A 57671-nucleotide genomic window follows, 5' to 3' on the forward strand; every position below is an offset into this window, starting at 1 on the left:
GTGAGTTTCAGCAGGGACTTGCGCGTATCGATAGAAAAGAGCGTTCCCGCGATTGGACCGAATGTACGTTTGGGAAACGTAGCTATCTTGGCGCCGCTCGTCGTGAACTCCTTGAACCACCATCGAGGCCCATCTTGTTTTGGGAGTGGGGAAGATACGAGCGAGATGCCCCCAGTCAGTACGTCTTCAGAAATGTCATCACATCGTGCGGCTGCACGAAGGGTTCCGCTTTCTTTATCGATGGCTTTGAGAACGATGGTGAATGTCGCATCGCTTTGCGGTAAGATGTCAAGTAGAAGCCGGATTTCGTCATTGGATGTCGGGTCGGGAGCGGGACCCTCCTGCTTGGTTATCGGGAGCGTTTCGTATGCTATCGGCGTTCGTTCATTCGTGTGGTCTCTGAACCGGACGTGCCCGTCGGTCTCGTACGTACAGAGCAAGCCACCTCCGACACCCGAGCTACGTTGAGTGAGAGCTGCGGCACGGTAATCAAGATCGGAGGTACCGGTACCGAGAAGGAAACCTGATAATCCGTCGCCGTCATCGCTTCCGGAGATACCGGTCGTTACCCGGAGGTGGCCTGGTTTATTGCCGGGACTGATTTCGCGGGTAAGCGCAGCGACGGTTCGAAGTTCGTATCCCGCTTCACCACGGAGACACTCGATCCTGCCGTGGTTGTACCGCCAGTCCTGTAGGCGATTGCCCCAGAATTCAGGGCCGAGCCAATGGCGACGGGTGTCTGGAGAGGTGGTAGTCCCGACCTCGGATGGGTCCTGCAAATGTGGGTCAAGTGAGACGTCTCCATTTCCAGAGAGGAAGCTACACCCTGGTAGGGAGACAGATGCACCGAGCGAGGTGGCGCCGACCATAAACAAGCGACGATCGATCCGAGAGGAATCCGAATCGCCCGCTACTGTAGGCTCCTTATCCATCTTGAATTGCTCAATAGGAAACCTCTATACAAAAATAAAAAAGTTCTTCGGTGAGTAACCAAACGAGACTGATTAACTCTACTCAGTAGATGAGTCTTGCCCGACCAAGTGTCAGTTTGATCATGAACCTATCATCAATTTACCACCTTGATTTAGATCCACTCATCGTGATACGTTGCATCCCCCAGTCCGCTTTAAAATCACGATATATTGATCAACTCCAAAGTCTTGCGGATCACCATACTGAATTGTTCGAGGGTAATGGCCAACTCTGAGAAGTTCCCACCATTGTGATCGCGGGATTTGTGTTTTGAGGAACCGAGGCTGTGGACCAAATGTGCGGGTAATGTTATAGGGATATTTATTTTCAGCTAGCAAATTTCGGTAATATCTTGCCAATCTGGGGTCTGAGAGCCGTCTTGCGTGCTCACTATGGTTATCTGAAGCGAGGTACAGTACTCCGGTGTTGTAGCTTAGTTCGATATACGTAGGACATCATTTTGGCATCAATAATATCCATCTAGTATAAGGTGGTGTCCGGTTTTTTCCGTTAATTTTCATTTCCCTATCATACGGCCAATTTACTGACATTCCATGTGGAATCGCCGCTTCTTGAGGGTCGCTCACATATATCTCAACAGTACTACTCTCGGAAGCATGTGATGCAAGCCAATTTGTAGCATGATCTCGTGGCTGGCTAGCATATCCAAGATCACCTACGCCAGCATACAACCCACTTGTTACAATCAAAAAAAGCAAGAGCGGTCGTGCAATCGACGGATTACTATCATATAGCCGCATCAACATCACTGCGAGTATCAGAATGAGTAACGGGAAGGTTGGCAACAAATGGTGGGTACGAAGATATGCCCATCGAGAAAGCACGACGAGAACAGTTGTGATGCCTACTAACGATAAAATAATACCATCTGTTGCAAGAGATCGTTCTCGAAGTTGAGAAAGACTGGCAAGTGCAGCAGCTATCACCCCTATAAATAAGGGCAAGCCAAATCCATTCAAATATCCACGAAGTATCCACCACCAACTTGGTTTAGCTCGCCAGCCAAATGTTGATCCTTTATTCTTCGATTTTAACAGTACCCAATTTGTAAGCGTTTCGATTCCACCGACTAATACACTAGGATAGCCAACGTAGATCGTTACGAAGCCGAGGAACGCACTAATGAGCAAGAGTTGAGGTCGCAGAAGTTCCGATCGAAGTGATGTTTCTGGCCTTCGTGCCCGAAGGAGATATGCGGCTCCGAGTAGCAGAATGCTAATACTTGCCGTGAGCTTGAAGGCGATAGCAATCCCCCCACAGACACATCCCAAATAAAATAGTTTCTGCTTTCCTATTTTAATGTATTGTAGAAAAAAGTAAAATACGAGCAAAAGAAAGAACAGTGCTGGAACGTCTTCTCCTGCTTCATGCGCGAGGACGATGAAACCCCAGGGAATAGTGAGTAAAATTGACGCTAACCGACCAGTTGCACGATCACGCATAGTTGTTCCGATCCGATACATGATATAAACGCAACCGACTGCAAGTAGAGCATTAACGAGGCGTGCAAGGAGTATACTTGATGTCCAAACCCAGCGTGGTGTTTGGTTCCAGAGAATCAGCAGGTTATCCGACCTGAGATTTGGAATAGCTGAAAACACGTTCAGCTGTCCGGTAATGAACGCATATATGAAGACAGGAAGAAGAGCGAATCCAAATAAATAAAAAGTTGCACCAAATGATTTCCCATAGAGAATACCCTCTTGGAGAGATTTTATACTGGGATCAGCAGCGACAAAGCCAACTGCTTCCATTGAGTCGATGATACGCCAACGTTCATCGCGAGTCGCAAAATTTGGAACACGATGCCATATCCAGAATCCAGCGAGTATGAATGAGAAGATAAGAATGTAGGAAAGAAATGGATCAGCCTTGAGATCGACTTTGACTTGTCGTTTTACCGGAGATACAGAATCAGAAATTACTCGTCGCATATCTCCTGTCGGGGGTCCTCTGACAAAAAATAGCGAATTTTCATCCAGAATTGGTTAGAAAAATGAAAAAATTTTATAATAGTCAAACTACTGTAAGTAGACGACAAGATTGCAGAGATTCATTCAGATATGAATTGCAAGCGCGCTATTATCCACCTCCTATTCTCGATATTAACTGTTTGATTGGTAGTAAATATAGATAAAGTACACATATCTGATAAATTTGTGAGTGTCAGTGCCTGATTACAAGTGTTACGTATTATGACCTGCAATAGTAACAATATTCATCCGTCAGATATATTTTTCTTATTATTAATAGTAGACATAATGAGATAAGTGAAAGATCTTTCGGTTAGTACGGTTTTCATTGTACCTGCAATAATGCTATGCATGAACTAAACAAAACACACTATTCCACTTCTGGAATGTTTCCGAATCGCTGTCTATTTATATTCTCGAATAATGGGCCCATCTGTGAGTAAGGATTGGGAGGCAGACAATATCTTCGAAGTCTTGGGCAATGCCCAAGCAAGGCAGATACTTGTGCTCGCCGATTTAAAGCCAATGTCGGCACAAGAGCTCGCAGATCGGTGTGAAACATCACTTCCCACAATCTATAGACGCATTAATGAACTAGTGGATTATGATTTGCTACGTAAACAACCGCAAAACAAGGATGGAACACAGTATCAAGTCTTTAAAACCGATCTTAAGAAAGTGTGCTTTGAGATTGAAAATGGAGGATTCGTTGTGGATGTCCAGATACGACAACAAATGGTTGATCAATTCGAGGATTTCTGGCAAGATTTACAGGAATCCAATAAAAAGGAAGAGAGGTAAATAATGTTGGAAATGTTCCTTTATTTTATGACACAACCAGAATCAGGAATCGAGATCTTCGGCTTCATCTTAATTAATATAATAACTCTTATTTTTGGTAGTATCTTATCGATTCTTAGCTACCGTGTATATCGTCAACGTGGGAACCAATCATTCAAAGTCGCTACTGTAGGATTTGTAACAGTTACCGTCGGGACAATTGTCGAAGCAATGTATGAATTAGGTATCCGAAGAAGCTTCGAGCTCACTGGTCGAGAGTTAATCACCCTCCATACCATCGAAAGTCTATTGTTAGCAATTGGACTTGGGCTCCTTTTTTATTCAATTATCCAAAGATAGAACAATATTATATCTTTTTATTAAACTAAGAATAGAACAAATCTTGGATCAAGATAGGACAGTACAATGTAAAACCCGGCAATAATTGATGCCAATATGATAACAATGGATAAAAATACCCGAGTGATCTCCTTGTCTCGTTTCATTATTTCCCATAGCATTCTTGGCGTTCTGTCCACATGAGACTTTTGTATTTTTCTGGTTTTCACCATTCGAACGCGAGCTTCGAACCATACTTTTGTACTTTGTCTATCTCGAATGGCACTCTGGTTTCAGAAGTTGAAAACGCCGTCCATTACACAGCTAATACTGTAAAGGGAATAGAATTCTCCTTTATGTAATTGTAGGTTATTCTTCTACAGTCGCCAGCTTTAGTACCTCAAATAAACCCTGCATTTCAGTAATTGAAAATGGACCCTAACGTCCGCTGGGATCGAGGATGAAGAGCGAACGAAAAATGAATTACTGAAATCGAAATTAATGTCGTTTGTAAATTCAGTGGTCAATTAGAGGATGGACCGCTATAATCGAGATTGTCAATATCGCTACAAATTAGTTTACCGCCACAATCTGGACAGACAATATGTGGAGTTATCGCTGGTTGGGTTTTACCACATGTTGTACATTCATACAGCTCATACTCTTCGTTTGCATCCCGTAACCGATCAAGTATCAACTGGAAAATGGACATAGTTAACTCCCATCTAAGTCTATTACTTTTAGATTAATAAGATTTCACCTCCAAAATGGTAGCCAAGCGAATGAAATCTCAGTCCGCCTTAGCTACTTTATTTGTTTTGCTTTAGAAACACTACAGAGATCAGTATAGTTAACCCCACAATCATCACAAGAATTGCAAGGCAAATGGTCATACCATAAAAAAGGTAACCAAAAGATCCCTTGATTATAAATAAATTTATGGATGCGATAGCAAGTAAAATTAATTCCAAGCCAATAAATCGTGCGGCCAATGGATTTCTATACAGCTGTTTCTTGCTCCGAACTGACGTACCACTCATTTGCCGTAGGTACGAATTAGCCTATTCCCCCTTTGTCTTTGGGATTCAGTTGAGAAGTCGAAGATTGATTCTCATACTCAAAATTTTGTATTTGAATAGCAAGACACCCTTCAGATCCTCTTTAGTACATATATGGTGAGGTAGCCGAGAAATCTATATGATATCAGTAACTGCCCTATTAGAGGAAGTAGTCGTAACTCCTACGAGAATTCGCCTCTCAGCAAGGAAGAGTTCTTCACATTCAGATTAGAACAGACTAGTGAAAAACGACACCAATGACTCCAAGGCCGAAACAAAACCGTTCCAAATCTGGTCAAAGATCGATTGGTCCTTATTTATCTTTTGATTGGTAGACGGTTTCGATGATGTCGTGTGTTTGCCCCTATCTTTTTCTTTTGTGTTTCTTGCCGTCTGCTGTGGTGTAGTCTCTTGTTGGCATGGCTTGGATGAGATCGTGACTGGTTTAGTCATATCAAGTTTTGTTCGGGAGGGGTCGTTCATGTTTCCGGACAGAAACTCCCACTGCTTTAATTTCCCGTTATTTTCATCTGAGAGAATGGCGTTCTCGTTAAATTGAGGATAGATAGTAAATTCAAACTGGTTTCCTAATCCACGATAAACGAATCCATCCGAGCTCCCGCTGTCCCATGCCCAACTAATATTAGCACTCGCAGATTCCTTTCCCTTCCAATTTCTGTTCTTTGAGTAGTCCCAGGTATCGAGGTTCGTCGACGAATTGTATGAGTCGTCTTTAACAACGAGCTTCCCCTTTGCCGGGAGATTCGTGACTCGGAACGTAACTGCACCGCCGTCTCCAGCATCGATCTTATCGTGAACAGCGACCAGACTCAGCCCATTGGGTCCTTCGTACAGGAAGAGAATACTTGTGTTCTTCCGTTGGAGTTCCTCCGAGCCGAACGAGGCGTACTTGTGAGAGGACGGATTTGTCTTCGGAGTACGATAGTCGTAGAACTGTTTGACTGGGAGCCCAGACATTGACAGCGGTGCAATTGGAATACACTTGCCGTTTTGTTCTAGTGTGTATTGCGGGGAACGACTAGACTGGCGAGCACTTGCCGCTGAGATACCACCAACCAAGGCTGTCGAGGCAATCGTCCCCTGGACAAACTGACGACGATTGATGTGACTTGAGCTTACGGGCATGCTATCACGACGAATAAGTACATCTATTGTCTTTGTTCCGTTCCACCTAATTCGAATTAGACAGTGGCAAACAACTTGAGAATGAGGTATCCATCAAAGAAGAAAGTTACTTTATAGTAGTACGATAACCATTGTGAATAATAATTATAAAATATAAGTTTATATATATTAAAATTACTAATTGGGTAGAGAAAACAGAGGAGATCTGTTTAAGAAAGTTGGACTGGATAGAACACTTCTTGGAGCTCGCCAAAAAGAGTCTTTAAATGAGTGGTCAATGAGTCTTGGCGAAGAAAGTCTTTCACAAAACCTCTACGCGTGAGTTGAAACCACACTTAATGGCCTCCCAGCAATAGATTTAGATTCAAACAGATTTCCTCCTTCTCAGCATAACGAAGCAATTGATCTTCTTCGAAAAGCTGGTGCAATGATTCTTTCAGGTGATAGCCACCTTGCTACCTTTGTTCGCCATGAGTCACAACGCACACCAATGATCATCTGTATGTTTTGACTTTATTGTTTAATAGAACCAATATCCAATTAGGCTTCTGGCAGACAAGATTATAAAATATTGTTTGTAGATTGCTACATTAGGGGAAGAATGATACCGCGAGAGTGATGAAGAATGCCGCAATAGTCAATATATGTCGCCTCAACCAACTAGTCTCCACTTTATAAGAACCTTAACGATTTCAGGATTTGAAATCTGGACCCTCGAGAGGACTCCAAATTCTCCATGTAATACCGTATCGCTAGCTACCCGGTCGTTAATCCTGCTGAATTGCCTTTACAGTCGGAGTACTGTGACGAAGCTGTTTTTCAAATATTGAATGCAGCTGGGCTTTGACTAATATAGCGGAATTATTCACAAAGGGAGAGATCGAACTATATAATTCAATTAGAATCAGTCAAGCAAAAATTTTCAATTGTATTATAGAATATAAATAACATTTATTTTCATTCTCCACAAAATTGGAGAAAATTGTCTATCCGAAAAAAGATGCGAAGCAATTTTCAACACATAAAGCGAAGCAACGTGAAAGTTATCAAATTACTTATATGAAGAAAATAGGGATACAGATAGAATTCGCAAGAAAAGGGCTTGCTCCATTTTCAGTAATGAGGAATCACCAGGAAGTAGTTAAGAATCGCAGCCTAAAAGTCTACTATGAGACGTCGAGCATATTTAGCTGGTGTTACTGTATCTTTGGCTACTAGTCTAACAGGCTGTGCAAATTTGATTCTTGGCTCCAGTCGCTTAGACGGGGATATTTCTATGGGTTCACAGTCTTTCAACCCACAGAAGTTCGAAACAAAAATAGGAGAAACCGTTGTGTGGGCAAATACTGATATGCGCAGACATAGTGTTACTGCGTACGAAAATGCTATCCCGAAAAATGCAGAATACTTTGCCTCCGGTGGCTTCGAGTCCGAACAGGCAGCTCGTGATGCTTGGCGGAAGGGCCATGGTACGGTTGATCCGAAAACTACATTCAAACACACCTTTGAAATCCCTGGAACCTATTCGTACTTCTGTGTTCCTCACGAGATGGGAGGAATGACAGGGAGGATTATTGTAAAGGAATGATTTTAGTATCGAAAATCAGTAATCGGCCATATTTATTACGAGTGGTCTTCGATTGTGTGAAGTTTTGATGGCAAGGTTGCTTGCGCCATGTATTTACATCCTCTAAAGCACAGATATAAACCTAGCATAAAAAAGAGCAGTAGCTCAATTGGGACGCCATATTTGCTTATTAATTGATCGATCGATAGGTAAGCGAATACACTCCCAATAATGGTCCACGAAATAATATTCAAAGTCTTCTCCATCAGAAAAAATCTTGCAAGACGAACCTCCCTGGATTGATCGATAGTCACCTCCAAGATTTCTGGATCGGAATTCTCTGTGGGCATCCCGTTTCGCAATAAGGGTTCAATCTTGATTAATCTTTATGATAGCAGTACTACGTGTTGGAAATTGAGTTCCACGAGCCCGAGAAATATGGTATTTCCCAGTATCCAAATGAAGTATTATGCGCAACAATCATTTTTCCATCAGATGTTCCGATGGCTAATAGATACATAGAGAGTAAAAGAGTTCGCCTCAGACACAGCTAAAAGGTGAGGAAGTCGACAATACCTGGAAAGGCCACCTATTCGAATCGTTGTGTGTATCATTTAAAATAATTATCTATTTATATTAAGAATCCTTACAGATCTCGATATCGGTTCTCTAATCCGTATTGAGACCAGAAATCGAAGAGAATGACGGAGAACGATAGTAAGAATCAAACAACAGAACCAAATAATTCTATCTCGAGCAGATACTACCAGCAGTTCAAATGGATCATCAACAACTCTGTTACTTGGCTGGTACCTAGTATACTCATTGGGACGATTCTTGTTATTGGGTACCTTCGAACGCATCCATACCCCGCGTTCGGCGCGGGATTGTATCTACTAATGGCAGGTCGTATCGTCGACCATGGTTATGCACTGCCACAAGCCATTCCATACTACACGAGCGGAGGGTTGCCATTCGCATATCCACCGTTTGGATTGTATCTCGCTGCTATTCTTCGCGATTGGCTCAATATGCGTCCACTCACCATCGCACGGATCCTCCCTGGCATTCTCACTGTCGGCTATCTCATTCCAGCTTATGCTCTCGCCGAACAATTGCTTGAGTCACGACCGAAAGCCAGCCTCGCGACAATCATCATTACTGTGACTCCGCCAGTATTGCAATGGCATCTTTCGGCTGGTGGGTTTGTCCGTGCCACTGCCTTTGGGTTCGTAATTCTTGGTCTCTATGCCGGTCTTTTGATCTTTCGTGATCAAGATACTCGTTGGCTTCCCATAGCCTCTATCGCGTTCGCAATGACCGTTCTTTCACATCCACAGTATACTGTCTTCTTTATCGGGAGCTTTGCCTTACAATGGTTCGTTTTTGATCGATCCCTCGGAGGGGTTCGCTACGGTTGGCTCACTGGTTTAGGGGGGATTTTACTCACAGCACCATGGTGGATGCAAGTCATTCAAGCCCATGGTGTCGATATATTCGTGGCTGCAGCAGGAGCACAGGGAGGAATAGGAGGAAATTTGTCCCATTTGAAACGAATATTTAGATTCGGATCAATGGCTGAGACGCTCTATTTCTTTTGGGGACCAGTATCTCTCCTAGGAAGTCTCTATCTACTCGCTCGTCGGCGTGTATTTCTTCCTGCCTGGCTCCTCCTTGCCTCACTTGTGCTTGATAAGGCTCGACTCCCGTTTTTCGTCGGTGCATTTCTCAGTGCGCCCCTTATTATCGATGGCGCCAAAGCAGCCGTTCGTCCGTTCACACAGACGATAGCTGAACGTCAAATTGGTGTAAGTAGTCTCGTATTAGGTATCGTGTTACTTGGTGGCGTAGCTGGTGGGCTCTATGTAACCAGCAGTATTAACACACATGCTGGGAGTCAATCGTTACCTGCGTTTATCGACAAAGCAGACGTGAGCGCAATGCAGTGGGTACAGCAGAATACAGCGCCAACTGCACAGTTCATCGTCTTTGGGGATACTGCCGAATGGTTTCCACAACAAGCACATCGCACTATCCTCGTAGGGTCATGGGGGGTTGAATGGATGGGAAAAGAAGCATACCGGTCACAGATTCAGCGATTCAGGCGGGTTTCAACATGTGAGACAAGCGATTGTGTGACGGACACACTTCAAAAAGCACATCTCTCGCCCGACTTCCTCTATGTACCGAAAGGAAGGTTCACAGTACGAGGCATACAGCATCGACAAACCCAGCAGACGATCACCTCGTTACGTGCCTCTGCACGTTATCAGCAAGTATTTGAAAACGATGGTGTCGTTATCTTCAAGACAATTTCTATGCGAGATGTTAATGAATCAACACAAGGAATTCAGACACATTACATGATTTGAAAAAGACTATAAGACTACTATCTTTGTACCTCAGTAACAATGTCTCGCCAAACACGACGTGCTTTCCTTCGAACAGTTGGAGCAATAGGAACGGTCAGCCTTGCCGGGTGTACTGTATTCGGCGGCTCAAACGAGGAAACAAGCGCACTGAACCAGTCATCGACCACTACGAACGGAGATGCAACATCAACTCAAGAAACTCAGACACTAGAAGAAAAAACAACAACTAGCCCTGATAATCAAGGAGTTCCCAAGGCGTTTGAGAACTTCGAGTCGCTCGGTAACTGGAGTGCTGTCGACGGACTAGGAACGCTAAAAAAGGGTACAAAACAGGTATATGCTGGGTCACAGTCAGCCCATGTCATTGGTGGTAAGCAATCTATCGAAGGCCAAATCCATCGGGTCAATTTCGCCAGCAACCCTGCCGATTTTAGCAATAAAAACCTCTCGCTGGCGTTCAAATGTACGTCCCATGATTTTGTAAAAGTCGCTATTCAGTTATACGCACCCGACCAAGGGCATATCGTCGAATTGAAACGCACTCTCTATGGACCGAAGGGTAAATGGGTACGAGTAAATCTTGGAGTTACAGATGCCCAGCGCCAGCGGAGCGTCGATCTTTCCAATGTCTATGAGGTGCGTATCATTGGCCGTCCGGAAGATCCGAATTCGACCACTCCCATCGAGTTTTATGTTGATGATGTGAAAACCGTACCCACCCCTAAGAAGGGGATGGTGATGCTCACGTTCGATGATAGCCTCGAATCCCACTATTCAGTAGCATATAAGAAGCACATGAAGAAGCATGGATTCCCTGGGGTAGATGCAGTCATCACGGATGCAATATACGATGATGGGTTCCTCACGCAACCACAAATGCGTGAGATGGTCAAAGATGGCTGGGATATGATTGCCCATCCGAATATTGGTGCACAACCGTTTCCTGAATACCCCGCAAAAAAGCAAGAGGAAATAATGACTGACGCGAAAAGTTGGCTCAAACGGTATGGCTATGATGGACACAAATACATGGCTGTCCCGAAGAATATCGTTGGGCCGAATACATTCGACCTTGCGCAAAAGCACTTTGATCTAACACTGTCGTTCGGCGCATCACCAAATGCACTCCCATTAATTGAGAAGGATACGATTCTCTCTCGTATGTACGGCGATGGGAATATCGCTCGGACGAAACAGATGGTTGACTATGCAGCAACGTACAAGCAGCTATCGGTCTTTTTGTTCCATAAGATTGGTGCAGGAGGGTTTTCAGAGAAGAAATTTGAATCTCTTCTTCAACATATCAAGCAAAGCAATGTTGAAGTCGTCACACTCACAGATCTAGCGAAGAAAGGGCTGTTCATCTGAGAAAGACAACCCATTAGAAGGTGATGGACAGGGAAGTACTCAAGATATTTAAACCGAGTTCACTCCATTCGAAGATTATTTCATCACCCGCTTTGGAAGGTCATGTATGAGTCGCTCTTTCCTGATTGGTCTTATCCTCGGTATTCTCCAAGGAATTTTCGAATGGCTTCCGATTTCGAGTGAAGGTAATATCACTCTCGTTTTCGCATTTTTCAACCTGGCATCACCAACAGAAGCAGTGGCATATGCCCTGTTTCTTCATCTTGGGACTGCGGTTTCGGCGACGGCATACTATCGAGATGAACTTGTGAACGTCTTGGGTACGCTGCCAGACTGGCGGCCACAAAGTGCGTTCTCGAATGAGACAGTCACACTCTCCTTTTTAGGAGTAGCAAGTATCGCATCTGGAATCGTCGGAATTATCGCATATCTTGGGCTCGAACACGTTATTTCTGCGGTGACGGGCGGAACGTTCGTTGCGCTGATCGGTCTTCTGTTGGTTTGTACTGGCTTCTTACAGCGGTTTGCTGGTGGACTCTCTCTTGGAACGCGAGACGAGCCCAATCTCGTTGATGCAGTTCTCGTTGGATCCCTGCAGTGACTTGCAATTCTACCTGGCGTGTCTCGGTCAGGGACAACAGCAAGCGCGCTCCTCCTACGAGGGCACGATGGCCCCAATTCATTCCGACTTTCGTTTCTGCTTTCGATTCCTGCAGCTTTGGGAGGGGCTCTTATCGCGGTTCTAGATAGTGGTGGCATCCCATCACTCTCCCCACTAACGGCGTTCGTTTCCATTGTAACTGCAGCAATGGTTGGTTATATTACAATTGATGCGTTGATGCGACTCGTCGAACGAGTTTCATTCTGGGCGGTATGTGTGGGACTCGGTCTTCTTGCAATTATTGGAGGAGTACTGTTAACTGTTTAATGCTGCAATCGCTTACTACGAAGGATTACGGTTTCTTGTGCGGTGTTGCGGATCAACGATCAGTACCATTACTATATTGCAGATCCAACTCTCATATCGAGTAAAAGAACAAGTCCAACGAAGCCGAACAGAATTAGACTCCAAAATACAATAACCTGGTTTGACCACGCCCCTAAAGTAGTGATAAGGCCGATCCACACGGAGAGAATTGAAATACCTATGACCGACAACTGAACAGAAATTGTTGACATAGTAGCTAATCTGTTCATAGGGCACTGTCTAGATAAGGACGAGCAGGTCGAAGAGTTAGTGATTGATGCTACTCTCAAACCTGCTCAAAAAGAGTTTAGAGACGGCAACGCTTGAATGTTGGGAGCGTGAGCGGACGGCAACGCCCGTCAGGGCGTTCGCCGTCCGGCTCCACGCGACCGGTTGTTCACTCAGGGAAACAAAAGGAATTCTCGCACTCCTCGGCGTAAAACGGTCGCACCAGGCGATTTTTCAATGGGTTCATCGAGTATCTGACAGCGTTTCTGACCCGCCGTCGGCGACGCCGACGCGGGTCGCGGTTGACGAAACCGCTGTCAAAATTAATGGCGAATGGTCTTGGGTGTACGCTGCAATAGACACAGACACAAAATTACTGCTCGATATTAAAGTGTTTGGTCGGCATGGGACCGATCAAGCGGCTGCGTTTCTGTCTGGATTGGCCGAGAAACACGATCTCTCTGACACGGTGTTTCTCGTTGATGGCTACGGCTATCGGACTACCCTCTTTCGAATTGGATTGCGCGGTCACCTTGACTATACCGAGCGAAACCTGATCGAAAAATGGTTTCACACGCTCAAACAGAGGATCGACCGCTTCCATACGTCGTGGGTGGGCAGTCGGCTGAGCGTCCAGCGGTGGCTTGAACAGTTTGTGCATTACTATAACTATCAACGACCGCATCAATCGCTCAACAACCGAACGCCTGTCGAGGAGGAGCTAAACTAGACAGTGCCCCAGCGGCTATCGTCCTCCTCCCCCGACATCTCGTTGGTCGTCACCGTGCCCGACTCCGACGGAACTAGTGGAACGCAGGTAACCGAGTTCCGGCGCAACCTCCCAGCGTTTGTCGAAAAATCCAGCGGCCCGACAGGCGTTCCACGACTGGAAACGAATCGAATCATCGAAGACGGCGTAGTCCGGCGTAGCCTTCTGTGTCGGTATCCAGTTGCGAACACGCGTAAGTTGGATGCCCGCAATCGAAGTTCCGGTTTCGACCTGCACAAGCTTGTCGTGGTGTTTGGGATTCGGGTAGACGAATTCGATACCAAGGTCACCGGAGTAGTCGTGGCCGCCGATGCTAGCATGGCCGTCACGTACATCCATGGGGAATCCGTCTTCAAGCTGCCGGTAGACCGAGTTCGATGACGGGCGACCAAATAGCACGAGATTGTACTCGGACATTACCGATCTATCGACGGTAGAATCCGGAATCACGGTGGCTGGTGCCCGCGCGCGTTCGACGAGGCGCTGTGAGCGGATATTCGCGAGATTACGGTTGACGTCGGTTTCGGCGTCACTTCCTTTTGTCCCGTAGACGAGCCGGTAAGGGTTGTGATGGATCTCCTTCAGCGGACCGTACTGGTCCTGGGACTTCCGGAGAGCGTTCTGTCGTCCCCGTCTCCACCGGCCATCACGTGACGCTGACGGACCGTTTTCAAGGTCCACAATGATACGCTTTCGACCTCCTTTTCCGTGCATTTTAACCCTCTCACCATTCACCGTCGCGGTCGGTTTCCCGCGAACGCGGACGTTAGCCTCCCTGAACACTCGTGGGTCGATAGAGAGGACGGTGACGTTTTCAGTAGCAATTCGGAGTCCGTCGCTTGATATCTCGGCGTCCACGCGTGTTGGAGCGTGAATCGTCTCTTGTTCAAGGACAGCGACCCAGTATTTCTGATGTTCGATTCGGAGATTCGTTGTAAACAGATGGACGTGCGCAGGATAAGGGTCACGAGTAGTCGAACGCAGAAAGGTTCGGAGATCAGGATGATTCACAGAGTCGTTTCCCTCACCGATGCCGGCATCCCACCAATGAGGTTGTCCGGGGACTTCGAGATACGCCACGTCCACTTCGGTGGGTTCTGGTGTCGAGTACCGCTTGCCGACTTCGCCCTTCACCGAGAGGCCGCGATTCGCCAGCGTCCGAAGGTAGGTCCGTGGGTGGAGCGACGGAACAGACGTATCCTTGCCGCCGTGGAGGGCGAATATCGGGAGTGTGCCGTCCACGGCGTTCTCTGTTTTCGGGAGAGCGAGGTTCTTCTGGAGACTGCTCTCAGCAACTGTTTTGAGTCTTGGGAAGGTGTGGAGTTTGTCGTGTTCGAACGGAACCGTAAGATACGTCTCGTGGTCGGTCCATCCGGCGGAGGGTGCAAGCCCGGCAAACCGGTCGGGGTTCGTCAAACCGACGTGCCACGTGCCGTGGCCACCCATCGAATGTCCTGTAAGATAGATCCCCGTCTCGTCGATGTCGAAGCGGTCTTTCATCACGCTCATCGCCTCTAAGTCGTCGAGTCTGCCGAGATCCTCGTGGTCGTAGTTCACCGGGCCACGTGCACTCGGTGCGACGACGTAGGCACCGTCGCGTTGGACATTCGCTCCGGCCTGGTTAATAGCGGGGACGTTCGCGCCGTGTAGGGAGACGATGAGTTCGAACGGACCATCCGCATCCGGATTCGTCGGTTCCTTGATACCCATTGTCTGGACACTCTCGTCGTGTTTAGAGACAAACGTCGTCTGCCAGCGGGCCTCGTTAGTACGTCGGATTCGAAGCGGAATCGCTCGCTCATCTCGCTCCTCGCCGACCGAGACGAGAGCTGTCGTCCCCGCCGAGGCGGCTTCAACGGTAAATTCGCCGCCACCCGTCTTCCGTATCCTGTCGCTACTGGTCAGGTCTGCCGTCTCGGTGCTGGTCATCGCCAACCCAGGAACCGTCTCCTGCTCGACGGAGGCGAGACTCGCATCTTGTATTGGTACCTTTCCCTTCGTCGCGACTTGCGTCTCGATTCGTCGGGTTTCGAACGGGGCGAGCGGGGAATCCACGGTGACGGTCTGGGCCTTCAGCAGGTCGCTATCGGGTGCAAATTGGAGCGTCGGTGATTGCTCCTCACCTGTTGTGTTCGTCACGCGAACAGAGGCAGGACGGTCGGTTCTCTTTCCTTCTCGGAGGTCTGGCAGGATAACGTTCTGTGGGGTTCCGCGGAACGAAGCAAGTTCGTTCACTTCAACTGGGGCGCGCGGCGACCGAAACCTAATCGAGGCGGACCCGCTGCCGAAGGTGACCGTAGTCTTCAACAGGAGAAAGTTCGTTCCGGACTCCAACACGACGCCCTGAGGTGGTTCCTCGTAGCGCTTCCCGTTGAGCCACGCGACCGACGCATCGGTCTCCAACACAGCACGTCGCGTTTCAGGAATGTCAAAAGAGGCGACAGCGTAGCCAGCCGAGTAGAGTACTCCGCCCGCGCCGAACCAGTCCTGAAAGTCGTCGAATGCACCTGATTCGCCGGTCAATGGCGTCAGGTCGCCTCCTGTCGGATCAATTCGGTCACCAAAATCGAGCGGGATCGAGGTCTCCCCCTTGTCGAGTCCGACGCGGTCCCATGTCACCGTTGCACCGCCCGCAAATGCCGACTGGAACCGCTGACCGCCGTCAGGGGTTTGTTCGCCAGTGGCGAACGCTAATTCGCTCCTGTTCGGATATAGCCACCCAGTCTCAACGCCGCGTCGTTGGTACTGAAACGGACCGACCACGTCCCACCCGGTTGGCGTGAACGAGTCCTCGATTGGAGATGCATTCGTCGCGTTTGTGTTCGAAACCCCTTCTTTGGCGGTTGTAGGTCCGATCGCAGCCAGCGCGACGGCCCCAGCGGCCGATTGTGTAAACGCACGCCGAGTGAATTCTGACTTTGTCGCTTCTAACTTCGAACGTTGGTTATTATCTGCCATGATAAATTTATTCTTACTACTATTATAAAAATATTACTAGGATATTACCGATTACAATGAACAAATCCCGTGATCATGAGTGGTGGTCCGCTGCTCTGTATGAGATTATGATTCGGTAACCCGTCTTTTTCTGGATGGAGGGTTTCTACTGGTGTGAGTAAGATCTCCGTTCATACTATCCGATAAGCATATAGTAGCTATTTCTTATTAAAAAATTATGTCTGGAGATTTCATCTTCGATGCGAAATGGGTCCAAAATGCGCTAGAACGTCGGAATTTCTGAGATCGGCGAATCACACACCAAAGTGGGTAAGGTTAAATAGTAACTGATAGATCTTCGCAGTCGTCCGATTATCCAGAGAGAAACCATCTTCTAATTACAGTACTTAATAGTATGAAATATACCTATACCCCCATATTATCGGTAATCGCATATATTTACTAAAACGATCTGATGCTGTTTCGTTCGTAGGGGTCCTGACTAACTTCCTTGGTTCAGCCAATACCAGAGCTATCCGTCACGACGCGGAGCACCGGATCAATCGATACCTACATCCCTACCGGGTAGGAAATATAGGACCCAACGTTGACCACCTGCAACCAGTAGCGCCACACTCGGCCGTCACTTTTTACGCACAGTTTGTCGGCTCCCTTCGCACGAAGTACCTTGGGATATCTGAACACAACCGACAGGAGAGATTCAGCATTCTTACGATAACCGAACAAGAGAAAAAGCCGGAGACGAGCACCAAAAATCCGGAAGCTAGTCGATCCGTTCGATGTTATTTATCGGTGATTAGTTAGCGAGTGAGTTCTCCCACTGCGTCAAGGGCGTAAACTGACGTACGTCGAGTGGGGAAGCGACACCGAACGGAGCGTCGACAATCGTATCGAGGTCTACTGTTCCGTCTTCAATACGGAGCGTGGTGAAGTCGGACTCATGGCGCCGGTATAAATCTGGGTGCTCTGAGAGGGCCCTCTGTTGTACTTCCTCAGGAAATGCATCCAATCCCTCGAAGTAGTGGTGTCCATTCCGCTCTACGTGGTCGGCGCCAATCGTTGCCACAACTACAAGGTCCTGAAGTAACTCGAGAGGACCGACTGTAGTCAAGTCTTCAGCACTAATGACATACTCCTGGTCATCGTCGATTTGGTTATAATACGCGATCAGACTGGCGTTCACGATGCCTTTGAACACGCCTTTGCAGTTTTTATGACTCGTGCCAGCGTAGCCGTGCGAGAGTGCAGTGCCGGTGCTATCGATCCTACTATCGGATTCGTCAATGATGATACACGGGGAATCGTACCAACTCGTGAATACGTCTTGGGTCTCCGGGGTAAACGCCTCATCCCGCGGGAGGGGCTGTTCGACGTAGAGGAGGTGGTCGAACAAGTCGACGCAGTTAGGATCTGTTCGGAGAGCCTCCCACTGATGTTTGAATTGCCTGGCAGAGTCATAGCCCTCATTGGCATCGACTGTGCAACGATATTCTTCAATACCTAAATCGGTCAACAAGGCATCGATACGGCCGAGTCGAGCCGCATCCACTTCATGATTGGCAGAGAGTTTGATCTTGAAGCGGTTTACACCATCCTCATGGACATATTCGGTGAGGGTCAGCGGAAGGCCATCGTCGGGTCGGTCTCCCGTGATGTCCGCCTCCGTGAGTGGGTCGTCCAAGCCAACGGTATGTCTGACTGCTGTATTGCGTCTCGGCTCGGTCGGCAGCAAGTCTGCTGGTTCGTAGGGTTCCAATTCGCTGTACACCGCACCGAGGTCGATTCCTAATAGATTCTCACGGACAGCTGTGGAGAAGGATACATCCTTTGCGCGACAGACTGCGTCGATCAATGCTTGCTCGATGAGACTGACGCCGTAGGCGCTCAACAAATCCGGTTGATTTGTACTGTCAGCCATCTCGTGCTGACGCTCGTAGAGCGCCAGCCAGAACGCGAACGCTGTCGGCTTCGAGTCGAGGTCGTTCGCGATGTCTGCGGCCGACCGAAACACGCTCGCCATGTTGCGATAGCCAGTCTCGAGACGCATCTCGGGGTCCTTGTAGAACCAACCAGGAATCAATCCACCCATCGCGACCCCGGTCTGGTGTGTTCCGTCGACGTCAACTTCGAGCCGAAGGAACAATTTCGGAATCTCGGTCACTTCGACGTTCCCAAAATGAAAGGGAAGTCTGGTCTCAAGATCGATGATATAGAACTCTGTCTGTGTGACTCTAACCGTCATGGGATGTCAGACACACGCAACCTTCAAATGGTTTTCCCATAACCACTTTCCGCTTTTCACTCCGCCACGATGTGATTTGTGAGCGTGCCGATGCCAGCTATTTCGGCCTCGCACGTTTGCCCCGGTTCGAGTAAGTCGACGGGGTCACGGAAGATTCCAACGCCACCTGGTGTACCGGTCGAAATAATATCGCCGGGCAGGAGTGTCATGTTTGAGCTGATGTAGGACACTAGCTCATGAACGTTGAAGATGAACTGGTTAGTGTTCGAGGCCTGCTTGGTCTCGCCGTCAACACGTAGCGTGACATCGACGGCGTTAGGGTCGAAATCGGCACTCGTTGTTAGTGTTGGACCCATGGGAGAGAACGTGTCATAGCTCTTTCCTCTGAAGAACTGACCGTCAGAAAACTGGGCTTTCCGGCCGCTAACATCGTTGAGGACCGTGTAGCCAGCAACGTGTCGTGGGACTTCATGTTCGTCTAAATTCTTGGCCGTGCGGCCAACGACGACCGCGAGTTCGACCTCGTAATCAACCTGCTCGCCCTCTGGGTGGACGATTGGATCGTTCGGGTTCGTGACCGTGGTCGGGGCTTTTGCGAACAAAAGGGGTTTGTCTGGAATCTCTTCGTTCTGTTCTTCAGCGTGATCGCGGTGGTTGAGGCCGGCACAAACAATTTTGGGCGGTCGAGGAACCGGGGCAAGGAGACTTGTTTCGTCAGCGTCAATCGCCATGAGAGACCCGTTCTCGATGGCACGGTTCACTTGCTTGAGGTAGCTTTGGTTCGTCAAATCTTGATAAGACGGTTCGTCCGCCGGGAAATCGGCTAGTGCTCTGATCTCGCTGTCGATTCTGACGCCCCATGCGGGGCCGCCGCCGCTGTTGTAACGAACAAATTGCATCAAATGAAGGTAGTAGCGTATACACAATAAATATTGAGATAGTCAATCCTGTTCCTGTTGACTGCTACTTTTTCGTAATCGCCGCTATGATTGTACTATCGAACGGGAGATATTTATCAGGTGACTCGCCTAGGGTCCTGGTATGAACGCGAATTCTTCGAGAAGTTCGCTTGCTGTCCCAGAAGAGGCGATACTCGAATCGTGTGGCGAGACTCCACTTCCAAAACTTGGACTCATTGAACAGGTATGGGAGACAAATTCGATTCCAGAAAACGAAATCAGCTATCGAGCGGGAGAAGCGTTTGGATCACTCCAACTCGAAGACGTCCCCGACGGAGGCGAGATCGCACTCGGCGTTGGAAGCCGTGGCATCGCAAATCTCTCACGCATCGTCACCGGGGTAGTTGCCGAAGCGAAAGACTGTGGTTACGAACCATTCGTATTCCCAGCGATGGGAAGTCACGGCGGCGCTACTGCGGACGGACAACGCGAGATGCTAGCGGAACTCGGTGTGACAGAAGACGTAATTGGCTGTGAAATCCGGTCGGACATGGATGTCATCGAAGTCGGTCGCACTGCTGATCGAGATGTGCCCGTCGTTGCCGACGCGAATGCGGTCGCGGCCGATGCTATCGTCCCGATAAATCGCATTAAGCCACACACGGACTTCGACGGTACGGTCGAAAGCGGTCTCTCGAAGATGCTCGTTATCGGGATGGGAAAACAGCGTGGTGCGAAGATCGCCCACGATTGGGCAGTCGATTGGTCCCTCCGAAAAATGATTCCGGAGATAACCGACCAGCTGCTTAACGCCGTACCGGTTGTTGGGGGTGTCGCCATTTTAGAAAACCAGCGCGACGAGACCGCGCTTCTCGAAAGTGTTCCTCCGGAAGAGTTCCTTGATCGGGAGGCCGAACTCCTTGAGCGTGCCTACGATGTCATGCCGACACTCCCGTTCGACGACATCGATGTGTTAATCCTCGACCGGCAAGGTAAAGATATCAGCGGCCAGGGAATGGATACGAACGTCATCGGTCGCAGACCGTTCGCGATACAGGAACCAGAACCCGAGATGCCCGACATCAAACGAATTTATACACGCGGAGTGACCGACGTGACGCACGGTAACGCCATGGGCATTGGTTCGGCCGACTTCATCCACCATGACCTACTCGCGTCAGTGGACATGCCGACGACACTTATCAACGCGCTGACGGCGAGCACCACGAGAGGAGTGCGCCTCCCACCGGCGGTTGAAACAGATCGTGCCGGGCTCGTCGCTGCACTCTCGACGATCGGCATTATCAGCCCCGAAGAAGTTCGGGTCCTCCGCGCAGCCGACACCATGCATCTCCAGCGCTTGTACGCTTCTACCGCGCTCATCGAGGAGGCGCGCGAGCGCGACGACCTCCGGGTCGTCGCGGAACCGGTGCCAATCGCCTTCGATTCCGGTGACTTCGCTACCCCGACTCCGAATGTGGTGGGTGAGGCTGACGAATCAACCAGTAACTGATTTCCTCCGACCTCGTCGCTGCAACGCTGTCAGTCGCTTTTCAGACCGCACACAGCGTCGAGGTCGTTAGATCTCTACTTCGCCGATAGCAACGCGTCGTCCCTCGTCCGAAGACTTGTAACTCGCTTCGGTGAGCTGGACGCCTCGAGCACCAGCGGCGAAGTCCCAGGGAAACGGCTCATCCTCGACAACGTGACGGATGAACTTCTCCCACTGGAGCTTGAACGCATTCTCGAACTCCTGGTTGTTAGGAACCGCCTCCCAGTCCTCGGTAAAATCGTGCTCTTTCGGTGTGTCGGGATTCCACTCGGGCTTGGGCGTTGTGGAATGGGGTTGGACTTTGCAGTCTCGCAGTCCAGCAACGGCACTGCCTTCTGTCCCATCGACCTGAATTTCGAGTAGGTCGTCACGGTTCACGCGGACCGTCCACGAGGAATTGAGTTGTGCCACGATGTCGTCTTCGAGTTCAATGATTGCGTAGGCTGCATCATCGGCTGTCGCCTCATATGAATCGCCGTTCTCGTCGACGCGCTCAGGAACGTGGGTCTTCTCGAGACACTGGACGGTCTCAACGCGCCCAAAGAGGTTCTCCAGGACGTAGCTCCAGTGAGAGAACATGTCGTCGATGATTCCTCCTCCATCCTCTGCTCGGTAGTTCCATGAAGGACGCTGTGCGGGTTGGATCTGTCCGGTGAACACCCAGTATCCAAACTCGACACGAACCGAGAGAATGTCACCGAAGAAGTCCTGGTCGATGAGCCGTTGGAGTTTCACCAATCCGGGGAGCCAGAGTTTGTCCTGAACGATCCCGTGCTTAATATTACTTTGCTCTGCCGCTCGGGCAACCTCGATTGCGGTGTCGAGGTTGCCAGCCAGCGGTTTCTCACAGTAGACGTCCTTCCCGGCTTCGATAGCTTTCAGGAGGGCGTCGGGCCGCCGTGGAGTAATCTGGGAGTCGAAGTAAATCTCGTCGTCGCCGTCGAGACACGTTTCCAGGTCGGGATCAGCGGTCCAGCGCTCAACACCGTGTTTTTTGCTTAATCTTCGGAGTTTGCGTTCGTCCCGCCCGACCAATATCGGATCCGGCATTACCCGCTCCCCGTTGGATAGTTCGACCCCGCCGTTCTCGCGGATCGCCAAAATCGAGCGGATGAGATGTTGATTCGTTCCCATTCGACCTGTCACGCCGTTCATGATGATGCCAATCTCTTGCATAGGGCTAGTACGTCATAGGAGACTCCCATTTCAACCTATAAGGATATTTTGGTAGTTGAATTTATCGTTAGTGTTGTCTGTTCTCGTGGATGGTTCGAGCGAACGATTTATTCGCATTTTTCGCCATTGCCTACAACCATAATTTTTTATAATGTGTCGTTTGACTCGAATGTATGGGTGTAAACATCGGTTACGTTGGTATCGACCACCATCATCGCGACCCGTACTTTGCTGTTGCAAGTGAACTCGACGCTACTATCACCGCAGTCTGCGAACCCGGACGCAGAGTGGACGTCGACAGTATCACTGCTATGGATGAGCGGCCCGACGAAGTCACTACAGAGGGACAGAACGTTACTGACCTCGTAGCCGGCGCGGCAGTATACGAGAATCCACACGAGCTTGTTGCCGACAATAGCATCGACGTCGTTTGGATCACGTATCGGAGCAGTGAGACACCAGCAATCATTGAAAGCGCTGTCGAGAACGGGGTCCACGTGATTAGTGAGAAACCAATAGCACGGACGGCCGCAGACCTCGAAGACATTGCCCAGCAGGCAAATGATATTGGTGTCACCGTCGCACCGACGATGTACTACCGACGGAATCCGATTGCGATGGAACTCCGCGACAAGGTTCAAGACGGCTTCTTTGGTGACATCTGGACCGTCGATGGCCGGTTCAACGCTAGTCAGCTCTCCAATCGAAACACCGACCACTATATCTATGACCGGGAGACAAGTCGTGGTGGTGCCCTCCAGTGGATCGGTCCCCATTGGGTCGATATCATACCGTGGATTCTCGATGATCCCATCACACGGGTCAACGCTGAGTTCCACGAAGCGGCGGAGGCCGATGTAGAAGCCGGGGCGGTGCTCCAATTCGAGACGCGCAGCGGAACCCTCGGCACATATCACACTGGCTATTATTTGAACGACCGTGGTAAGGACACTCATCTCGGGATATATGGAACCGACGCACAAGCGCTGACGGCGCTGCACCACGATTCACTCCAACACGAACCAACGGTACCGCTCGAAATCACGTCCGATAACTCGGATTGGACGGCCGCCCCAACACGGACCACCGAATTCGAGTTCTCCTACGACCGTTTTTCGGAGTGGGGTGATTTCGTCCAAGACTACTTCGAGGCGTACTTCGAGGGATACGAAACCGGCGACGTCCCCGCGACGGTCGACGATGCTGTCCAACTGCTCCGAGTTCTCGACGCAGCGTACGAGTCTGGCGAACAGGGTAGTTGGGTCGAAGTCGTGGACTGAATGCCTCGGTAGTTCACTAACCATCAAGCGATTATCCAAGGTTATCTTACTTGCTAGCGATGTGGTCTGCCATCACGGCGTGCCCATCGGTCACTCTAATCGGAATATAGTGATGATAAAGTCTGCTGAAGAGAGGCATTCACTCATGCTGAACTTTATATAGGACCTCATTGAATTACCAGTTATGACAGACAAAAGCGAATCAAATACGCTCCAAACGACCGCAACTTCGATAGAGATACTCTCAATTCTCGAGAAGGTAGACAGAGCCAGAGTCTCGGAGATCGCAGAACGGATGGACCGGCCTAAGAGCACAGTTCACGGTCACCTCACCACATTAGCGGAAAAAGAGTTCGTGATACAGCGTGGAGATTTTTACTTACTCGGCCCTGAACTTCTCCGGCTGGGAAATCATGTTCGGACGCGCGAAGATGGATATGTTCTAGCGCGCGAGTTCACCGACCGGCTGTTCGAGGAGGTTGAACTCCGGTCGATCTTCGCCGTTGAGATGGGCGGCAAAGCCGTCTTTATTCATACCACATCAGGTAACAAGATGGGCTGGACGCACGAACAGTTGGGAAATCGCCTTCATCTGCACAACACCGGGGTCGGAAAGGCTATACTCGCCGAATTACCGGATTTACAAATTGAACGGATCTTGGATAAGTGGGGACAGCCCAAGGAGACCGAGAACACAATTACCGACCGGGAGTCATTGTTTGCAGAAATCGAAGAGATTCGCAATCAGGGCTATGCCGTTAACAATGCGGAGAATTTTCGGGAACTGTACGGCATTGGAGTAGCGGCGACCAAGCAGACAGGTGGCGTCATTGGTGGGTTCAGTGTTACTGGACCGGAGCACTCGATTACCGGAGGAGAACAAGAAGCTGAACTTGCAAACGTAGTTACGAAGATAGTCAGCGAATTTGAACTCGAACTCGCATTAGCGTAACTTCCATACTAGAGTTTCTCCGAATAAGGAGTCGATATATTCGAACTATATATACTATTACCCGAGCGTTACAACCATAGTTTTGTAACAACCTGTGAGTTATTCACATGCTGAGCGAAATAACAGCAGATATCCATTCGAAATGGCCGAATTATTTAAATACTATTCGGATAAATTACATGAAATACAACGGCGTACGAGATCCACAAGAACAAGTCGCAGTATAACCAACAACAGAGATACACAATGATTTTTATACAATGAGACAGAATGAAGTGCCATATGTCCGACCGAGACCAGAGTGCGGCAGAGGAACAGCTAGTTGACGATCTCGACAACGTACTTCCAGGGAGTGTTGATCGTCGAAAGTTCTTACATGGGTCTCTAGGTTCACTCGGTGCCATGATGTTGGCTGGCTGTACCGACGGCGGCGGCAATAACCAGTCTACAAAGAATGGTGGAGACGGCTCAAAGGCGACCTTTACAACGCCTTGGAAGAAAGAGCCTTCGTGGGGCTACACGCACGTAGCTGCAGGTAAAGGATACTGGAAAGATGCCGGCGTACCCAACGTCAACGCGACACGGGGGAACGGTTCAGATACAGAAGCACAAAACATTGGTGTCGGGAACAAGGCTATGGGTATAAGTTCCCTAACGACTGCGCTGAGCGTCTACCCGAAGACGCAAGATACCGAGGCGCTGAACATGTCCATTATGGGCCTAGCTCGGGGACGACCACTTCTGTCGCTAATCTGGCGGAAGGATCAGATGAAGGATAGAACAGATCTCGCTGGAAAGACAATGTTAGCAGCTTCGGGATTCGCAGCGGCAACCTCGGAGGTCTATCCAAACCTCATCAATGTAGACCCAAGCAAGGTGACTATCGAAGAGGGAACAGAGGAGGTCGCTGCCCCGAAACTCTCGAATAACCAGGTACAGGCCATCTGGGGGTCTATCGACTTGTACCCCAGTTATCAAAAGCAGGTCGATGCCGAACTTGGTGTAACTCCATTGACTACCTTCGGTGCGTTTCCAGGGTTCCCAATCTGGGTCAACAATAACTGGTTTAAGAATAAGGAGAACAACGTCGAGTTCGTCTCGAATATGTTAACGGGGTATTTCAAGGCTCTCAAGTGGGGTCTAATAAATCAAACAAAATATCTTGACTACCTTAAGTCGGAGGTAAACCCCAATCTTCGGACTTGGACCAAAGAGGAACTTGTGGGCCAGCATTCAGTCACTTGTGCCCAGGCAGTCACGTTGGACATGAAGGAAAACGGACTCGGTTACTTTACTGAGGACAATATCTCCTACGTACTCGACAATACCGCCTCTGCGCTGGTCGACAATCCTGACGCGCTCCCGAATGCGAGTGACCTTGTCGACATGCAAGCGTACGAGAAATCGGAGAAGGTGAAATTCTCCAACAAGGAGTGGAATCAGCTTAGTGAGAACGCAGGCGAGATCTGGTCCATCTTCAAAAAGGCCGAATCCAACAACTGAATGAAACTAGTCGACCTCGGACTGCCTGTCGATATTGGGTTCACTCGTCCTTCCCGAAGCGTGAACGAAACTGAGGAAAGTAATAGCACACCATAGCACCACGAAACACCCACAAACAGAGTACAGATGATTACAACAGTTACCTTTAATAATTCGGCACCCAACGCTATCGATAGAAAATGAGTAACGAGATAGCGGAAAATTCCACAGACGGTGCGGAAGCTACCTCGGAGTGCATGATACAGTACGATGATATCCAAAAAGTGTACGGAACCGATTTGGCTGAAGAATCGGTGACTGCACTTCAGGACATCGACCTCAACGTGGAGCACGGCGAGTTCGTCTCTGTCGTCGGTCCATCAGGTTGTGGGAAGTCAACACTCTTACACTTAGCCGCTGGAATTTTAGAACCCACGGATGGTTCTGTCAACATAAATGGCACAAGTGTCCAAAGTCCACAGCACCAGCGAAAGGAGGTAGGACTTGTTTTCCAGCACCCCGTCGCACTAGAGTGGCGCAATGTTCGAAAGAACATCATGCTCCCCGTCCAAATCCTGAAAGAGAATGGTGCTATCGACGGAAACATGGACGAGTATCGAGAGCGTGCCGACGAACTCATCTCGCTCGTAGGACTCAAGGGATTCGGTGATTCGTATCCGAACGAACTCTCCGGAGGAATGCAACAGCGCGTGACAATCAGTCAAGCACTCATCTACAATCCGTCGGTCCTTCTGATGGATGAGCCCTTTGGATCGTTGGATGCAATGACAAAAGACGAGTTGAATCTCGAACTGCTACGGATTTGGCGAGAGACAGAAAAGACAATCCTATTCATTACCCACGATCTCGACGAAGCTGTGTTCCTTTCCGATCGGGTTGTTGTTCTCTCACCGCGTCCGGGAGAAGTAGTCGACGATATCGAGATAGATCTGGAACGACCCCGAAATGAGGAAACAAGAGCAACCGAACGCTTCGTTGAATTATCAACTAAAATACACCAACACTTCAAGAGTTTAAAATGATTGGGAGCGTAGTTAGGAAATTGGGACTGAACAGCTCGGACAGACGATGGTATAGCATCGATAATACTCGTGCAACACGCTGGGGCCTGTCAGGATTAGGCATTGTCCTGTTACTCGTATTCTGGGAAGGAGCGACAACCTTCCTGGCACTCAATCCGAAGTACTTCCCAGGACCGATCGATGTCGTGAATGAACTAACGCGAATTTGGTCAGCGATCACATTCGTGCTGCCTAAAACATTATCCGCAGCTTTTGTGGGGTATTTCATCGCTCTGGGATTGTCGATTGTTATCGCGATCCCGTTAGTATCGAACGAGCGGTTGTTAAACGCCCTCATGCCATTCATCGTGGGAATCAACACAGTTCCACGAATAGCACTGACACCCCTTGTTATCTATTGGGTGAGTTTCGTTACCGTTTCTGGGTTGTCAATGGCAAATTACGTCATGGCCGTCTGGGTATCTTTCTTTCCCATGCTGATTGCTGCTATCGACGGATTTAGTGATATCGACGAGTCAACAAAGAATATGCTTGAAATTTACGGATCGACGACGTGGCAAGAGTTCAAATACGTCCGATTACGAAATGGACTGCCATTCATCTTCGACGGGATGAAAATCGGATTTATACTGGCGATGATCGGGGCCGTCGTCGGTGAGTTCGTCAGTGGAACACCCGGAATCGGATCGATGGCGGCCTCGGCAATTGGCCGCACGAACATTTCACGCGCGTTCGCTATCGTCCTCATTCTGGGATTCATTAGCACTGGTGTCGTACTCGCCGTATATATTATCGAGAGCAGAGTCATCTTCTGGAAAGATTCCTCAATAATGGGGGAGAGCTAATATGTCGATGCGTCCGGATCGACGATTCTGGCAAGCACAACGGTGGATAAAGCGACGGCTTCCGACCGTTGCCGCGGGCATCGTGATGCTCCTCCTCTGGGAAGGAACAGCCCTCGTTATCGACAACAACCGCATCTTCGCCAGTACATCGTACACGAGACAGCAACTGATGGCTCAAATCGACACTGTCTCGATCAAAGTTACGGAAACGTTCACGTCAGTCGTGGTTGCTTTCATCCTTGCTACCGTCATAGGAATTGTCCTTGGCGTCGTCATCGCTGAAATATTCACCATCCGACAGATGTCGATGCCGTTGATAATTTTCGCATACGCAGTGCCTCACCCGGTATTAGCACCGATGTTCGTCATCTGGTTTCTCGTCGGTAGCGATATCGTTTTGTTCACATTTACTGGCCCCTCGGCCTATCTCTTCGGATCCGTTACGGCACAACAGGCCCAACAGGTAATTGGGATCAATGGTGTCACGGCGTTCGGAGCCTGGGTCGGGTTCTTCCCAGTGTTTATCAACACAATCACTGGAATGAACGAGCTCGAAGAGCGGTTCGAGCACCTCGGCACCGTGCTCGGAGCAACGCGGTGGCAGATGGTGAAGTACTTTCGATTCTGGCGAGCTCTCCCGAATATCACGAGCAGCATAAAATCGACCGTCCAGCTTTCCATTGTGGGAGTCATCGTCGCAGAGTTCATCGCGTCCTCTCAGGGCATCGGTTACCAGATCGTCTTAGCCTGGAAGAACGCCGACCTCGGCTACATGTTTGGCGTTGTTCTCGTCATCATGCTGGGGTCCTACCTTTTCTACCAGGCCGTTGTGTGGACGTTGAAAGTCGTAACTCCCCCAGGATCGGTTTGATTCACCGAGACGAACTCCGACTTTTAAGCGTTTGTCGTGCCCGAACAATAAAATCTCGACATCGAATGGCGAGTTGTAGGACAACAATTTTTGTGCCGCGACCAGTTGGTAAACAACAGTCTGATGATTGATGTGGGTATCTTCACGATACATTTATTACGACGTGAAGGTTGACTATTTCTATGCGGATCGATGTCCATAATCACTGCTTGCCGGAACCGTACGTTGATCTCCTCTTAGAATGGGACACACCAGTCGGTTTGGAGTCCGAAGGCGATCAACTATATATGACCCACCATCGCTCTGGCACGGCCAGCGTGGCGGCGGGAAATCGGATTCCTGTAAATGATGGCTTCACTGATGTAAAGGCCAGGTTTGAATGGATGGATCGCTATGATATCGAGCGGACGCTCGTGTCTGTATCCACCCCGAATCCAATTGATGAAGCGTTTACCCCTAAGCAATCGACGGAGTTAATTCGAGCCATCAACGACGGCTACGCCAACCTCCAATCACGACACCCCGACCGAATTGCTGGCCTCGGAATGCTCCCGCTTCGAGAGCCAGAGGAAGCAGTCGCCGAAGTCGACCGTATCGTCGATAGCCTGGACCTCCACGGCATTGCACTCCCCACATCGGTTAATGGACAGAAGCTATCCAGGCCGGAGTTGGAGCCCGTCTTCGATCGCATCGACGACGCTGGACTGACGGTCTTCGTCCATCCCCATGGAAACATCCTTAGTGACGAGCTCGGTCCCGACGAGTCGTTCCTCAACCCGCTGGTCGTTTTCCCCACGGACACGACGTTCCAGATTGCTCGTCTGATCTACGATGGCTTCTTCGACGATCACGATTTCGACGTTGTCCTCTCTCACATGGGCGGTGCTCTCCTTCAATTAGCCGGTCGGCTCGAACGCGGTCGCGACGAGATAGACGATCCGACTTCGCGGCCAGACAGGTCGATTCAGGCGTATCTCCGTGATTTTTACTTTGACAGCATCTCTTTTCACCGACCCGCACTCAAAGCTGCCCTCGACACCGTCGGGATCGATCAGTTCGTGTTCGGAACGGATTTTCCGTTCGATGAGGAGGATACCCGAGCCATCGTCTCCGATGTCGAAGCGACCGTCGAGTCCGAGACCGACTTGGAGCGGCTCATGTACTCGAACGCCGTCGAGCTCTTCAATTTATGAGAAATAAATGAGATATAATTGATCCTGTTCTACTTCCAACTTCGTGTGTATGATCGGAAATCCCTCTGTAGAAAAGAGCAAACAAGCGTCTTTGAAGAGCATATTATCGGCATGATAGTTACCGAAACCAATTTCGAGCTGGCGATTAACTCCATCGGGAATCCAATCTGAGTGGTGAACAACGGTAGAATTCTGCGCCCTTGGATCCCACGAATGTGAAAATTTGTATTAAATACAAAAAACTATATAGTAGAAAAATAGTTATTTGCTGAGCCATGGTAAACGACCATGACGGTAGCGATGAGTATGGAATAGACACAGTAGAGACTTCCCCATATACAATCGACAGGCGGTCATTTATGGAAATCACCGGAGGAATCGGTGTAGGAAGTCTTTTCGAGACAGTTGGTATAGTCGGCGCCCAGACAGGAGGTGATACTGTAATCGAACTCGAAGCCGTTCGGCGGGAGGCAACCGGAAGCCCTACCGACCCAGACGGTGACGGGCTTTACGAAGATTTTGACGGCTCCGGTTCGACGACGTACGCAGATGTCGTCAGCTTCTTTGATCATTTTGATGACGACGAAGTACAAAGTCGAGCAGAGGATTTCGATTTTAACCAGAACGATCGACTCGACTTTGACGACATCGTCACCCTCTTCGAAGACGAAATCTCCGACGGTGGATCCGACGACTCGAACGGAACTTACGCGTGGCTTGGTGTCTCGCCTGAAGAGATTGCGGATCGATTAAACCCGACGCTCTCACTGACCGCCGGCCAAAGCTACACGGTCGAGTGGACCAATAGGACGGGCGAATCTCACGACTTCGTTATCGTCGACGCCGCTGGCAACGAGCTCGTCTCATCATCGACCGTGGACGAAGAAGGTAGCACTCAGTCAGTCGAATTCCAAGCGACCGAAGAGATGGCCGAGTACTATTCCAGTACGTACTCGGACTCCCAGCGCGGAATCATCGAAATCAGCGGTGGTACCTCAAGCCCACCAGTTGTCTCGCCGAACGAGATCGGTATCGGTGCGTCACCATCCTCGGATGCGACGGTCCTGTGGAACGGCGAGGAGGCGACGCTTGATCAGTGGCACCACCGTGATGGGAATTCGGTAGAGTGGACTGACGAGGGCGAGTATTTCCAAGTAAATGGAGGGACCGGAGATATTCTCTCGGACGCGGAACTCGGGGATTGTCACCTCCACCTCGAATGGCGCGCACCCGAGAACGTCAGCGGGGAAGGACAGTCTCGAAACAATAGTGGTGTGAAACTCATGGACCGCTACGAGTTCCAGATCCTCGACAACTACGAGAACCCTACGTACGCCGATGGATGGGCGGGGGCGTACTACGGGCAAGCTCCACCACTGGTGAGTCCGCTTCGCCCAGCTGGACAGTGGCAGGCATACGACATCATCTGGCACTCACCGCGCTTCGAGGACGGTGAGCTGGTGCGGCCAGCACAGGCTACGTTGCTGGTTAACGGCGTGATCGTCCTCGCACACCTGAATATAGACGGGATCAGCGGTGGTACTATCGAGCCGTACGAGCCACATCCGCCCGAGGCGTCAGTGATGCTGCAAGATCATCAGAGCGACGCACCGCCGCAGTTCCGTAATATATGGTACCGACCGCTGGAGGAAGATCCAGTCGAATCGGGCGATACCGATCTCCCCGAGTACGATACCACGGCCGGACGCGGGCAACCACCAGCCGTTACGCCCACTGGACCAGCAACAGAAGGGAATCCACCCTCGGACGCACGTGTCTTGCTCGGCGACAACGGGCTGGACGACTGGACGAGCGTCGGTGGTGGAGATCCCGGCTGGGCAGTGAATCAGGACTACGTCGAGGTCGTTCCCGGCAAAGGTGATATTCGAACCAAAGAATCCTTCGGTGATTCACAGGTTCACCTCGAATGGCGAGTCCCAGAGGACGTCGAGGGCGGGGGACTCGACCGTGGTAACAGCGGCCTGTTGATGATGGGAAAGTACCAGATCCAGATTCTAGACAACGACGGAAACCCCGTCGATCCCGTAAGATGGGTTGGATCCTATCCTGATCAGGCCGCACCGCAGGTGAGTCCGATCCGCTCGCAAAGAGAGTGGCAAACGCTCGATGTCGTCTGGCAGGGACCGCGATTCGATGGTGATACATTGGAAAAACCCGCACAGGTGACGGTCCTATTGAACGAGACGGTCGTACAGTCTCGACTCGTAGCGGATGGACCAAACCTCGAGGGGACCGTCGGCACCTACGAACCACATCCCTCCGACGGACCGATCCGACTTGAGGACGGCGGCGATCCCATTCAGTTCCGGAATCTCTGGCAACGGTCGCTTGACTCGACCATTGACGTCGGTCGTCTCTCGGCTCCCTATGGGCTGAACGTCGGCGGCGTCTCCTCGGGTCGCTCCGACCTCTCGCCGGGCGACACCGTCGAGATTGGCGGCGTCGAGTACGAACCGTACACCGAAACGATTGCACCCGATCCGGCGGTGACGCTCATCGGTCAGCACAATGAGAGTGGTGCAAACGGAGATGCCAAAGAGATCGAGGGGATTGACGCTGACAAAATCTACCAGACGATGATGTGGAGTACGGACTCGTTCGGCTACGAGATTTTGATGGAGCCCGGGGCGTACAACGTAACGTTCCACGTCGCGGAGCTCAACTTCACGCCAGAGGCAGGTCCGGAACAACAGCGCACGTTCTCCGCGTACGTACAGGGAGAACCGGTCTTCGAGGGGCTCGAAACATGGGACAAACCCCAACAGGCCATCTCCCGGACGATCGAGGGGATCCAGATCGAGGACGAACCACTGGTGATCGAACTCGAGTCCTCGGTGGAGAACCCCATGGTCAACGCTATCGAGATTCAGGACGCAGATGATCCGTACGCCGGTAACCCGGCTGTGCCACCGGAGGAGGCACTCGACACCTTCGACCTCCCCGACGGGTGGACGATCGAACAGGTCGCCGCCGAGCCGATGTTGGACAGTCCCGTTGACATCAAGTGGGACGCGAAAGGCCGCATGTGGGTCGTCGAGATGCCGGATTACATGGCACTCGTCCCCGGCGATGGCCGTGGTGGTGATCCACCCGGGAATTACGGTGACTGGGGCAACGCCGAGATGAGTCTGGAGGAGTTGACCGGCTGGGGTGACGAACTCACTAATGCGGAGCCAAACGGCGTCATAAAGATGCTAGCGGATACTGACGACGATGGTGTTATGGATGAGGTAACGACGTTCGCCGACGACCTTACTCTATCCCGTTCACTCTCCTTGCTCGGTGACGAAGAAGCTGTCATGATCGCTCATTCTGGATCAAACTTCACTGCCGCAGACCTATTCACGGCGATCGACCAGGACGGCGACCTTTCTGCCGATAGTGCCGAGACAGTCAAGAGCAATTGGGTCAGTGAAGACAATCCAGAGCACACGAGCAACGGTCTCAACTTCAATCTAAACAACTGGCTCTACAGTGCAAACTCCGGCGACCGATTCCGGTATCGTAACGGAGATATCGAGGAGCAGAACACGCATGGCCGTGGTCAGTGGGGAATCACTCAGGACGATTACGGCCGTCTGTATACTACCACGAATCCTAACTGGTTGTACGCGGATCTTGTCCCGAACAATGGCGATTATCTCCTGCGAGGGTCGAGTGACGGCTCCACCGGTGTCATGACTAATGTTGCTCCGGATCACACTGTGTATCCGATACAGGAGGTCTGGGGAACGAATCGAAGTTATCCAGGGGGACCAGCGTCGCACCGCGACGATGGTCGTCTCGAATCAGTTACTGCGGTTTCTAGCCCGGATATCTATCGTGGAGATATTTTCCCCGAGGAACTCTCCAACGATGCGTTCGTCCCGGAACCGGCTGCCCACGTAGTCGCCCACTTCTCCATCGAGGACGACGAGAGCGGTCTCGGGCTCGCTGTCGAACACGAAGTCTACGACAATGAAGAATGGGGTCAACAAGACTTCCTATCCTCTTCAGACGAAGTGTTCCGGCCGATAAACGTCAAAACAGGACCTGACGGCGCGCTATATATCGTCGATATGTATAATGGTATCTTCCAGCATAACAGGTTCCTTACGGACTATCTTGCGGAATACTTCCTTCAAAACAACCTTCACAAGGTTCCAGCAGCTGGCCGAATCTACCGCGTCTACCCCGAGGGTGCGAAACTCGACGATCCACCAGCACTCGACGAACTCCCACCCGAAGAACTCGCTGCACAACTCGAGAGCAGTAACGGCTGGGTTCGAAAGACTGCACAACGGTTGATCGTCCAAGAGCAGATGACGGATACCGTTTCCTCGCTTCGAGAGATCGCACAAGAGAGCGATGACTCGCTCGCTCGGATGCACGCACTGTGGGCGCTGGACGGCCTGCACGCGATTGACGCCGACTCAGTCTTTTCCGTCATGGATGATGTTGAAGACTCACACGTTCTCGCTGGAGCGATGCAGATCGGAGAAGCGCTGCTCGAAACCGACGATGCAGGGACGTACGTTGATCGACTTATCGACTTTGCCGACGCTGATCAGATCCGTCTCGTGATTCAAGCGGCTGCTTCTCTCGGCGGGGTCGCCGACAGTGACCTCCAAGAGGAAGCTCGACCTGTACTCGAGGATCTCCTCCGGAACTATGAAAGCAATGACTACGTTAAAGAAGCCGTCCACTCCTCTCCCGAGATGGATATCTCCGTGGACGCTGAGCCAGTATCGGCTCCATTCGGATTCAATGCGGCGGGGGGTGAAAAAGACGGAACGGTCACTATCGACGGGATAGAGTTCATTGAAGAGTCATTAGCTGTGGCTGTATCCGGTGACGCAGGTGCAAGTGGAAGCAATGAAGCTGTATCTCCAAGTACTACCAACAACTCGATCGCAGGAACGGAACACGACTTGTTGTATCAGAGTATGCAGTACGGGGGGAATCTCTCGTATGAGATTAGCATCGAGAACGGAACCTACGATGTAGCGTTGTATTTCATAGAGTATGTCTGGAACCAGGCAGGGAAACGCGTCTTCGACGTCTCGGTTGAAGGAGAAACCGTGTATTCCCCACTGGATATCTATGCGGAAGCCGGCAGCAACACGGCTCTAACGAAGACCGTAGAAAATGTCGAGATTAATGACGGCACGCTCACGATCAGCTCAACCACGGAAGTGGACAACTCGTCGCTCTGTGGATTCGTCATCCGATCATCGAATTCCAATGGAGGGGATGTAATCACCCCCGGAGCAACGATCGAATTGGGAGGAGAGGTCAATGGTTGGACTGGCAGAGTACCGGATCTGATCGAGGGAGAATCCAACCCGACGCTCTCGCTGAAGGCAGGCGAGAGTTATACGGTTGCTTGGGAGAACCTCGATGGTGCACCACATGACCTCCAAATCCTTGATTCGAACGGAAACGAGCTCGTAGGAACCGAGACCGTTTCATCCGAGGGAGAGGTTGCGTCAGTCGAGTTCACTGCCACCGAAGAGATGGTGGAGTACTATTGCTCGTTCCACCCTGACCAGATGAGGGGGACAGTCACACTCTGAGACACCCAGTTCTCAAGAATTCCACATTTATGGCAATTATTTGCTAGAGATAAAGTACAATATATCCACCGTTGAATTTAAAAATCCTCTCGTCCCATTTTATTTCCGTACATTATGCTGTTGAATAATACGCAAATTACTTATGTTTTCTATGTAATTAAGGTTTGTGAGGAATCCAGAAACCAGCGGTAGCGAAAAGATTAGCACTGCGTATAGAAGACAAGTACTCCAAACAGTCGGCGGTCTCAGTATGGCAGGACTCGCAGGAGCAGCCAGCGGTAAACCTCCATCAAGTACCGACGATGTATTGGCTCAGACTCAGTCACCTTCCGTTGGAAGCGATCCTGCTATCCTGATTGTATCCTTAACACCGGGTTACCGGCATGGGTCCATCCCCGCTGGAAATCAAGCGATAAAGGAATTAGGGGACAAAATCGCCGAAGAGAGTGGCGCTGAGGAAGTTAGAGTCGATCTCATCGATAGTGAGAATGATACCACACCTCCGACAGAATTTCCAACTGATGTCGAGGAACTCAATCAGTACGACGTCCTCGTCTTCAACAGCAGCAACGACGCCAATCCCCCACAGAGTACCGAGACAGTCGTATTGAACGAAGAACAGGCGGACGCCTTCGAAGAGTATATCCGCTCAGGCGGTGGATTCGTCGGCATCCACTCCGCCGTCGACAACCAGACCGACGGATCGTTCTTCAACGGCATGTTCCAAACGTACTACAAGGACCATCCCGACGGAACCCAGCACGGACAGATTCACGTCACCGATCGCGTCCACCCTTCTACGAAGAATCTCCCTCTCGAGTGGAACCTCGAAGCCGAGTGGTACAATTTCACCCGAAACCCCCGTGGGAACGTCCACGTTCTCTGCACGGCCGACGAGAGCACGTACGATGAGCTGGGTTACGACGGCGGCGAGATGGAGGGGACTGATCACCCAATCTCGTGGTGTCAAAACGTCGACGGCGGACGTGCATGGTACACGGGACTGGGACACCTTCCCGAGCAATTCGAAGACGAGACGTTTCGTGAACACCTCCTCGGCGGAATCATGTGGGCGGCCGGTTACGTCGACGGCGAGGCCACAGGTACTATCTGGGACACAAAGGGGTACGACCAGGTCGTCGGCAGCCTGACCGACCCGACGGCAATGGCCGTCACGGACGACGGACAGGTGTTTTTCACCCACGGCGGTACCAACCGCGAAGTTTCGGACGAACCAGCCAGGATCAGTGTATACGATCCCGAAACGGAATCCGTCTCGGAGGCGCTGAGTTTCGACATCTACACAGGTGAAAACACAGGTCTGTTCGGACTCGAACTCGATCCGGATTTCACGGAGAACGGGTGGGTCTACCTTCAATACGCGCCACTAGGTGAGTCAGTCAACCGGATATCGCGGTTTACGTATTCGGACGGCAGCATCGACCTCTCCACGGAAAAACAACTACTCGACGTCGATACACAGCGTGAGACCTGCTGTCATGCGGGTGGAGATATGCAATTCGGACCTGATGGACGACTGTATATCGCAACTGGAGACGACACCAACCCGTTCCACTCGAGCGGGTACGCCCCTATTGACGAGCGCGAGGGACGCAAGTACTACGACGCTCAGCGAACAGCCGGTAACACGGCCGATCTTCGGGGTAGCATTCTACGAATCGAACCCCAGGACGACGGGTCGTACACCATCCCTGAGGACAACCTCTTCACTGAGACGAATGGTTATGGCGACGAAATCGACAACGGCCTTGTCCGCCCAGAAATCTACGTGCTCGGGTGTCGGAACCCATTCAGACTGCATGTCGATTCGAAGACGGGTCACCTGTGGTATTCCGACTATGGCCCCGACGCCGACGCGTGGGACGCTGAACGCGGCCCGCCAGGTATCGTCGAGTTCAACAGAGTGAGCGAAGCTCACTTCTCCGGCTGGCCGTACTTCGTTGGACCAAATATTCCGTTCAAAGACTACGACTTCGAGACCGAAACAGCAAACGGTGCATTCGACCCGGAGAATCCGACGAACAATTCACCGAACAACACCGGGCTCACGGACCTACCACCGGCCCGCGAGGCGACGATCTACTATCCCGCTAACTGGAGCGCACTCGTCGATGACGTTCCTGACTACGCACAGGACTACCTTCCAGAGGAACCACCCTTCCCGGAAGTCGAAGGAGGTGCGCCGATGGTGGGTCCCGTTTATCGAAACCAACCGGAGTTCGGCGATGACGCCCTGTCAGAATACTACGACGGTAAGTACTTCATGATGGAGTACAACCGGGGATGGATCCAGTATGTGACGTTCGACGACGACGGAGAGGTTTTAGAAATTGAGCCGTTCATGTCGGATACGAACTTCGGGATAAATTGGGAGATGGAAACCGCACCGGATGGAAGTATCTACCACATGGATTTCACCGGCAGTGTGAACCGGATTACCGGTGGATCCCTATCCGCCGCTTCAGTTTCAATCGGCCTCGAGGAAGACTCGCTTCAACCCGGACAGTCGACCACCGGCACCATCACGATCAGGAATATCTCCGAGAACGACCTGTCGGACGTCGAAATATCCGTCGCCTCGAGCGAGGAGAAAATTCAAGTCACGCCGTCATCGCAGACGGCGTTCGACTCAATAGCACCCGGCGAAAGCAAGTCCGTCGAGTACGAGGTCAACATCGGATCGGATGCGGCCCAGGGTTCCTACGACGTGGAGACCGAGGTTTCGTTCGCCTACGAGGGAGAGAATCGGTCGGTTTCATCGAGTGTGTCGGTTTCGGTTTCGGATCCACAAGCGAGCGACCAGTACTTCTGGCAGGCGTCGGAATACGAAGCAGGAACCCAGCCGGATACTTGGAAACCCAAAGCCAACGTCGAGGAGTGGGGAATCAAGGAGGATGACGACGGAGCGTATCTCGGACTGGAAGGGTCGGCGGAACAGCGTACAAGTTTGCGATTTACTGAACCCGACAAGGCCGTAGAAATGGAGGTATGGGCCCGTGCAAAATCGGTCGACGAGAGCGGTGACTACTGGGTGTACGGACGCGGATACGGCGAGGATAAGCCACAGGCCGACCTCACCGCGGCTCGTGCTGACGACTACATCGTCGAGAACCAGTTTCGGCTCTCAGCGTACGATAACGGGAATCTGGCGATCGGCGAGTCGGTTGACCACGTTGGTGCGGATGAACTGTACGAGGTTCGACTACAGGTCTCTGGGAACACCATGCGAGCGCGGTGGTGGCCAACTAGTGCAGAAGAACCCAACGAGTGGGACCTTGAGGGGTCCGCGCCCACAGAAGAGCCCGGCTACGCCGGACTCGGCCATTGGATCGGCGAGTCCTATCAGATCTACGCTTTCGGGGTCGGCGTCGGTGGAGCCGCGGCCCCCACGTCACAACTCAGCGATCAACCCCCAGCCGTCGTAGGCGATTCGAAGCCAACCGACCCGGACGGTGACGGGCTATATGAGGACGTCAATGGAGACGGTGAAGCCAACTACGACGATATCGTCGATCTCTTCGACAACTATGATGACTCGGCCGTCCAGGACAATGCGTATGCTTACGATTTCAACGACAACGGCAATCTCGACTTCGATGACATCGTCGAGTTCTTCCGCTCGCTGTAATTACTTGTTTATTATTTTTTGAACACTCATAATACGAGAGATTTCTCAAATAGTAAGCCACACCACGACGTTTAATGATAAGAAGTACAAAATCAAATGACATTTTTTCAAGGAGTAAGTGGCGTTTGTATGGATGAATTGAAAATCCAGATTCTGAATAATTTACCTGCTCTATTGTTGGATTTTCCAAAATATATTTTCTAAGCACAGATAACACATAGTGAATTCTGAAATTCAACGTTATCTCAACATATATGTGGAATACCAAGAGAAGCTAAAGAAATATTCCTCGACAATATGTTTATAATTTCAGAATTGTTGATTATTTTGATCTCATCGGAATTTGATTACTGTTTGGTCTGATTCTCACTTGTATTTCTGAGTACTCGTGTTTTGCGGTGGCTAAGATTACATAAGTAGTATTGTAAAGGAACCGGGTTTTTCTGCACGTGTTTGAAGCGGAATATAAGAATCTCACTCTAAGAATTCTATAGCACAAACAATGAAAACAAATGGGAAGTCTAACTAATCAAGATTGAGAATCAAGAAGTTCACAGCAGTATCTTGATTTGACCTAGAGGACTGGTTAGAGAGACGTTAGGGACGATGATTACTCCAGTGACTATATTAGCCTTTAGAGGCTCGTGGGAATTTACCATGACCACCCTTAATGTCTCTTGGAAAAGTTGGGGATCTCGTTCGTAGAAGAAGGACCACAATGAAGACGACTTGCGGACTGGCTTAGAGAAATACTGTGCAAATACTTGCTCGGACAGCATAGTTATATATCTCCCGGTTTTATTCAATTGCCTGCCATGACATCAGATGGTAATCAAACGCCAAATTCAACAGCAAACAGATTCGTCAGTCGCTCCCACTACGCCGCAGAGAGTATCTCAAATTTACTGGAACAGCCACTACAGGGACGTTCACAGCGATAAAAGGTGTGACTGCAAAAGACAACATTTCGCAGAATGGTAACAAGGATACTAATCTCCATTCCCCGAGTAATTCACTCTATCTATACCGAATCAAGGATGGCAATCCCGTCGAAATGTCCTCTACCTCTGTGGATTTTGACTCGCATGTTGATGAATGGATTGAGGGAACGATAATCTGGGACACAGGGATGCTATTAGCTGCAATCTTATTGACTCCCAAGGTACTGAGATCTGTAGAGTGTCTGCATCTGACGATAGCTTTAGTCAAGGTGGCATCGGGTTCCGAGCTGAGAAAACGGATGAGTCATCCGGCATCATAGTCGACAATGTGCGAATGATCTCTCTAGACGATAACACTAGTGACAGACCAGGTCCTGTAGTCGGCGATTCGAAGCCAGCGGATTTAGACGGTAATGGCAAGTATGAGGACATCAACGGTGACGGAGAGGGGAACTACGATGACGTCGTAGATTTCTTTAACAACTTCGAGGTTTCAGCCGTGCAGGAGAATTCAGATGCGTTTGATTTCAATGAGAACGGCTATCTGGACTTCGATGATATCATCGAACTCTCTCGTTCGTATTGAAAGTTCAAATTTTTAAAAATGAAGGATTTTCTATCTAGGTCATCAGTCGTCGGTAGCCTGAGTGACTTCCTCGGACTCTAGCGCATCAGCAATTGTTTCACAGAACTCCGGTAGATTGTCTGGACGCCGCCCGGTCACGATGTTCCCATCTCGAACAGTACCGGTGTCTTTGACCGTTGCACCGGCGTTCGCGAGATCCGTGTGTATTTCCTGCACCCCACACACCTCCCGATCCTCGATGAGGTCAGCCTCGACCAGAATCCATGGACCGTGACAGATCGCGGCCACAAGCTTTCCGGCTTCGAAGATTTCTTTCGTGAGTTCGATGACTTCCGAAACAGAACGCAGGTGGTCCGGAGAAAATCCTCCAGGAAAGAGGATACAGTCAATGCTCTCTGCGTCTAGTTCCTCGAGGTCAGCGACCGTGTAATGGACCCCCTCTTGCAGGATAATCGGGGGCGCAGGAGTACCGAACCGGCCTCGAACAGGTTCCTGATCCGACCCTTCATGGGCATTGAAGCCTGCGTTGATCGGCACTAACTGAACGTCTGCTCCTTGGTGAGACAGTTGGAGAAGGCAGTACTCCATTTCGATATCCTCGAATTCATGCCCAACAAGAATCGCTACCGTCTTATTTTCGGACACCATGTGATATTACACCACTAGAAAAACATCAGATAAATATTAAACCTTTCGGAAAATAGAACAGTTACAACGTAGCTACGGTCACCCTCTTGAACGTTCATAAGAGACCGTAATCCGCTCGCCAAGCAAGAATCGCCGAGAACATTTCCTCAGAGAGTGACAAGGAAGGCTAGATCCACTCTTGGAAACTCTTTGATTGTCGTCAAGGAAGTAGCGCACAGATATCGCAAGGGCTCCGGGGTGGTTGCACTTCCGCTTAGAGAACAAAGCGGCAGTGGACGAGACACCACCACTTCCAGTGTAACCACCCGATAGATGCGCTCTATCTCCCGTGAAAAACCACACAATGGTTGATAAATCCTATGACGCAATATCAAATCTGTGCATTCGGGAGAAGAGACTACTTCGGCTATAGAGACTCTAGATTGTTCGGTTTCAAGCGATTCTAATGCCTGCATCAAATTCAAATTGGAATTGGAACCCAATTCTGGTTAGCATCCAAACTCATTCACGATTTACCGATTAGTTGAGCCAGCGCTGCCGTATCGGCTTCAAAATAATCGACATCGCATAAATAATCATGATTCTCTATTAAGTTTCCAACCTGACCTATGGACGTCTATGCATTGAATGCATCAGTTCAATTGTTGACCACCATAGTAATTACTGAGTTAGCTAATTGAGCACAGTAGGCAAAGCCCACTAAGTTGGTAAAAGCCTTATGTAATCCTCGAGTGGGAGCTTCAAGTGAGAACCAGATCAAATTTAACAAAAATCATGGAGATAATATTCTGTACTTTTATGAGATTGATAAAAGACTACAAAACCGACTAGATATCAATCTGAATGCTGGATTATCGACCACAAGGCGGAATTACTCAAAAAGGACCTAACTACTAAGCCAACATAGTTGACTTTGCTAAGACAGCCAACTTAGTAGACTCAGTAAACTTAACAGACGATGTAGTCTTTGCAGACGGTGGAGAGCCTGCGAAGTTAAACATGTGTACAGAGTTCACTAATTCTACGAACACAGCCCATTTTGCTGACTTATGTCTGACGAACTTTTATCATCTGATCCCAACGAGTTGTATGGGAATATGGTAGCGCTAAGAAACAGACTTAGCATACCTCGCACGCAAGTTGTTAAAATATGAATTCGACAACCAAAACATACCAAATTCCAAATATGACCAGTGAAACAGTCGAAGTCAAAGATGTGGAAAGAGAACCGATTACTGGACAAGCAGTAAGCGTGAATATGCTAAAAGGAGGTGTTGGGAAGTCCATTCTCGCACTGAATATCGCTGATCGGTTGTCTGTCCGTGGTCACGATGTTCTGTTTATTGATCTTGACCCGAACGGCCACATAACAGAAAGTCTTGGGTACGAAGACGTATTTGCCGATCCAACCCACGATCTTACGAATATAGTTATTCACGAATACGGTGAATTCGAAGAGTATATTTATCCTACAGATTGGGAATGGGACTTTGTCCCTGCCTCGGTTAAACTGAGTACCCTCGAGAGTGAATTGAGTGATAACAGCATCACTCTCCTCAAAAGAAACTTTGTCCAACCGCTCCTTGAGAATGAAGAATACGATTATATTATCATGGACGGTGGAGGAGAGTGGAGTCATATTGCGAAGGCAGCATACGGAGCGGCCGCTCGCACTATAATTCCGATTCCACCAGGAGATATGAATCGGTCAGGATTTAAACGAACCTATGACCGGGTTATTAGTGAAATGCCTGACGAGTTAGACTTCAAAATTCTCGCAATCGTACCGAACATGATAACAGAGTTCATTAAACACGATAAAGCCGATAGACGCCTACTCGAAAACTTAAATCGATCAGAAACATTCTCTAAATATCTTCCCTCATTTGCTCGTATCCCGCCAAAAGATTGGGATGCTATCGATTCTGGTGAGATAGACGTTCCAAAACCGGGGCTGCGGAAGAATTCGAATCTTGAGAATGCACTAGAAGAAGAAAATATGCCATTTGGACGGTACATCGAAATACAGGATTCGATAAGTCAGAACGACGAACTAACGCTCAACCATTTGGACGAGCTAGCTCGGATTATTGAGCAAGGAGGAGTTACCAATGAGTGAATTTGATGACTTTGTCACTCGAGATGAAAATGAGGAAAAAAGGCACCAACCAAAAAAGTCAAAGCGTGAATCAGAGACCTCTGCTGTGGATAAAAAAGAATCTCAAGCCTCGAAGACAGAAATGTCAGGAATGGTTGATGATCCAGAGGCAACACAAGACCAAAAAACGGAAATAACAAATAGTAATTCGAAAACTTGGAATCGCGAACAGTTTGCGATGTTCTTCAAAGAAGCAGAAGTCTTTGGGTATGAGGATCTTATGTACGATGCGAAGGGGGACTTAAAGAGAGAATACAATGTTAGAAACGACAAACGATATGAGATCGATCAGGCATTTATCGAGTTAGCACTCGAACGGATCAGCTCAGAAGATCTCGCAAAGCGTCTGATCGAAAATCGTGGATTCGATCTCTAAGAAGCGTACCGTCTACAATTTTGCTCGTGGTAACTGAGCGAGTTCTCACAATGAGCAATCAACAGATTAACTATTTTTGTGCATGGATAAGTGTTATCACTACTCAAGTTCGTTGATGATGCCAACTTATTTTTCTTCTCATCTAGGGACAATGAAGAAGGTACTGAACTAAAGGACTTTGACTGCAACAGCCTCGGTGACTTCTCATGTTGGCCATGCATGAGGACAGGATGGAAGATGCCACCGAACTAACTACTACTTCAGCTTTTTTGTCCCCTGTCATGGCAAGTTGTTGCCCCGGCTACTACCGATCAGTGAGCGTTCGCGGTGAGTGCGGATGCAACAACTGACGATCCCTCTAAGAGGCTTATTGATACTCTTCGATCTGCTCGTCCTTATCTAGACGAAGACAATAACAGGAACAGTACAGATAGAGTAACAAGCAGAATAGCACAGTATCCGATTGATAGCTAAGGGAGTGCTTCAACACATTCCATAAGATCGTCTTCCGACTGCCAGATACACGGGCGGTCTGCATCGTTGAGCATGTCAAAGATTGCAGTCTGCATTCCGCTATACGGCTTTTCAAGATTGACGTTCGTATCGACCTCACCAGAATCAATGCCGGAATAGTCACGCTTGAAGACACGTGTCTTCGTAAAATAGGCCTCTAAAGCAGTGAAATACCCCTGTTCGACGAGAAAGCCACCACTATCGTGTTCGGTTACACCGACTAGATAATCAGTATAATCCGCCAGAAGTCGGAATTTGACGTACGTGTTGACCCATTCGCTTCGAATATCCACCATCAGAAATGCGTAGGTATCGGTTCGCCGATTGAGACGATCTTTGACCAATTGAAGCCGATATATTTCCGGTCGTCCGTAGCTACCGAGAACGAAGTAAGCGGACTCATTTGTGAAAATGGGCGATAATTCTGCAACACTGTGTTTGAGCTCTTCATATTCTTGTGGGGTGAGCGATGTGCTATGGAGATGTTCTTTGGCTTTCTCAGCGATATCTGCCGGAGTTTGTTCGTCCGTTCCCATTGTTTTCGTAGTCTCAATCGCAGTGTATCAATGTAGCGACTTCATCGGTGACTACATCACAATAGACCGATTCGTATTTCGGCGAAACGCTTTTGCACTCACTACTCGAAGAAACAAGTATGAGCACGTCTGGCCACACATCGTCTGACCTCGACAATGTTCGGAAACGGTTGAACGTCGTCACTCAGGAGACTCGGTTTTCACTTATTCAGGACATCCTGGGACATCCATCACAACTTCCAACGTTGAAAGAACTAGACTATGTAAACCCAAGTAAAAGCCAAACTACGATTCGTCAACATCTTCAACAACTCGTCGATGTAGGTATCCTGGAAGAGGTGTTCCTCCCTGACGAGCAACGACAGAACAACCTCCCGTACAAGTTCTATGGAATTAGTGACGAAGGACGGGCGTTCCTCGACGAACATGGACTCTTGCGTGCCGAAGAAACATTGCAGACGATATTTGCTCGGGTCGAAAAATCTGACGCGATCAAACGGTACCAGACTGCACCTCGCCCTGATCAGTGATGAGACGGGACTACTGCAACCACCCACACCACACTTCCGCAGTCCGTGTCGTTTATAAACCAGACACACACCACTCTTCCGGAGTTCAAAGGGAAGACAGTCTGCTATATCATATCCAAGCTACTACCTAAACAGCCGATAGTTTTATGCCAAAGCATATCAAATTACTCCGTACTACATTTTACTAGAAGTGGATGAGACTGATTCAAGAAGATACTAGAAGACCGCCCCGTCATCGTGTTTTAACTGCGGAAGTGTGGTGTGTGTGTCTACAATATCTCGAGTAGTTTCCCCTGATTCCTACTTTCACCAACTCCGGAAGTACGGTGTTCTCCTGAACTCCGGAAGAGTGGTGTCCCCGAGAAACGTGCCAATACTGTGCAACTCCGGAAGAGTGGTGTCTGACGCTTATAAAAACCACCTGGACTACGGAAGCTACAGAATCTCCGGAAGTTGTGGTCCGGCAAATTTAAATATGCTGCCATTGAGAACGTTACTATGTCATCAATTGGGTTTACTCGGGGGGAGACACCATATAAGAACCGAGATGCACTATTAGATGACTATACACCCGATGAACTCGTTGGTCGTGATGATGAGCTTAAAGAGTATCAAAGCCTGTTGAATCCCGTCATTTGGGGTGATCAGCCCAACAATATCTTCTTGTATGGGAAAGCAGGCGTTGGGAAGACAGCAGCAACGAGGTTCATGCTCGGCCAATTGGAACACGATGCAAAGCAGTATGACGATATTGATCTCTCTACCTTGCATATCAACTGTGATGGCCTCGAATCTAGTTATCAGGTCGGGGTCGAAATTGTAAACTCACTACGAGACTCGCGAAATCAAATCAGTGAAAGTGGCTATTCAAAAGCAGAGATCTACAATAAGATGTGGCGAGCGCTCGAGCAAACGGCTAACACTATTCTCATTGTTCTCGACGAAGTCGATCACGTTCGGAAAGACGATTCGATTCTCTACCAGCTATCTCGTGCCCATGAAAATGGGAAACTCAACGAGACGAAAATCGGTGTTATTGGGATTTCGAACGATATGACCTTTCGTAGCCATCTCTCATCGAAAGTCCGGAGTTCACTTTGTGAACGTGAACTGTCATTCTCCGATTACAACGCCGCAGAGCTGAAGAAGGTGCTTCAACAGCGCGAAGCAGTAGCGTTTAAAGACGATGCAGTTGCTGATGGAGTGATTTCGCTATGTGCAGCACTTGCCGCACAAGAAACTGGAGACGCTCGTGAAGGACTTGACTATCTTCTCGTTGCTGGTGATCTGGCCCGTGATGAACAATCGCAGATCGTGCAAGAGAGCCATGTCCACCAAGGAAAAAAGAAAGTCGAGCGCCAGACGATTGTTAAGGGACTTGCAGATCGTGGTGAACAGGCTCGGTATGTTGCTTACGCTCTTGCAACGCTCCTTGCAGAAGAACAGCAACCCGCCCGATTTACGGATTTATACACTCGGTACGAATCATTAACCAGTCGAACTGGATCGCGTACGCTTTCAGAGCGGTGGGTACGTGAACATTTGCAAAGTCTCGGTATGCTCGGAATTGTGTCGATCGAAGAGAAGAATGAGGGGGTTAGCGGTGGGCACTACAATCTCTATGGCCTGAACCCAAAGCTCGAACTGGTTGTCGAAGCACTTGATGAGACTCTTGATATGGTTGGTGTCCATGATAGCATTAGCGACTATGTCGATCACTGAGCGTCATCTATAGTCATAATTGGATTCGTGGTCCGCTTGGAATATTCAACTTCGAATGCATAATTGGACCGACAACAATGTATTCGTCCTACAAATACTGTTCCCTAGCTCGATCACTCGTCTTGAGGCTGATCACGGCATAACGAACCAGTGTTTCGAGTTTCTGATTTTGCGCTTCTCACTGGTTAGTATCACATACTAACACTGGATTGTAATGCACTAGTCTAATCAAGAGACGAGAGTAACACCGCCACTGACGTGTAAAAAAGTCACGTAGAAGTAGGCAGTGCATCGGTTCGAATATACGGACACGAACGGGCCAGTCCTCCTCAATCGAGTAAGTGTTTAGTCTGCGTTAGAGCCTGGTCGAGTCGGTCCTTCGTCGGTGTTAGTCCATTCGATATTGAAGGGAGAGAAGCGCTGGCGAAGGTCAAGTTCTTCGCTGCCGATAACAGCGAAACCAGCGAACACGACGAGAAAGCCAGCGACCGTATAGACAGAGACCTGTTCTCCAAGGAGGACGGCACCACCAACGGTAGCAACGAGGGGAATGACATAGTAGACGAGGTTGGCGCGGATGGGGCCGGTGTCGTCGAGAAGCGCGAAGTAGGCGATGAAGGCACCAGCTCCCGCGAAAACGCCAACGTAACCAAGAGCGATGTTGCCGGTGAGAGTCCACGTGACGGCAGCGAGGCGTTCTCCCACAGCGTAGGCGAGACTGTGGCTGAGGAGCGCACCCAGGGGGAGTGCCCAGGCGGTCCGTGCGGTGCTGTCGAGATTAGCGTCTGCGCGCCGGATGAGAACGCTGCCGAGCCCGCAGCTAGCGGCGCCGCCGAGGAGAAGCAGCTTGCCGACGCCGCCGTGAAGGATGGTTGCAGGCGTGGGGTGGACGACGAGACCGACACCAAGGAGACCGAGGATCATGCCGACGGTGGTACGACGGGAGAGGCGCTCTTCGTTGAGGAGGAACGCAGCGAAGACCGGTGTGAGGATAGGGTTGAGGCTGAAAATGACGGCACCGATGGCGCTTGTGGTGTACTGCTGGCCAACGAAGAGAAATGCGTTCGTGAGCGCGATAGATGACACGCCAGCGGCGAGAATGGCAGCGATATCGCTACGTGTGCGTGGCACGAGGTCGCCGATTGAGCGGGTGGCGAGAACATACGCAGCGAGCGAGACTGCACCGATGTCGAAGCGAAGGGAGACAAACAGAAGTGGTGGGAAGTACTGGAGACCGTACTTCACACTAACGAACGTCCCGCCGAAGAAGAGGCTGGCGGCGAGGAAGGCCACAATGGTACGCTTCGAGACCACTAGCGAATCACCTTTGAGGCGGTTGCGGTGGCGACTTGCCGATCCGGACTGTATTCGTACCACGATATGGTATATGTATGAGGTGTCGAGGTCATCCTACTCGGTGGTAGATCGGCTACGGGGATAGTTTCTTTTAGAAAGTATTTCACGTGAAGAAAGCGGTGCGCGGTGGTGGAGTCCGGACAGGGGGTGCAATTGTTTCACGGTAGGAAAGCAATTTACTGGGAGGGGGCAGACATGGGGACATGGAATCCACGCTGGAGGAAGTCGAGTTCCTCGTCCGCTCGCCGAACCGCGTCAATGTCCTTCGGCTCCTCGCCGAAGATCACCAGACGCGCAACGATCTTGCCGCCGAGACGAATGCGTCGCAGGCGACGCTCGGCCGTATCCTTACCGACTTCCAAGAGCGGTCGTGGGTACGCCAACTCGGCGCGGAGTACGTCGCAACAGGCACTGGCCGCCTCGTTGCGAGCGGCATATCGGACCTCCTCCAGATTATCGAGACGGAAAGGGAGCTGCGAGGAATCGTCGAATATTTACCGACACACGCGATGGACTTCGACCTTCGCCACCTCGCAGACGCGACGATTGTCACGCCAAGTCAGACGCGACCGGATGCACCCGTGAGCCGAGTTGTCGACCTCATTGAGGTCGGCTCGGATGTCACCGTCTTCTCGCATGCCTTTAATCACCAGAGTCTGGCGGCCGTTCACGAGCGTGTTACCGCGGGCGAGCAAACCTTTCGTGGTGTCTTCTCCGAGGACGCAGTCGAAGCACTCGCCGACGACGCGACGCTTACTGGCTACCTCGTGGACCTCCTCGATGCAGACGATGCGGCCCTTCGTGTCCGCACGGAGGATATCCCGATCGCTGTCACCACGGTGGACGATGTCGTCCATGTAATACTCCGTGACGATAACGGTGTCCTTCAGGCGTCACTCGACACCGACGACGACGCCGTTCGCTCGTGGGCTCGTGACACCTTCGACCACTACTGGCGCACAGCTGACTCATTCAAACGTGTGGATCTCGACTAACGATGATGTCGATTAGTCTATTTCATTGATCATTTACGAGGTAGTTGACTCAGGCTGTGACGCATTTTCGTATTTGGCCATCTTCTCGGGCTTGTCAGAGATCGTTTCGTAAATGGATTCTCAAAAGTACTGTCTGTTCGTCTTTTTCATCAAAGCGGACTAACATCTGCTTTGAATCTATCTTTGGCGATTATGTTCGATAGATTGATATGGACATGTAGTCTAGCTTCCTAGACTAGAATGACTGAAACAGATATTACACGGGAGAAAACCGAACGACTTCGTGAGATATTTCTCGATGTCGCTGACGATTCTACAGTAACCGAGAACCAAGAAGAGACGCCCGGAACGCTTGGTGCCAATTCTGATCCTACTGAAGCACTGCGATCCATCATTCGGGAGATGAAGCAGAAATATGGGTTCCAAACTTCACTCGAGATTGATGAACTAGCAATACTTGTACACCTGTTTTATGACGAGTATTCCGATACGGCAATTGCACGCGAACTGGGGAATGCAAGCCGAGATAAAACTGTCACACGTGCACGAATTCATCTTCAACTCCTCCGCGAGACAGATTTTAATGCGCCGTTTGATCTAGATCGACTCCGAGATCTGCGGGAGGACGAGGAAACATCAACTAAGGCGATTGCTGAGACGCTCGGTGTGAGCAAGAGCACTGTCAGAAGATATTGCAGGATCCTCGATGCTGAACAGGCCGCTGGTGCGGTCGATCACCGATATCAACAGCAATTCGAAGCAGCGCTTGCAGACTCGGACCCTGACCGGTCTATCCGCGAGTCGTTGGACAGTGATCTTGATGATGCACTTGATGCATCTCCCGGAAAGAACTAACCTCTAAAGTCTTCTTGCTACTCAGTAGAACGGTGCTCCCAATTGAATGAAAATGTGCACAGGAGGAGAAGAGTATACTCGAATACTTACCTCGAAAATTCGATTGCAGAGGTGAGAACTTAGTCCGCCGAGTTAGTTTGGAGGGAGGGGTGGCTGATGTCGATTCAGACGCCGAAGCAACAGGTCCGTTGACAAAGAGTGCATGCCCGATAAGGAGGACGGAGACGGTTGCACCAACAGGAACTGCAGCTATCATCGAAAGTCCAGCAGCGCTGACTGCGCCGGTGACACCGATCAAGGCGAGTGGGATCTCCCCGAGAATGTGATCATAATATCCGTGCGCTCGATGTGTCGTATATGAAATTTGCTGTTGATTTGGAAGTCGGAGTGGTCACCACTAATGGGTCGAATTTTCAGCTGATGCTTCCATTGCCTGAATTTTGAGAATAAGAATATTGTTGGTATCGTCCTTGTTGTCGAGTTGGCCTTCGATAACTAGATCCGAGAGTGGTGTCGGTCCAACACGTACTGTATCATCGGTATGGAAATCAGTTAGCGATCCCTGAACATGGATCTCGGCACGACAGAGTTCTGGGTGATGCACACTACTCAAGGAAATCTGTTCGACAGTTGTGTCCTCGACTGAATTACCGTTGCGGAGGAGTGGCACTTCGGCTACCTCGTCGAGAGTTTGTATATCGAGGGCGTTATACGCGGTTGCAGTTGGCTTGTACCCTCCTTTTGGACCCGGAACACCTTCGACGAGTTGGAGTGCTTTCAGCGATTGCATCTGGTTGCGAATCGTCCCTGTATTTCGATCGACTTCGTCTGCAATGTCTTCGCCCTTGATTGCGCCTTCGCTCTCACCGTGGAGGTTGACAAGTGCGGTCAAGATCGTTTTCTGACTTGAGGTCAGCTCTATTGATGACATTGTTTAGTATCCTTGTTAGCGACGGTTAAATCCATCTTTTGTGTTCGTTGTCTCTTTGAACTGATTTCTGCTTCACTCTACAGACCACAGAGTGTTTGTTGCTGATTCTCCAGATAATCCTTGACGAACCTCTTCGAATTACTTTCCTACGAATGTTTCAGCACGAGTTGACAACTATAACACTGCTTACTATTATCTCATCGAAGTATCTTCTCATATTTAGTGTATTCGTAGGAGCATACGCCTCGAGATACTTGATACCGTGTATGCTACTAACACGCAAGTCGATCTCTATTAATCTTCATCCATCTCACGTTCGACAACCTCGGCGAACGCAAATCTGGAAGTTACGGACGTGATTTCAACCATTACTCGCTCTTGGGGTTCTGTATCGGGAACGATGACAATGTAGCCGCGTTCAACACTAGCAATTCCATCGCCTTGTTCACCAATATCATCGATTTCAATACTCCGTCGCTCCCCTTCCTTGACGGGTGGTTCAAGCCAGCCGTCAGATTCGTCTGCGTTTTCGTCTGAGCTGTCTGCATCTGTTGACGGGGAGGTGAGTAGTGCGACTCGATACGAGCCATTTTCACAAATATCTCCGTCTGTCACCTCCTGCTTTGGGACTGTGATTGTGTAGGATCCTTGCTGTTCTTCGATGGATTCGCTATACAGGCAGCGTAGCGTATCGGGAATTTCCATGCTTTATTCCATATAACACAACGACATAAGCATTACATCAATTCACAAGGACTAGGTGATAGGTCTGATGCCGTGGCCAGTTGCACGATGTCGAATTTACTCAGACGATGAGCTATTGCACTCAAGGGTCCCGTGGGGTTCGCCCTCAAGATCCCCACGAGCTGCCGGAATGACGAGTTAGTCAAGGCATCCCAGCAGTGATGGATTTACAATGATGAATGTTATTTGTTTGTATAGAAGCAAGGGAGTAGAATCGCATGCCAGTGGACGGGGATTTCTCCCGCTCTATTCGGCCACGAACGGAAGACTGCAGACGACATCCTTTTCTTAGATACTTCATTCGCCAACTCTCATTTGACAAATATGGACCTTGGTTAGATTGAACATGCATCTCCGTACATATTTTCTGCATCGGTTTCGACATTTGTTCGTCGGCCTTAGCGTGCTTCAATCGTCTTGCCGGTTTACCGGTTAATATCAACCTTCAATCCATAATATCTACTGTCGGGTTTGTCGCGTGCAACGACACACCTCCGACACACGTGGGAACCGTCAGGACATTTCACCCACCACATCCCACGTTCTACCACCGATGACCTGCTGGGAAAACAGGCTTTTAGCTTTCTACGGTAGTCCCTACTGTCGGGGTGATGTTTGTTCTCAACTGATGGTCCACTGACTGACTCTCATTTACCTGATTCTCACGATAGGGGGGGACAGATACGAGGGAAACCCTCACGGGCTACTGCTTTCTGTAGCCAAATGGCGCAAGGAGGGAAGGATAGTTCACTGCAGTAGGCGTATCTGATTACCCAATAGACACGCTGGAGACGAGTCGGAGTGTAGTAAGTCCATTAGTGGGTTGTGTTTCAACCGGCAGTATTTGGACACTGGCCAAGAAATAATGGCCTGGAAGGACATTATATGTGCAATGGCCTACGAAAATTTAGACACAGAATTAATTAATGTCTTACTGAATGATGGTCGAGCGAGTCTCCGTGGTATTGCCGAAGAGTTGGATGTCTCGGTGACAACTGTCTCAAACCATCTCGAAAAATTGCACGATACAGGCATCGTTACGGGTTACACCCCGACGCTCGACTATGATTCATTGGGCTATGATGTTACTGCTGTTATCCAACTTAAAGTAGAAGGCACGGCATTGCCGGACGTCACTGCCCGGCTCCAAGAGCAACCACAAATGATCAGCGTGTACGAAGTCACTGGCGACCATGACATCATTGCGGTCGGAAAGTACACAGATACCGATGACATGAATCAACAGATCAAAACGCTGCTTAGTGATGACGATATTAATGAAAGCAATACGAGCGTGGTTCTGAATGCGGCTAGTGAACACGAACAGTTCGAAATTGAAACGGAGAGCTAATATTGGAAAACTGGTTGAGTAACGTAAAAGATCGTATTGCGACTATGGCTGAATCATCACGCTAATCATCCACTCAAAACGGTTCTAGGATGGCTATTCAGACAAACCTATGCAGTCATCTGGTCTGCAAGCGTATCGACATCCTCCAAATCGTCTGGGACTAACAGTAACCGAAGCCGTGGCCGACCAACATCGATTGGTACTTTCTCTGTCTCAATGAGGCCACGATCTTCGAGTTGTGTTTTGGTTCGTGAGAAGGTTGCTTTACTTGCGAGACCAACATCCTCTCCCCACTTACTGATATCATACAACAGTACCTCGTTGTTCGCTCCTATTAACAAGGCAACGGTCACTTCATCGAGATTGTTGTTTTCTCCGGGTATCGTCTCGGCCGAGTCAACAACCATCATAAAGTCGTCTTCGACACCATCGCCGAACTCCTCATTCAGCGTTTCTCTAACACGTGAAAGTGGTGGGGTTCGGAGAGTGAATGCTTCTCCATCTTCCCAGTTGTCGATAAACGTTGACCGAACGTTTTCGACCAACTCGTCATCTGCCGAGCGCATCCCTGTCAATTCACCGTCCAATGTGACGATCGTAAGGACTTCATCATCGCTGACGAGCAACGAACTTCGAGCAATATCTGTTGTCGTTCGTAGTTCGAGTGAGTCTTGCTCGATCAAGTCCGCCACCTGGCTCGCGAGGATAAAATCGTCCAGTGAGGATTTTAGCACGTCTGGAGTGGCAAGCACTTGGAGGTCAGGTAGTTCATCATCCAAGGACGACGCAGTCAGCATCAGCGTCTCGAAGACATCTGGGGCGGGATTGACGATGAGTACTGAGTCTGTGTTTTCAAAAAATGAGCTGACTGTGTCGGCGAATTCTTCGTCCAGGACAGTAGCATTTGGGGACATACGTTCTCCCACGAGATGCACGTGCATTGTTCTATTCGCATTACTACCCGAAGTGTATTCCTAAAAATAGTGGTTGAGAGAGCGTAATCCGATGAATTTCGATTAAGACAACCTTTTGATTACAGGATTAGACAGAAAGCAGCTATTCAATGGAATCAATGTCTCTAACTGAAATACGATTTCGAGTCACGTCAGAGTTTTCAGAAAAGAAAAGAGAAATACTCCTTACTACGATTTGACTTGTGCAAACAGCTACCGAGTTACTGTTTGAGCTGGGCAAGAACTTGTCCATCTAGAAAGCATTCCGAACATGACTCGTCTCGACTCGCATTTAATTCATCTTCGGTCATTTGCTGTTCTGTGGCAGCTCTTCGCACTTTCGGTGACCGAAGCAGTAAACAATTCCCATCTGGCTCATGGTATAGAACACCGGTGGTCACGACCTTCATTACGAGCGCCAGTCCCCCAGGCCCTCCATCTCTTCGCGGACGTGAATGAACGCTGGCTTTTCGTTTCGTGGGGTTCGGCCACTAACCGTGTCGCATTTGGAGGACTCGAGTCTCTGGTTGTTGCCCGTAAGAGAACTTGGCCGAGCTATGATTTCAGCACCACGCTCCGCCCATACTGCCTCCTTATTCTGGAGCACGGATCTATACTGTGTCATAGAACGCACCACTGATGCGACTTTAATAAAACTATGTTTGTCAAGGATTATACTCACAACTGGGTTGTATCCATCCGCTTCCCGCTCAGTTTGGGCTAGTCACGTATTTCGAACGGGTAGCTACTAACTACTTGAGTTTCGATAGGCTGAGTTCGTAATATACTACGCCCACCGTCGCGCTACTCACAGCGAGCGCCGTCACAGAGGAACGGCCAACAAGTTGTATCGTCGCGAATACAGCCTGACCTAATACAACTGCACCCAGTATGGCTGTCTCCTCCTGTGTAATATTCTGAGTCACTGGCTGACCACCGTAGTCCATGTTGTCATTTAGTATCCAGGCAAATAAATAACCAGGATTTAGTGAAATATTGTTGTTCTAGCAGTTAATTCTATTTGGATACTGTCTCTTTTCCGATTGTCTTCACCACTACTCGGACACTCTCCCTGTGCTAAGCGCTTTCCACCGAGCCATTTGCGATAGTGGACAGCAAATCTGGGCAAATTACTATAATTCTGATAGTTTGGCGATAGAGTACTCTGATGGATGCTCAAATCAAATTTTGTGCTTACGATACTTCCTTTATTGTCTCGACCATTGGTTTGCATGCACTCACACAGCCCACAACAGAGACACATTGTCTGGTGCCATCACCCAGAAACATCCTTCATGATCGGCTGTCTGTGAGTTGCACCCCGAACTGCCGCCATCTTCCCTTCCGCTGATTGAATCTTCCATATCTACTCTGTAGTGATTGTTGCAAACGACACTCACGTAATGGAAGCGTATTCTGTCGAATTGGCATCCAGTTGTTGACGCTGGCATTTCACCAGAGGAGAGCGCACATAGGGCCCACTAGCGCATCGTCTCGTGATCTGCTCCAGGCGATGGAATCACTAGAAAGGAAATAACAGCGGAAATTCTGACATGCCGACAAGCATGTATTCGATCGGCTTGACCACATTGGGGACAATTCAAACGATGTGGTGAGCCGCAACGTGATGACTGACGTTCTTATCGTCTCCCACGATCTGCTCGCTAATGGTTTTCAATCGAATACTTCTATTGCGATGAGCCTGTTTCTAATCTCGGTGATTTGCTCATCAAGGGTTTCGATGAGTGGGCCAGTCTGGTCGGTTGTAACAGCACCTTGTTGCGTGGGCGTGATGAGCTCCTCTTCTTGGAGTAATCGGAGTGAATAGCGTATTTCGTGTTTGGCATACCCAGACTCATCCGACATTATTGACATCCCGATGGGTTCGTTGTTGACCACCATCCGGAGAACCTCCATATGCCGGTCGAGCATATTCACTTCATTCTCTACGTTATCGATCATTGTAGACGGTACCAATGCACATAGAGAGTTAATCCTTCTTGCTCGCTCTGTAGGGGAACCCGAGTTTGTTTCGCTATCCCCTGATTACAGTGATTCATAGTCGAGAGCAGAGTTGTTCTGTGAACACTCATGAGAAACCCACTGATCTATACTGATGGTACTTTACTTGGTTGAAATTGCGGTATTTCTATTTTTGACTGTTTCAGTAGCGTGTGTTTCTATAGGGAGCTAATTATGGCTGCATTACTTTATTACAGGGGTTGATACGAGGCCAAACTCTTATTGCCTTGGATGGGGGAGGACGATAGCCATGTCACTCTCCACTGCAGTGCGGCGGTGGTTAACTGACGAGGATGGCCTTGTCTATGAGTGCCGTCACTGTGGAACAACACTGGAGGCTACCGACCAGCAGTGTCCCACCTGTGGGTCGACTGAAATCGCCGTTTTCGATGTTTCATAACTCGCTTTTGAGACCGCTCTGCGTGTTGTGCTGCTAGTCCCGATAAAATATTCCATCCACTGTAGTATGAATCGGTAACGTCATTTGTGCGTATCACAGTCGCTCTGAGAGTGACTGATGTTAGTTGGTTTCGCGATAGTACCCAGATTGTACTGCCGACAGGAATACTGGGCGATTATCGTGATGAGCTCGAACAGCGATTCATGATTACGGTCGTTGATGAGCAAGACACGACTCGGCTCGTTGGGAGTCCTGTCGTTATTCCCGAGGTTCGCGAGTGGCTCATCTCGAAGAGCATCGTTGCTCCACAATCTGAATGAGGATGGATTTTTCTCTCTTCGTCTGCTTCTCAGTGCCTACGTGAACGGTGAATCCAATCGCCCCATGTGAAAGTAGATCGCTCGTTTTTGCTCGGGAAGTTGCGTGTCATCTTCTACGTCATACTGAGCGGTACAGCGACGGGGATATTGGATGAAAAAGTCGAATAGAGTCCCCGGAAAGAGATCGTCCCATCGGACTCCCTGTTCGATCACGATTTGTTGGTCGTACGGTTTCCCACAGAGGGGGCACTCGTCCGTGTCTGGTGTCGGTGTTGGCATAGCATGTTCTAGTCGGCTTCGGAAAGGATGGGTTTGACGGCGCTCGTTACCTCCTCAAATTGCGTCATCGTCAACGAATCCGTCGTAAGATACAGCCCAGCGTCGTTAGCAATCACACGTACGAGATAGCCATTCTCGAAGTCTCTGAGTGTGAAGTTGTATTCACCGAGTTCCGAC

39 protein-coding genes and 1 pseudogene (2 of these 40 running past the window's edge) are annotated in these 57671 nt (G+C 49.7%); 25 read left to right on the forward strand and 15 right to left on the reverse strand.

Annotated elements, in window-relative coordinates:
* Together LJF34_RS24985 and LJF34_RS24990 are read right to left on the reverse strand one after the other, a co-directional pair.
* Positions 1-779, reverse strand: partial view of an alkaline phosphatase D family protein gene (locus LJF34_RS24985; RefSeq protein WP_231188747.1) — the 5' end (the start) only. It extends 1507 nt beyond the left edge of the window; only the first 779 of its 2286 coding nucleotides appear in the window; its start codon is at positions 777-779; its stop codon lies off the left edge, out of view.
* A gap of 648 nt (positions 780-1427) precedes the next feature.
* Positions 1428-2927, reverse strand: a complete 1500-nt coding sequence (locus LJF34_RS24990; RefSeq protein ID WP_231188749.1) for a glycosyltransferase family 39 protein — start codon at positions 2925-2927, stop codon at positions 1428-1430.
* A gap of 474 nt (positions 2928-3401) precedes the next feature.
* On the opposite strand from LJF34_RS24990, the gene LJF34_RS24995 reads away from it, so the two are divergent.
* Entirely contained in the window at positions 3402-3767 is a 366-nt protein-coding gene (locus LJF34_RS24995; protein WP_231188751.1) for a helix-turn-helix domain-containing protein, read from the forward strand.
* A gap of 1604 nt (positions 3768-5371) precedes the next feature.
* Here LJF34_RS24995 and LJF34_RS25000 read toward each other — a convergent pair.
* Entirely contained in the window at positions 5372-6121 is a 750-nt protein-coding gene (locus LJF34_RS25000; protein WP_231188756.1) for a hypothetical protein, read from the reverse strand.
* Positions 6122-7565: 1444 nt separating this feature from the next.
* Between LJF34_RS25000 and LJF34_RS25005 the strand changes: the two genes are divergently transcribed.
* The 5 genes and pseudogenes from LJF34_RS25005 (at position 7566) to LJF34_RS25025 (ending at position 13521) form a co-directional block, all read left to right on the forward strand.
* Positions 7566-7877, forward strand: coding sequence for a plastocyanin/azurin family copper-binding protein (locus LJF34_RS25005; RefSeq protein ID WP_342765907.1), 312 nt, complete (start codon positions 7566-7568; stop codon positions 7875-7877).
* A gap of 878 nt (positions 7878-8755) precedes the next feature.
* Positions 8756-10228, forward strand: a complete 1473-nt coding sequence (locus tag LJF34_RS25010) for a glycosyltransferase family 39 protein (RefSeq protein ID WP_231188759.1) — start codon at positions 8756-8758, stop codon at positions 10226-10228.
* A gap of 39 nt (positions 10229-10267) precedes the next feature.
* Entirely contained in the window at positions 10268-11596 is a 1329-nt protein-coding gene (locus LJF34_RS25015; RefSeq protein ID WP_231188760.1) for a polysaccharide deacetylase family protein, read from the forward strand.
* A 106-nt stretch (positions 11597-11702) separates the two neighbouring features.
* Positions 11703-12524: pseudogene (locus LJF34_RS25020) on the forward strand (undecaprenyl-diphosphate phosphatase).
* A 316-nt stretch (positions 12525-12840) separates the two neighbouring features.
* Positions 12841-13521 carry an IS6 family transposase gene (locus LJF34_RS25025; protein ID WP_231188762.1) on the forward strand — a complete coding sequence of 227 codons (681 nt, stop codon included), beginning with the start codon at positions 12841-12843 and terminating at the stop codon, positions 13519-13521.
* A gap of 15 nt (positions 13522-13536) precedes the next feature.
* On the opposite strand, the gene LJF34_RS25030 is transcribed toward LJF34_RS25025, so the two are convergent.
* The 3 genes from LJF34_RS25030 to LJF34_RS25040 form a co-directional block, all read right to left on the reverse strand.
* Positions 13537-16518: a prolyl oligopeptidase family serine peptidase gene (locus tag LJF34_RS25030; protein WP_231188764.1), complete on the reverse strand. Its 2982-nt coding sequence runs from the start codon at positions 16516-16518 to the stop codon at positions 13537-13539.
* A gap of 796 nt (positions 16519-17314) precedes the next feature.
* Positions 17315-18760, reverse strand: coding sequence for a hypothetical protein (locus LJF34_RS25035; protein WP_231188766.1), 1446 nt, complete (start codon positions 18758-18760; stop codon positions 17315-17317).
* Between the two features lie 56 nt (positions 18761-18816).
* Positions 18817-19659 carry a fumarylacetoacetate hydrolase family protein gene (locus LJF34_RS25040; protein WP_231188767.1) on the reverse strand — a complete coding sequence of 281 codons (843 nt, stop codon included), beginning with the start codon at positions 19657-19659 and terminating at the stop codon, positions 18817-18819.
* Positions 19660-19801: 142 nt separating this feature from the next.
* Between LJF34_RS25040 and LJF34_RS25045 the strand changes: the two genes are divergently transcribed.
* Positions 19802-21172, forward strand: a complete 1371-nt coding sequence (locus LJF34_RS25045; RefSeq protein ID WP_231188769.1) for a DUF362 domain-containing protein — start codon at positions 19802-19804, stop codon at positions 21170-21172.
* Positions 21173-21238: 66 nt separating this feature from the next.
* Here the strand turns inward: LJF34_RS25045 and LJF34_RS25050 are convergent, their stop codons facing one another.
* The gene (locus LJF34_RS25050; RefSeq protein ID WP_231188771.1) at positions 21239-22312 is read right to left on the reverse strand and encodes a Gfo/Idh/MocA family oxidoreductase; all 1074 of its coding nucleotides are present in this window, start codon (positions 22310-22312) and stop codon (positions 21239-21241) included.
* 248 nt (positions 22313-22560) lie between these two features.
* Here LJF34_RS25050 and LJF34_RS25055 point away from each other — a divergent pair, with 248 nt between their 5' ends.
* The 10 genes from LJF34_RS25055 to LJF34_RS25100 all read left to right on the forward strand — a co-directional run bounded on the left by LJF34_RS25055 (position 22561) and on the right by LJF34_RS25100 (position 40805).
* A complete protein-coding gene (locus LJF34_RS25055) occupies positions 22561-23667 on the forward strand; it encodes a Gfo/Idh/MocA family oxidoreductase (protein ID WP_231188773.1) in 1107 nt (368 codons plus the stop codon).
* 184 nt (positions 23668-23851) lie between these two features.
* Complete coding sequence (locus LJF34_RS25060; RefSeq protein ID WP_231188775.1) at positions 23852-24619, forward strand: IclR family transcriptional regulator; 768 nt, start codon at positions 23852-23854, stop codon at positions 24617-24619.
* 282 nt (positions 24620-24901) lie between these two features.
* A complete protein-coding gene (locus LJF34_RS25065; RefSeq protein ID WP_231188776.1) occupies positions 24902-26122 on the forward strand; it encodes an ABC transporter substrate-binding protein in 1221 nt (406 codons plus the stop codon).
* A gap of 179 nt (positions 26123-26301) precedes the next feature.
* Positions 26302-27144 (forward strand): ABC transporter ATP-binding protein, encoded by an 843-nt coding sequence (locus LJF34_RS25070; RefSeq protein ID WP_231188777.1) that lies wholly within the window; start codon positions 26302-26304, stop codon positions 27142-27144.
* Between the two features lie 20 nt (positions 27145-27164).
* Positions 27165-27989 (forward strand): ABC transporter permease, encoded by an 825-nt coding sequence (locus LJF34_RS25075; RefSeq protein ID WP_231188778.1) that lies wholly within the window; start codon positions 27165-27167, stop codon positions 27987-27989.
* 85 nt (positions 27990-28074) lie between these two features.
* Positions 28075-28860: an ABC transporter permease subunit gene (locus LJF34_RS25080; RefSeq protein ID WP_231188779.1), complete on the forward strand. Its 786-nt coding sequence runs from the start codon at positions 28075-28077 to the stop codon at positions 28858-28860.
* Between the two features lie 182 nt (positions 28861-29042).
* Positions 29043-30053 carry an amidohydrolase family protein gene (locus LJF34_RS25085; RefSeq protein WP_231188780.1) on the forward strand — a complete coding sequence of 337 codons (1011 nt, stop codon included), beginning with the start codon at positions 29043-29045 and terminating at the stop codon, positions 30051-30053.
* Positions 30054-30328: 275 nt separating this feature from the next.
* The gene (locus LJF34_RS25090) at positions 30329-35629 is read left to right on the forward strand and encodes a family 16 glycoside hydrolase (protein ID WP_231188782.1); all 5301 of its coding nucleotides are present in this window, start codon (positions 30329-30331) and stop codon (positions 35627-35629) included.
* Between the two features lie 250 nt (positions 35630-35879).
* On the forward strand, positions 35880-39278 hold the full coding sequence (locus LJF34_RS25095) for a ThuA domain-containing protein (protein WP_231188784.1): 3399 nt from the start codon (positions 35880-35882) through the stop codon (positions 39276-39278).
* 1275 nt (positions 39279-40553) lie between these two features.
* Positions 40554-40805 carry a hypothetical protein gene (locus tag LJF34_RS25100; RefSeq protein ID WP_231188786.1) on the forward strand — a complete coding sequence of 84 codons (252 nt, stop codon included), beginning with the start codon at positions 40554-40556 and terminating at the stop codon, positions 40803-40805.
* Between the two features lie 42 nt (positions 40806-40847).
* On the opposite strand, the gene LJF34_RS25105 is transcribed toward LJF34_RS25100, so the two are convergent.
* Complete coding sequence (locus tag LJF34_RS25105; RefSeq protein ID WP_231188788.1) at positions 40848-41453, reverse strand: DJ-1/PfpI family protein; 606 nt, start codon at positions 41451-41453, stop codon at positions 40848-40850.
* A 1150-nt stretch (positions 41454-42603) separates the two neighbouring features.
* Here LJF34_RS25105 and LJF34_RS25110 point away from each other — a divergent pair.
* On the forward strand, positions 42604-43572 hold the full coding sequence (locus LJF34_RS25110) for a ParA family protein (protein ID WP_231188789.1): 969 nt from the start codon (positions 42604-42606) through the stop codon (positions 43570-43572).
* A complete protein-coding gene (locus LJF34_RS25115; protein ID WP_231188792.1) occupies positions 43565-43987 on the forward strand; it encodes a hypothetical protein in 423 nt (140 codons plus the stop codon). The genes LJF34_RS25110 and LJF34_RS25115 overlap by 8 nt, the downstream gene beginning before the upstream one ends.
* 470 nt (positions 43988-44457) lie before the next feature.
* Here LJF34_RS25115 and LJF34_RS25120 read toward each other — a convergent pair whose 3' ends face one another.
* Positions 44458-45036, reverse strand: a complete 579-nt coding sequence (locus LJF34_RS25120) for a hypothetical protein (protein ID WP_231188793.1) — start codon at positions 45034-45036, stop codon at positions 44458-44460.
* A 119-nt stretch (positions 45037-45155) separates the two neighbouring features.
* On the opposite strand from LJF34_RS25120, the gene LJF34_RS25125 reads away from it, so the two are divergent.
* Together LJF34_RS25125 and LJF34_RS25130 are read left to right on the forward strand one after the other, a co-directional pair.
* Complete coding sequence (locus LJF34_RS25125; RefSeq protein ID WP_231188795.1) at positions 45156-45566, forward strand: helix-turn-helix domain-containing protein; 411 nt, start codon at positions 45156-45158, stop codon at positions 45564-45566.
* A gap of 498 nt (positions 45567-46064) precedes the next feature.
* Entirely contained in the window at positions 46065-47288 is a 1224-nt protein-coding gene (locus tag LJF34_RS25130; protein ID WP_231188797.1) for an orc1/cdc6 family replication initiation protein, read from the forward strand.
* 345 nt (positions 47289-47633) lie between these two features.
* On the opposite strand, the gene LJF34_RS29340 is transcribed toward LJF34_RS25130, so the two are convergent.
* Positions 47634-48602, reverse strand: coding sequence for a DMT family transporter (locus LJF34_RS29340; protein WP_231188799.1), 969 nt, complete (start codon positions 48600-48602; stop codon positions 47634-47636).
* A 245-nt stretch (positions 48603-48847) separates the two neighbouring features.
* Between LJF34_RS29340 and LJF34_RS25140 the strand changes: the two genes are divergently transcribed.
* Together LJF34_RS25140 and LJF34_RS25145 are read left to right on the forward strand one after the other, a co-directional pair.
* Positions 48848-49639 (forward strand): ArsR family transcriptional regulator, encoded by a 792-nt coding sequence (locus LJF34_RS25140; protein WP_231188801.1) that lies wholly within the window; start codon positions 48848-48850, stop codon positions 49637-49639.
* A 240-nt stretch (positions 49640-49879) separates the two neighbouring features.
* Positions 49880-50494, forward strand: a complete 615-nt coding sequence (locus LJF34_RS25145; protein WP_231188802.1) for a winged helix-turn-helix domain-containing protein — start codon at positions 49880-49882, stop codon at positions 50492-50494.
* A gap of 397 nt (positions 50495-50891) precedes the next feature.
* Here the strand turns inward: LJF34_RS25145 and LJF34_RS25150 are convergent, their stop codons facing one another.
* Positions 50892-51425 (reverse strand): HTH domain-containing protein, encoded by a 534-nt coding sequence (locus LJF34_RS25150; protein WP_231188804.1) that lies wholly within the window; start codon positions 51423-51425, stop codon positions 50892-50894.
* Between the two features lie 294 nt (positions 51426-51719).
* Positions 51720-52130, reverse strand: a complete 411-nt coding sequence (locus tag LJF34_RS25155) for a TRAM domain-containing protein (protein WP_231188805.1) — start codon at positions 52128-52130, stop codon at positions 51720-51722.
* Positions 52131-53061: 931 nt separating this feature from the next.
* Here LJF34_RS25155 and lrp point away from each other — a divergent pair.
* Entirely contained in the window at positions 53062-53520 is a 459-nt protein-coding gene (lrp, locus tag LJF34_RS25160) for an HTH-type transcriptional regulator Lrp (RefSeq protein ID WP_231188806.1), read from the forward strand.
* Positions 53521-53627: 107 nt separating this feature from the next.
* Here lrp and LJF34_RS25165 read toward each other — a convergent pair whose 3' ends face one another.
* Together LJF34_RS25165 and LJF34_RS25170 are read right to left on the reverse strand one after the other, a co-directional pair.
* Positions 53628-54434 (reverse strand): DUF5821 family protein, encoded by an 807-nt coding sequence (locus LJF34_RS25165; protein ID WP_231188807.1) that lies wholly within the window; start codon positions 54432-54434, stop codon positions 53628-53630.
* A gap of 1713 nt (positions 54435-56147) precedes the next feature.
* Positions 56148-56435 carry a hypothetical protein gene (locus tag LJF34_RS25170; protein WP_231188808.1) on the reverse strand — a complete coding sequence of 96 codons (288 nt, stop codon included), beginning with the start codon at positions 56433-56435 and terminating at the stop codon, positions 56148-56150.
* 570 nt (positions 56436-57005) lie between these two features.
* On the opposite strand from LJF34_RS25170, the gene LJF34_RS29345 reads away from it, so the two are divergent.
* Entirely contained in the window at positions 57006-57215 is a 210-nt protein-coding gene (locus tag LJF34_RS29345) for a hypothetical protein (protein WP_342765908.1), read from the forward strand.
* 287 nt (positions 57216-57502) lie between these two features.
* Here the strand turns inward: LJF34_RS29345 and LJF34_RS25175 are convergent, their stop codons facing one another.
* On the reverse strand, positions 57503-57671 hold the end of the coding sequence (locus LJF34_RS25175; protein ID WP_231188809.1) for a hypothetical protein. 203 nt of this gene lie beyond the right edge of the window; 169 of the gene's 372 nt are visible here — the last part of the coding sequence; its start codon lies off the right edge, out of view; its stop codon occupies positions 57503-57505.

It is taken from the genome of Haladaptatus sp. DYF46 (assembly GCF_021083305.1).
Classification (GTDB): Archaea; Halobacteriota; Halobacteria; order Halobacteriales; family Haladaptataceae; genus Haladaptatus.

Bases quoted from the DNA above. Each gene is read 5' to 3' on its own strand.
- LJF34_RS24990 (WP_231188749.1), bottom strand. From the start codon at position 2,927: ATGCGACGAGTAATTTCTGATTCTGTATCTCCGGTAAAACGACAAGTC.
- LJF34_RS25000 (WP_231188756.1), bottom strand. From the start codon at position 6,121: ATGTCTGGGCTCCCAGTCAAACAGTTCTACGACTATCGTACTCCGAAG.
- LJF34_RS25005 (WP_342765907.1), top strand. From the start codon at position 7,566: ATGGGTTCACAGTCTTTCAACCCACAGAAGTTCGAAACAAAAATAGGA.
- LJF34_RS25010 (WP_231188759.1), top strand. From the start codon at position 8,756: ATGGCAGGTCGTATCGTCGACCATGGTTATGCACTGCCACAAGCCATT.
- LJF34_RS25015 (WP_231188760.1), top strand. From the start codon at position 10,268: ATGTCTCGCCAAACACGACGTGCTTTCCTTCGAACAGTTGGAGCAATA.
- LJF34_RS25025 (WP_231188762.1), top strand. From the start codon at position 12,841: ATGCTACTCTCAAACCTGCTCAAAAAGAGTTTAGAGACGGCAACGCTT.
- LJF34_RS25030 (WP_231188764.1), bottom strand. From the start codon at position 16,518: ATGGCAGATAATAACCAACGTTCGAAGTTAGAAGCGACAAAGTCAGAA.
- LJF34_RS25035 (WP_231188766.1), bottom strand. From the start codon at position 18,760: ATGACGGTTAGAGTCACACAGACAGAGTTCTATATCATCGATCTTGAG.
- LJF34_RS25040 (WP_231188767.1), bottom strand. From the start codon at position 19,659: ATGCAATTTGTTCGTTACAACAGCGGCGGCGGCCCCGCATGGGGCGTC.
- LJF34_RS25045 (WP_231188769.1), top strand. From the start codon at position 19,802: ATGAACGCGAATTCTTCGAGAAGTTCGCTTGCTGTCCCAGAAGAGGCG.
- LJF34_RS25055 (WP_231188773.1), top strand. From the start codon at position 22,561: ATGGGTGTAAACATCGGTTACGTTGGTATCGACCACCATCATCGCGAC.
- LJF34_RS25060 (WP_231188775.1), top strand. From the start codon at position 23,852: ATGACAGACAAAAGCGAATCAAATACGCTCCAAACGACCGCAACTTCG.
- LJF34_RS25065 (WP_231188776.1), top strand. From the start codon at position 24,902: ATGTCCGACCGAGACCAGAGTGCGGCAGAGGAACAGCTAGTTGACGAT.
- LJF34_RS25070 (WP_231188777.1), top strand. From the start codon at position 26,302: ATGAGTAACGAGATAGCGGAAAATTCCACAGACGGTGCGGAAGCTACC.
- LJF34_RS25080 (WP_231188779.1), top strand. From the start codon at position 28,075: ATGCTCCTCCTCTGGGAAGGAACAGCCCTCGTTATCGACAACAACCGC.
- LJF34_RS25085 (WP_231188780.1), top strand. From the start codon at position 29,043: ATGCGGATCGATGTCCATAATCACTGCTTGCCGGAACCGTACGTTGAT.
- LJF34_RS25090 (WP_231188782.1), top strand. From the start codon at position 30,329: ATGGTAAACGACCATGACGGTAGCGATGAGTATGGAATAGACACAGTA.
- LJF34_RS25095 (WP_231188784.1), top strand. From the start codon at position 35,880: ATGGCAGGACTCGCAGGAGCAGCCAGCGGTAAACCTCCATCAAGTACC.
- LJF34_RS25100 (WP_231188786.1), top strand. From the start codon at position 40,554: ATGATCTCTCTAGACGATAACACTAGTGACAGACCAGGTCCTGTAGTC.
- LJF34_RS25105 (WP_231188788.1), bottom strand. From the start codon at position 41,453: ATGGTGTCCGAAAATAAGACGGTAGCGATTCTTGTTGGGCATGAATTC.
- LJF34_RS25110 (WP_231188789.1), top strand. From the start codon at position 42,604: ATGAATTCGACAACCAAAACATACCAAATTCCAAATATGACCAGTGAA.
- LJF34_RS25115 (WP_231188792.1), top strand. From the start codon at position 43,565: ATGAGTGAATTTGATGACTTTGTCACTCGAGATGAAAATGAGGAAAAA.
- LJF34_RS25120 (WP_231188793.1), bottom strand. From the start codon at position 45,036: ATGGGAACGGACGAACAAACTCCGGCAGATATCGCTGAGAAAGCCAAA.
- LJF34_RS25125 (WP_231188795.1), top strand. From the start codon at position 45,156: ATGAGCACGTCTGGCCACACATCGTCTGACCTCGACAATGTTCGGAAA.
- LJF34_RS25130 (WP_231188797.1), top strand. From the start codon at position 46,065: ATGTCATCAATTGGGTTTACTCGGGGGGAGACACCATATAAGAACCGA.
- LJF34_RS25140 (WP_231188801.1), top strand. From the start codon at position 48,848: ATGGAATCCACGCTGGAGGAAGTCGAGTTCCTCGTCCGCTCGCCGAAC.
- LJF34_RS25145 (WP_231188802.1), top strand. From the start codon at position 49,880: ATGACTGAAACAGATATTACACGGGAGAAAACCGAACGACTTCGTGAG.
- LJF34_RS25150 (WP_231188804.1), bottom strand. From the start codon at position 51,425: ATGTCATCAATAGAGCTGACCTCAAGTCAGAAAACGATCTTGACCGCA.
- LJF34_RS25155 (WP_231188805.1), bottom strand. From the start codon at position 52,130: ATGGAAATTCCCGATACGCTACGCTGCCTGTATAGCGAATCCATCGAA.
- lrp (WP_231188806.1), top strand. From the start codon at position 53,062: ATGGCCTACGAAAATTTAGACACAGAATTAATTAATGTCTTACTGAAT.
- LJF34_RS25165 (WP_231188807.1), bottom strand. From the start codon at position 54,434: ATGTCCCCAAATGCTACTGTCCTGGACGAAGAATTCGCCGACACAGTC.
- LJF34_RS25170 (WP_231188808.1), bottom strand. From the start codon at position 56,435: ATGATCGATAACGTAGAGAATGAAGTGAATATGCTCGACCGGCATATG.